This window comes from Rahnella rivi (assembly GCF_019049655.1).
In the GTDB taxonomy this organism is placed as follows: Bacteria; Pseudomonadota; Gammaproteobacteria; order Enterobacterales; family Enterobacteriaceae; genus Rahnella; species Rahnella rivi.
The window spans coordinates 1-57,671 of sequence record NZ_JAFMOX010000049.1 but is presented as its reverse complement, the minus strand read 5'-3'; the positions used below and the strand labels follow the sequence as shown (position 1 = coordinate 57,671).

Annotated in this window: 51 protein-coding genes and 1 riboswitch (1 of these 52 running past the window's edge); of the genes, 26 read left to right on the top strand and 25 right to left on the bottom strand. The window is 53.2% G+C overall.

Annotated features, from left to right (window positions below; all coding sequences use genetic code 11):
- The 3 genes from J1779_RS05375 to gpmM all read right to left on the bottom strand — a co-directional run.
- A protein-coding gene (locus J1779_RS05375) for a divergent polysaccharide deacetylase family protein (protein ID WP_217203032.1) crosses the window boundary here: on the bottom strand, positions 1–880 show its 5' portion. The gene continues 101 nt to the left of window position 1, outside the view; only the first 880 of its 981 coding nucleotides appear in the window; the start codon lies at positions 878–880; the stop codon falls past the left edge of the window.
- A 2-nt stretch (positions 881–882) separates the two neighbouring features.
- Positions 883–2,148: a murein hydrolase activator EnvC gene (envC, locus tag J1779_RS05370; RefSeq protein ID WP_238485073.1), complete on the bottom strand. Its 1,266-nt coding sequence runs from the start codon at positions 2,146–2,148 to the stop codon at positions 883–885.
- 172 nt (positions 2,149–2,320) lie between these two features.
- Positions 2,321–3,865 carry a 2,3-bisphosphoglycerate-independent phosphoglycerate mutase gene (gene gpmM, locus J1779_RS05365; protein ID WP_136376075.1) on the bottom strand — a complete coding sequence of 515 codons (1,545 nt, stop codon included), beginning with the start codon at positions 3,863–3,865 and terminating at the stop codon, positions 2,321–2,323.
- A gap of 303 nt (positions 3,866–4,168) precedes the next feature.
- Here gpmM and J1779_RS05360 point away from each other — a divergent pair, with 303 nt between their 5' ends.
- The 5 genes from J1779_RS05360 to cysE all read left to right on the top strand — a co-directional run bounded on the left by J1779_RS05360 (position 4,169) and on the right by cysE (position 7,369).
- Complete coding sequence (locus tag J1779_RS05360) at positions 4,169–4,600, top strand: rhodanese-like domain-containing protein (RefSeq protein WP_056774527.1); 432 nt, start codon at positions 4,169–4,171, stop codon at positions 4,598–4,600.
- Between the two features lie 53 nt (positions 4,601–4,653).
- Complete coding sequence (grxC, locus tag J1779_RS05355; RefSeq protein WP_056774530.1) at positions 4,654–4,905, top strand: glutaredoxin 3; 252 nt, start codon at positions 4,654–4,656, stop codon at positions 4,903–4,905.
- A gap of 63 nt (positions 4,906–4,968) precedes the next feature.
- The gene (gene secB / locus J1779_RS05350) at positions 4,969–5,439 is read left to right on the top strand and encodes a protein-export chaperone SecB (RefSeq protein WP_056774533.1); all 471 of its coding nucleotides are present in this window, start codon (positions 4,969–4,971) and stop codon (positions 5,437–5,439) included.
- Entirely contained in the window at positions 5,439–6,458 is a 1,020-nt protein-coding gene (gene gpsA / locus J1779_RS05345) for an NAD(P)H-dependent glycerol-3-phosphate dehydrogenase (RefSeq protein WP_056774536.1), read from the top strand. Before secB ends, gpsA begins: the two co-directional genes overlap by 1 nt.
- A gap of 89 nt (positions 6,459–6,547) precedes the next feature.
- Positions 6,548–7,369 carry a serine O-acetyltransferase gene (gene cysE, locus J1779_RS05340; protein ID WP_056774538.1) on the top strand — a complete coding sequence of 274 codons (822 nt, stop codon included), beginning with the start codon at positions 6,548–6,550 and terminating at the stop codon, positions 7,367–7,369.
- Positions 7,370–7,418: 49 nt separating this feature from the next.
- Here cysE and trmL read toward each other — a convergent pair whose 3' ends face one another.
- Genes trmL through cpxR form a run of 3 tightly spaced genes read right to left on the bottom strand, consistent with a single transcriptional unit; the run spans position 7,419 to position 9,998 of the window.
- Positions 7,419–7,892, bottom strand: a complete 474-nt coding sequence (gene trmL, locus J1779_RS05335) for a tRNA (uridine(34)/cytosine(34)/5-carboxymethylaminomethyluridine(34)-2'-O)-methyltransferase TrmL (protein ID WP_056774541.1) — start codon at positions 7,890–7,892, stop codon at positions 7,419–7,421.
- Between the two features lie 37 nt (positions 7,893–7,929).
- Complete coding sequence (cpxA, locus tag J1779_RS05330; RefSeq protein ID WP_056774544.1) at positions 7,930–9,300, bottom strand: envelope stress sensor histidine kinase CpxA; 1,371 nt, start codon at positions 9,298–9,300, stop codon at positions 7,930–7,932.
- On the bottom strand, positions 9,297–9,998 hold the full coding sequence (cpxR, locus tag J1779_RS05325; protein ID WP_056774547.1) for an envelope stress response regulator transcription factor CpxR: 702 nt from the start codon (positions 9,996–9,998) through the stop codon (positions 9,297–9,299). Before cpxR ends, cpxA begins: the two co-directional genes overlap by 4 nt.
- A 151-nt stretch (positions 9,999–10,149) precedes the next feature.
- Between cpxR and cpxP the strand changes: the two genes are divergently transcribed.
- The 3 genes from cpxP (at position 10,150) to J1779_RS05310 (ending at position 13,168) form a co-directional block, all read left to right on the top strand.
- Positions 10,150–10,659 carry a cell-envelope stress modulator CpxP gene (gene cpxP, locus J1779_RS05320; RefSeq protein WP_056774550.1) on the top strand — a complete coding sequence of 170 codons (510 nt, stop codon included), beginning with the start codon at positions 10,150–10,152 and terminating at the stop codon, positions 10,657–10,659.
- A gap of 345 nt (positions 10,660–11,004) precedes the next feature.
- Complete coding sequence (pfkA, locus tag J1779_RS05315) at positions 11,005–11,991, top strand: 6-phosphofructokinase (RefSeq protein ID WP_056774553.1); 987 nt, start codon at positions 11,005–11,007, stop codon at positions 11,989–11,991.
- A 187-nt stretch (positions 11,992–12,178) separates the two neighbouring features.
- Positions 12,179–13,168, top strand: a complete 990-nt coding sequence (locus tag J1779_RS05310) for a sulfate ABC transporter substrate-binding protein (protein WP_056774555.1) — start codon at positions 12,179–12,181, stop codon at positions 13,166–13,168.
- A gap of 71 nt (positions 13,169–13,239) precedes the next feature.
- Here the strand turns inward: J1779_RS05310 and tpiA are convergent, their stop codons facing one another.
- Together tpiA and J1779_RS05300 are read right to left on the bottom strand one after the other, a co-directional pair.
- Positions 13,240–14,007, bottom strand: a complete 768-nt coding sequence (gene tpiA / locus J1779_RS05305) for a triose-phosphate isomerase (protein ID WP_122097084.1) — start codon at positions 14,005–14,007, stop codon at positions 13,240–13,242.
- 127 nt (positions 14,008–14,134) lie between these two features.
- Positions 14,135–14,743, bottom strand: coding sequence for a DUF1454 family protein (locus J1779_RS05300; RefSeq protein WP_056774560.1), 609 nt, complete (start codon positions 14,741–14,743; stop codon positions 14,135–14,137).
- Between the two features lie 158 nt (positions 14,744–14,901).
- On the opposite strand from J1779_RS05300, the gene J1779_RS05295 reads away from it, so the two are divergent.
- Positions 14,902–15,324: a DUF805 domain-containing protein gene (locus J1779_RS05295; protein WP_056774563.1), complete on the top strand. Its 423-nt coding sequence runs from the start codon at positions 14,902–14,904 to the stop codon at positions 15,322–15,324.
- 14 nt (positions 15,325–15,338) lie between these two features.
- On the opposite strand, the gene fpr is transcribed toward J1779_RS05295, so the two are convergent.
- A complete protein-coding gene (gene fpr / locus J1779_RS05290; RefSeq protein ID WP_217203031.1) occupies positions 15,339–16,085 on the bottom strand; it encodes a ferredoxin--NADP(+) reductase in 747 nt (248 codons plus the stop codon).
- 297 nt (positions 16,086–16,382) lie between these two features.
- On the opposite strand from fpr, the gene emrD reads away from it, so the two are divergent.
- The gene (gene emrD / locus J1779_RS05285) at positions 16,383–17,576 is read left to right on the top strand and encodes a multidrug efflux MFS transporter EmrD (protein ID WP_122097082.1); all 1,194 of its coding nucleotides are present in this window, start codon (positions 16,383–16,385) and stop codon (positions 17,574–17,576) included.
- 63 nt (positions 17,577–17,639) lie between these two features.
- Here emrD and glpX read toward each other — a convergent pair whose 3' ends face one another.
- The 3 genes from glpX to J1779_RS05270 all read right to left on the bottom strand — a co-directional run bounded on the left by glpX (position 17,640) and on the right by J1779_RS05270 (position 21,210).
- Entirely contained in the window at positions 17,640–18,650 is a 1,011-nt protein-coding gene (gene glpX, locus J1779_RS05280) for a class II fructose-bisphosphatase (RefSeq protein WP_183850460.1), read from the bottom strand.
- A 142-nt stretch (positions 18,651–18,792) separates the two neighbouring features.
- Positions 18,793–20,316, bottom strand: coding sequence for a glycerol kinase GlpK (gene glpK, locus J1779_RS05275; RefSeq protein WP_056774575.1), 1,524 nt, complete (start codon positions 20,314–20,316; stop codon positions 18,793–18,795).
- A 45-nt stretch (positions 20,317–20,361) separates the two neighbouring features.
- A complete protein-coding gene (locus J1779_RS05270) occupies positions 20,362–21,210 on the bottom strand; it encodes an MIP/aquaporin family protein (protein WP_217203030.1) in 849 nt (282 codons plus the stop codon).
- Between the two features lie 588 nt (positions 21,211–21,798).
- On the opposite strand from J1779_RS05270, the gene zapB reads away from it, so the two are divergent.
- Positions 21,799–22,038, top strand: coding sequence for a cell division protein ZapB (gene zapB, locus J1779_RS05265; protein ID WP_056774584.1), 240 nt, complete (start codon positions 21,799–21,801; stop codon positions 22,036–22,038).
- Between the two features lie 63 nt (positions 22,039–22,101).
- Here the strand turns inward: zapB and rraA are convergent, their stop codons facing one another.
- The 7 genes from rraA to priA all read right to left on the bottom strand — a co-directional run bounded on the left by rraA (position 22,102) and on the right by priA (position 30,200).
- The gene (gene rraA / locus J1779_RS05260) at positions 22,102–22,587 is read right to left on the bottom strand and encodes a ribonuclease E activity regulator RraA (RefSeq protein ID WP_056774588.1); all 486 of its coding nucleotides are present in this window, start codon (positions 22,585–22,587) and stop codon (positions 22,102–22,104) included.
- A gap of 120 nt (positions 22,588–22,707) precedes the next feature.
- Entirely contained in the window at positions 22,708–23,634 is a 927-nt protein-coding gene (locus J1779_RS05255) for a 1,4-dihydroxy-2-naphthoate polyprenyltransferase (RefSeq protein WP_136375876.1), read from the bottom strand.
- 98 nt (positions 23,635–23,732) lie between these two features.
- Positions 23,733–25,067 (bottom strand): HslU--HslV peptidase ATPase subunit, encoded by a 1,335-nt coding sequence (hslU, locus tag J1779_RS05250; protein WP_056774596.1) that lies wholly within the window; start codon positions 25,065–25,067, stop codon positions 23,733–23,735.
- Between the two features lie 12 nt (positions 25,068–25,079).
- Positions 25,080–25,610, bottom strand: coding sequence for an ATP-dependent protease subunit HslV (gene hslV, locus J1779_RS05245; protein ID WP_056774599.1), 531 nt, complete (start codon positions 25,608–25,610; stop codon positions 25,080–25,082).
- Positions 25,611–25,725: 115 nt separating this feature from the next.
- Entirely contained in the window at positions 25,726–26,679 is a 954-nt protein-coding gene (ftsN, locus tag J1779_RS05240) for a cell division protein FtsN (RefSeq protein WP_072158084.1), read from the bottom strand.
- A gap of 102 nt (positions 26,680–26,781) precedes the next feature.
- Complete coding sequence (cytR, locus tag J1779_RS05235) at positions 26,782–27,810, bottom strand: DNA-binding transcriptional regulator CytR (protein WP_056774605.1); 1,029 nt, start codon at positions 27,808–27,810, stop codon at positions 26,782–26,784.
- A 194-nt stretch (positions 27,811–28,004) separates the two neighbouring features.
- The gene (priA, locus tag J1779_RS05230; protein ID WP_056774608.1) at positions 28,005–30,200 is read right to left on the bottom strand and encodes a primosomal protein N'; all 2,196 of its coding nucleotides are present in this window, start codon (positions 30,198–30,200) and stop codon (positions 28,005–28,007) included.
- Between the two features lie 202 nt (positions 30,201–30,402).
- Between priA and rpmE the strand changes: the two genes are divergently transcribed.
- Complete coding sequence (rpmE, locus tag J1779_RS05225; protein ID WP_072158085.1) at positions 30,403–30,615, top strand: 50S ribosomal protein L31; 213 nt, start codon at positions 30,403–30,405, stop codon at positions 30,613–30,615.
- 168 nt (positions 30,616–30,783) lie between these two features.
- Here rpmE and metJ read toward each other — a convergent pair whose 3' ends face one another.
- Entirely contained in the window at positions 30,784–31,101 is a 318-nt protein-coding gene (gene metJ / locus J1779_RS05220) for a met regulon transcriptional regulator MetJ (protein ID WP_004392248.1), read from the bottom strand.
- Positions 31,102–31,440: 339 nt separating this feature from the next.
- On the opposite strand from metJ, the gene metB reads away from it, so the two are divergent.
- The 3 genes from metB (at position 31,441) to metF (ending at position 36,195) form a co-directional block, all read left to right on the top strand.
- Positions 31,441–32,601 carry a cystathionine gamma-synthase gene (gene metB / locus J1779_RS05215; protein ID WP_217203029.1) on the top strand — a complete coding sequence of 387 codons (1,161 nt, stop codon included), beginning with the start codon at positions 31,441–31,443 and terminating at the stop codon, positions 32,599–32,601.
- A 2-nt stretch (positions 32,602–32,603) separates the two neighbouring features.
- Complete coding sequence (locus J1779_RS05210) at positions 32,604–35,039, top strand: bifunctional aspartate kinase/homoserine dehydrogenase II (RefSeq protein ID WP_217203028.1); 2,436 nt, start codon at positions 32,604–32,606, stop codon at positions 35,037–35,039.
- Positions 35,040–35,286: 247 nt separating this feature from the next.
- Positions 35,287–36,195, top strand: a complete 909-nt coding sequence (gene metF, locus J1779_RS05205; protein ID WP_056774615.1) for a methylenetetrahydrofolate reductase — start codon at positions 35,287–35,289, stop codon at positions 36,193–36,195.
- Between the two features lie 72 nt (positions 36,196–36,267).
- Here the strand turns inward: metF and ppc are convergent, their stop codons facing one another.
- Both ppc and argE read right to left on the bottom strand, forming a co-directional pair.
- Complete coding sequence (ppc, locus tag J1779_RS05200) at positions 36,268–38,913, bottom strand: phosphoenolpyruvate carboxylase (RefSeq protein WP_056774619.1); 2,646 nt, start codon at positions 38,911–38,913, stop codon at positions 36,268–36,270.
- A gap of 301 nt (positions 38,914–39,214) precedes the next feature.
- Entirely contained in the window at positions 39,215–40,366 is a 1,152-nt protein-coding gene (gene argE, locus J1779_RS05195; RefSeq protein ID WP_122097075.1) for an acetylornithine deacetylase, read from the bottom strand.
- Positions 40,367–40,590: 224 nt separating this feature from the next.
- Between argE and argC the strand changes: the two genes are divergently transcribed.
- The 4 genes from argC (at position 40,591) to argH (ending at position 45,234) form a co-directional block, all read left to right on the top strand.
- Positions 40,591–41,595, top strand: a complete 1,005-nt coding sequence (argC, locus tag J1779_RS05190; RefSeq protein WP_056774624.1) for an N-acetyl-gamma-glutamyl-phosphate reductase — start codon at positions 40,591–40,593, stop codon at positions 41,593–41,595.
- 131 nt (positions 41,596–41,726) lie between these two features.
- Positions 41,727–42,500: an acetylglutamate kinase gene (gene argB / locus J1779_RS05185; RefSeq protein ID WP_056774627.1), complete on the top strand. Its 774-nt coding sequence runs from the start codon at positions 41,727–41,729 to the stop codon at positions 42,498–42,500.
- Positions 42,501–42,559: 59 nt separating this feature from the next.
- Entirely contained in the window at positions 42,560–43,783 is a 1,224-nt protein-coding gene (locus J1779_RS05180; RefSeq protein WP_056774630.1) for an argininosuccinate synthase, read from the top strand.
- A 74-nt stretch (positions 43,784–43,857) separates the two neighbouring features.
- Entirely contained in the window at positions 43,858–45,234 is a 1,377-nt protein-coding gene (argH, locus tag J1779_RS05175; RefSeq protein WP_056774633.1) for an argininosuccinate lyase, read from the top strand.
- A gap of 146 nt (positions 45,235–45,380) precedes the next feature.
- Here the strand turns inward: argH and J1779_RS05170 are convergent, their stop codons facing one another.
- Complete coding sequence (locus tag J1779_RS05170) at positions 45,381–46,142, bottom strand: glutathione peroxidase (RefSeq protein WP_056774638.1); 762 nt, start codon at positions 46,140–46,142, stop codon at positions 45,381–45,383.
- Between the two features lie 160 nt (positions 46,143–46,302).
- Between J1779_RS05170 and oxyR the strand changes: the two genes are divergently transcribed.
- Entirely contained in the window at positions 46,303–47,226 is a 924-nt protein-coding gene (gene oxyR, locus J1779_RS05165; RefSeq protein ID WP_056774641.1) for a DNA-binding transcriptional regulator OxyR, read from the top strand.
- Here the strand turns inward: oxyR and sthA are convergent.
- Complete coding sequence (sthA, locus tag J1779_RS05160; protein WP_217203027.1) at positions 47,209–48,609, bottom strand: Si-specific NAD(P)(+) transhydrogenase; 1,401 nt, start codon at positions 48,607–48,609, stop codon at positions 47,209–47,211. The two genes, oxyR and sthA, sit on opposite strands and share 18 nt — an antisense overlap.
- Positions 48,610–48,821: 212 nt before the next feature.
- Here sthA and fabR point away from each other — a divergent pair, with 212 nt between their 5' ends.
- The 4 genes from fabR (at position 48,822) to bglB (ending at position 52,898) form a co-directional block, all read left to right on the top strand.
- Entirely contained in the window at positions 48,822–49,490 is a 669-nt protein-coding gene (gene fabR, locus J1779_RS05155) for an HTH-type transcriptional repressor FabR (protein WP_056774650.1), read from the top strand.
- Positions 49,474–49,830 carry a YijD family membrane protein gene (locus J1779_RS05150; RefSeq protein ID WP_056774653.1) on the top strand — a complete coding sequence of 119 codons (357 nt, stop codon included), beginning with the start codon at positions 49,474–49,476 and terminating at the stop codon, positions 49,828–49,830. Before fabR ends, J1779_RS05150 begins: the two co-directional genes overlap by 17 nt.
- Positions 49,831–50,146: 316 nt before the next feature.
- Positions 50,147–51,733, top strand: a complete 1,587-nt coding sequence (locus J1779_RS05145) for an MFS transporter (RefSeq protein ID WP_056774658.1) — start codon at positions 50,147–50,149, stop codon at positions 51,731–51,733.
- A 25-nt stretch (positions 51,734–51,758) separates the two neighbouring features.
- Positions 51,759–52,898, top strand: a complete 1,140-nt coding sequence (gene bglB / locus J1779_RS05140; RefSeq protein WP_217203026.1) for a beta-galactosidase BglB — start codon at positions 51,759–51,761, stop codon at positions 52,896–52,898.
- 75 nt (positions 52,899–52,973) lie between these two features.
- Here the strand turns inward: bglB and trmA are convergent, their stop codons facing one another.
- Positions 52,974–54,074 carry a tRNA (uridine(54)-C5)-methyltransferase TrmA gene (trmA, locus tag J1779_RS05135; RefSeq protein WP_217203025.1) on the bottom strand — a complete coding sequence of 367 codons (1,101 nt, stop codon included), beginning with the start codon at positions 54,072–54,074 and terminating at the stop codon, positions 52,974–52,976.
- Positions 54,075–54,205: 131 nt separating this feature from the next.
- Positions 54,206–54,467: riboswitch (cobalamin riboswitch) on the top strand.
- A 71-nt stretch (positions 54,468–54,538) separates the two neighbouring features.
- Here trmA and btuB point away from each other — a divergent pair.
- Together btuB and murI are read left to right on the top strand one after the other, a co-directional pair.
- Positions 54,539–56,419: a TonB-dependent vitamin B12 receptor BtuB gene (btuB, locus tag J1779_RS05130; protein ID WP_056774685.1), complete on the top strand. Its 1,881-nt coding sequence runs from the start codon at positions 54,539–54,541 to the stop codon at positions 56,417–56,419.
- Positions 56,364–57,245 carry a glutamate racemase gene (gene murI, locus J1779_RS05125; RefSeq protein WP_056774671.1) on the top strand — a complete coding sequence of 294 codons (882 nt, stop codon included), beginning with the start codon at positions 56,364–56,366 and terminating at the stop codon, positions 57,243–57,245. Before btuB ends, murI begins: the two co-directional genes overlap by 56 nt.
- Positions 57,246–57,671 lie beyond the last annotated feature (426 nt).

Below are 57,671 nucleotides of genomic sequence, written 5' to 3'. Positions count from 1 at the left end.
CCGGTAATGTTGCCAGGCTTTCACCGATAACTTTAAACATCGTATCTGCGTAAATCTGCGGAGCAGGCTGTTTCACACGGCACACGCTGATGCCTTTGCTCGCGGATTTTACCGATGTCGATTTCGGCGGTTTACCCGCTGATGATGAGCTGCGTACCGGCTCGTTAAGTAACTCACTTGGCCGTACCAGAACAATATCGGAAGGCAAATTCGGCAGCATTTGTTGCAGCACTTTTACTGTCGCCGGATGCGGATGCCCGATGGCAATCGCATAGCCATTCTTACGTGCCAGCTGAATGGCGCGTTCAAACTGACGGCGGATCTCGCCCTCATTTTGCACATCATCCAGAAAGACATTGCGCTTGATGACTTTCACGCGCGTTCCCTGAGCCGCATTGACCGACTGGGTATTGCCGATAGTCATGCTGTCGAGAAAAAACAGATTGTGGGCGTTCATCGCCTGCATGACATTGTCCATGCCGCTGCGGCTTGAGGTCATCGCGCTGCCCATATGGTTATTGATGCCGATGGCGTAGGGAATATTGCGGATGGCCTGATCAACGATACGTTTGACCTCAGCCGCGCTCATTGACGGCGTGAGGGTATCCTTTTCCAGCGGTTGCTTACTGAGCGGCGCCATCGGCAGGTGAATGAGGATCTCACGTCCCTGCTGATGGGCTTTGTTCATCATCATTTGCGAATCAGGGGCATTGGGGAAAATGGCGACGGATACCGCTTTTGGCATCTGAAGTACCTGGTTTTCCTCATGCTGACGATAACCAAAGTCATCGATCAGGATGGATAATTTCGCTGCCTGAACCTGACAAACGAATAACGCAGTACCACAGAGGGCAACTAAAACGGACTTTTTGTATCGCAATGCTATCTTCCCAACCACGGCTGTGGATTAACGGCCTGGCCCTGACGACGAATTTCAAAATACAGCGATGGCTGGCCTTGTCCGCCGCTGTTCCCTACTTTGGCAATAGCCTGACCGGTTTTCACCTGGTCGCCTACGCTGACCAGCGCATCCTGGTTGTATCCGTACAAACTCATATCGCCCCTGCCGTGATCAATGACCACAACCAGACCATAGCCTTGTAACCAGTCTGCCAGAATGACGCGGCCTTCAGCGATCGCCCGGACATCACTGCCTTCACGCGCTGAAATCACGATGCCTTTCCAGCGTAGTTCACCCTGTAACTGTTCGCCGAAACGGTGTATCAACGAACCATTCACTGGCCACATATTCTGGCCTGATGGCCTGCCCAACCCGCCCGTACGCGCCATGAGTGATTGCTCGCTTTGGGTGGGTTTATAGGTTGACCCTTTTTTCTTCGCCTGCTGCTCTTTGGCCCTGACCGCTGCGGCCTCACGTGCTTCTTTTTCTGCACGGGCTTTTGCCGCACGTTCAGCGGCGGCAATTTTGTTTTGCAGACTGGATTCGTTGGCGCGCAGCTCAGTCAGGCTCTGTTCATCTTTTTGCAAAGAGGATTCCAGCGCCGTCAGCGTTTTCTTACGTGCTAAGCGAGCTTGCTCCAGCTTTTGCTGCTGGGTTTGCTGCTCGCCTAACAGGCTTTTCTGTTGGGTTTGTTTGGATTGCAGAGAAACCCGCTGTTCTCCAAGCGTGGTGCGCGTCTGTTTCAGTTCTTCGATGCTCTTCTGCCGGGCTTCGTTCAGGTAGCCGAAATACGCCAGGATCCGCTCGCTGCGTTCACTCTCTTCACTGCTTAGTAGGAGTTGCAGACCTTTATGCTGGCCCACACGAAAAGCGGAATCGAGCTGTTTGGCGAGGATGGCTTCCTGGGTTTTTTGCTGTTTCTGCAACTTGTCGATAGACGCCGTCAGCCCGGAGATCTCTTTACCGAGCGTGGTTAGCGTGGATTGCGTGCCGCGAAGTTCGCTGCTGGCTGAAGCAATGGTTTTTTCCTGCGCCTGCAATTGTTGCAGCAACGTGCCGCGTTGCAGTTTCTGCTGCTTAACGCTTTTTTCTTTTTCTGCGATGTTTTGCTGAATGGTTTTGAGCTGATCTTTATTGTCATCAGCGTGGGCATTCAGGGAAAGCGTCAGTAGTGAGGCACAGAGTAATAAGGCTGAAGATGGGAAGGCGGATGCGCCCTTGTCCGAAGCGGAAAGGCGATTTCTCATCAGGCTGAAATGAATGAATTTGCTCAAACTTTTTTCCGCTTGTCGACCGTGGATGATAGACAATATGGCTGTCCCTGGCCGTATCGTAACACTAATCAACCGGCTGATGCACAAACAAAAAAGGCGTACCAGCCTGAGCTGATACGCCTGTGTTTCAGCGCTTTTTAGGAAATTAACGCGCGATAAACAGCGGTTTGCCGCTCATTTCTGGCGGAATGTCCATTCCCATCAGTGAGAGCATGGTCGGTGCGATATCAGACAGTTTACCGCCTTCCACTGCCACTGCGTTGCCACCCACATAAATCAGTGGAACCGGCAGGCTGGTGTGCGCGGTATGCGCCTGACCGGTCGCGGGATCACGCATTTGCTCTGCGTTACCGTGGTCGGCGGTGATCAGCAATTGGCCGCCGACGGCTTTCACTGCATCAACAACCTGCGCGACGCATTTATCCAGCGTTTCCACCGCATTGACTGCCGCCTCGTATACACCGGTATGGCCGACCATATCGCCATTCGGGTAGTTACAAATAATGGCGTCGTACTTACCGCTGGCGATGGCGCCGAGCAGTTTGTCTGTCAGTTCAGCAGAGCTCATTTCCGGTTGTAAATCATATGTGGCGACGTTCGGTGATTTCACCAGAATACGATCTTCACCCGTAAACGCATCTTCCATCCCACCATTAAAGAAGAAGGTGACGTGGGCATATTTTTCGGTTTCGGAGATGCGCAGTTGCGTTTTGTCATGCGCCATCAGCCATTCGCCCAGGGTGTTTTTCAGTGACGCCGGTGGGTAGGCGCAGGCAGCATCAATGTCAGCGGCATATTCGGTCAGCATCACGAAATCGCCGAAGTTAATCACTTTTTCGCGGGTAAAACCGTCGAAGTCCGGGCTGATAAAGGCGCGGGTAATTTCACGTGCACGGTCAGCACGGAAGTTCATGAAGATCATCGCATCGCCATCGTTGATGGCTGCGGTTTCTTCACCGGCTGTTTGCAGGACGGTAGGTTTCACGAATTCATCATTTTCATCGCGGGCATACGCAGCTTGCAGGCCTGCTAACGCGGTATCGGCGGTGAACGCGCCGCTTGCCTGTGTCATCAGGTCATAGGCCAGTTGTACGCGATCCCAGCGGTTATCGCGATCCATGGCGTAGTAACGGCCAATAAGGGAGGCGATACGGCCAGTGCCGATTTCAGCGAATTTTTCAGAGAAGCGTTTTAATGCGGATTCTGCGCTGCGCGGCGGTGTATCACGGCCATCGAGGAATGCATGCAGATAAATCGCTTTTGCGCCGCGACGGTTTGCCAGCTCAATCATCGCCATGATGTGGTCTTCATGGCTGTGCACGCCGCCTGCAGACAGCAGACCCATGATGTGGACAGCTTTGCCCGCGCTGACGGCGCGATCAACAGCGGCAGTCAGTACGCTATTATTAAAGAAATCGCCTTCTTTGATCTCTTTATCAAGGCGGGTCAGGTCCTGATACACAATGCGACCCGCGCCTAAATTGACATGGCCGACTTCAGAATTACCCATCTGGCCGTCAGGCAGGCCAACGTCCAGGCCGGAGGCGGCGATCAGTGTATGAGGCTGGGTCGCCCACAGAGAATCCATCACCGGTGTTTTGGCATTCAGAATGGCGTTGTCTTGTTGCTCTTCACGATGGCCGTAACCATCAAGAATCACCAGAACCATCGGTTTTTTGTTGCTCGACATGTCAATTGACCTCAGTTTGAAAGATGAAATGCTCAATAGCCTCGCCGGCTCAACAGGGGAAACGGGCGCGGCTATGGACATTTACGCGGGCTGATTTTACCTCAGCGGGAAAGGTGAATAGCCGTGAGAGATCAAAGATGGGGTGAGGTGAGGGTTAACTTTCGCCATAAAGGCGTGCTAATTTCTCGGGATGTGCCGCAGATTGTGGCATTAGCCCGCGCATACTGGCTGTATTTGCTCCGACGCGCAGGTATACTCTGAAGCCTTGAATTTTCCCCCAACTGACGGGAGTTGCTACACCCCATGCAAGATATTATGCCATTCATCAGTGCGCATCCGGTTCTCAGCCTGGCGTGGGTTGCGTTACTGATTGCAGTAATTGTGACCACCTTTAAAACACGTTTTTCTAAAGTGAAAGAGATCACCCGTGGTGAAGCAACCCGCCTGATCAACAAAGAAGATGCCGTCGTTGTCGATGTGCGTACGCGTGAAGAGTTCCGCAAAGGCCACATCGCCACCTCTTTAAATGTGCTGACCACAGACATTAAAAGCAACAATCTGGGTGAGCTGACAAAACACAAAGCACAGCCGGTCATCGTGGTATGTGCAACGGGCCAAACTTCCCGTACTGCAGCTGAAGGCCTGATCGCCGCCGGTTTTGAGCGTGTGTTCACGTTGAAAGAAGGCATCAGCGGCTGGAGCGGTGAAAACCTGCCACTGGCGCGCGGTAAGTAAGATCTCAGCCCAATCGCAACGGCATTAAAATCTACGACTTAGAGGTGGAACACATGGCTAAAATTGAAATCTACACCAAGGCAACCTGTCCTTATTGCCATCGTGCGAAAGCTTTGCTGAACAGCAAGGGCGCTTCATTCGATGAAATTGCCATTGATGGCGATGCAGATAAACGTGAAAAAATGATCGCCCGTAGCGGTCGTTCCACCGTTCCTCAGATTTTTATCGATGGACAGCACGTTGGCGGTTGCGATGATTTACATGCACTTGATGCACGCGGTGGCCTTGACCCGTTGCTGGGTTAATTTGGCGGCAGCGTATTTTCGTTAAGTGTTTAAAAGGACTATTAACTCAAGGGTACTACTCACATGTCAGAACAAAACAACACCGAGATGGCTTTCCAGATCCAACGTATTTACACCAAAGACATCTCTTTCGAAGCGCCAAATGCACCTCAGGTTTTCCAGCAAGACTGGCAACCAGAAGTGAAACTGGATCTTGATACCGCATCCAGCCAACTGGCTGAAGGCGTGTACGAAGTGGTATTGCGTGTAACAGTAACTTCTTCACTGGGCGACGAAACGGCGTTCCTGTGCGAAGTTCAGCAAGGCGGTATCTTCAGCATCTCCGGTATTGATGGCAACCAGATGGCACATTGCCTGGGCGCATATTGCCCGAACATCCTGTTCCCGTATGCCCGTGAGTGCATCACCAGCCTGGTTTCCCGCGGTACCTTCCCGCAACTGAATCTGGCACCTGTTAACTTCGACGCGCTGTTCATGAACTATCTGCAACAGCAAGCTGAAACCGAAGGTGCTGAACCACATCAGGATGCCTGATGAAAACCGTCAATGCGTCAATGACTGTAATCGGTGCCGGATCGTACGGCACCGCTTTAGCAATTACTCTTGCCAGAAATGGCCATCCCGTTGTGCTGTGGGGACACAATCCCGACCACATCAACGCCTTACAACGTGCCCGTTGTAATCAGGAATTCCTTCCTGATGTCCCTTTCCCTGACAATTTACTGCTTGAGACTGATCTGTCCGTCGCGTTAGCGGCCAGCCGGAATGTGCTGGTTGTTGTGCCGAGCCATGTGTTTGGTGATGTGCTGCGTCAGCTGAAACCACATCTGCGCCCTGATGCGCGAGTCGTGTGGGCGACGAAAGGTCTTGAAGCAGAAACCGGTCGGTTGTTGCAGGATGTCGCGCGTGAAGAGCTGGGTGATGCTATTCCGTTAGCGGTTGTCTCCGGCCCAACCTTCGCCAAAGAACTGGCGGCAGGTATGCCAACGGCAATTTCTCTGGCGGCGACCGATGCCAGTTTTGCCGAAGATTTACAGCAGTTGCTGCATTGCGGCAAAAGCTTCCGTGTCTACAGCAACCCTGATTTTATCGGTGTGCAGCTGGGCGGGGCGATTAAAAACGTGATTGCCATCGGAGCCGGGATGTCTGACGGTATTGGCTTTGGTGCCAATGCCAGAACGGCGTTAATCACACGTGGTCTGGCGGAAATGACGCGTTTAGGTTCCGCTTTAGGCGCCGATCCTGCCACCTTTATGGGCATGGCAGGTTTAGGTGATTTGGTGTTAACCTGCACAGACAATCAGTCCCGCAACCGCCGTTTCGGCATTATGCTGGGGCAAGGCAAGGATGTTCAGACCGCTCAGGACACCATCGGCCAGGTTGTTGAAGGTTATCGCAATACCAAAGAAGTACGGGCTCTGGCGCAGCGTAATAACGTTGAAATGCCGATCACGGAACAGATTTATCAGGTGCTTTACTGCGGTAAAGATGCCCGTGAGGCCGCAATCAGTTTACTTGCCCGTGCGAGCAAGGACGAAAAACACAGCCACTGACAGGCGAATGAGAAGAATAGCCACCTTGTTGGTGTTCCCGACAGGGCGGCTTTTTATTATCCGAACTTGCAAAGTCGTAAGGAACAGTGATGTCGTTAGAAGAATTAGAGCTGGTCTGGAATAACATTAAATCAGAGGCGCGAGCACTGGCTGAGTGTGAACCTATGCTGGCGAGCTTCTTCCACGCGACGTTACTTAAGCATGAAACCTTGGGCGGCGCGCTGAGCTACATCCTTGCCAACAAGCTGGGTAACCCGATCATGCCTGCGATGGCGATCCGTGAAGTTGTCGAAGAAGCCTATCGTAACGATGAACAAATGATCCTTTCTGCCGCGCGCGACATCCTGGCGGTGCATCAGCGCGATGCCGCCGTCGACAAATATTCCACCCCGCTGCTTTACCTGAAAGGGTTCCATGCGTTGCAGGCTTATCGCATCGGCAACTGGCTGTGGAAGCAGGACCGCAAAGCGCTGGCGATATATTTCCAGAATCAAATTTCCGTTTCCTTTGGCGTGGATATCCACCCGGCGGCACGCATTGGTTGCGGCATCATGCTCGACCATGCCACCGGGATTGTGATTGGTGAAACTGCCGTGGTAGAAAATGACGTTTCGATTCTGCAATCGGTCACACTCGGCGGTACCGGTAAAACTTGCGGCGACCGCCACCCGAAAATTCGTGAAGGTGTGATGATTGGCGCAGGCGCGAAAATTCTCGGTAACATTGAAGTTGGCGTGGGTGCAAAAATCGGTGCGGGGTCAGTGGTATTGCAGTCAGTACCCGCACACACCACCGCTGCAGGTGTGCCGGCACGCATCGTCGGCAGGCCGGAGAGCGAACGCCCTTCAATGGATATGGATCAGCACTTTAACGGTATTGTGCAGGGTTTCGAATTCGGAGATGGGATTTGACACTTTGATGGCATGCCTCTGCATGCCATTCTCTTCTCTTGCTGCCCCGTTATTCCTTCAGTAATGCGCCAGGGTATCCCAGCTGGCGCCACGCTTCATACACCACCACCGAAACGGCATTCGACAGATTCATGCTGCGGCTTTCTGCCAGCATTGGAATGCGGATTTTATGTCGGGCGGGCAGGTTATCTAAGATATATGCCGGAAGGCCGCGGGTTTCGGGGCCGAACACCAAAAAATCATTGTCCTGATAGCTGACGGCGCTGTGCGCGGGCGTACCTTTGGTGGTCAGTGCAAACAGGCGTTGTGGATTTTCGCTGCTGAGGAAGGCGTCGTAATTCGCATGATGTTTGATATTGGCGAATTCATGGTAATCCAGCCCGGCACGGCGCAGACGCTTATCGTCCCAGCCGAAACCCAGGGGTTCGATGAGATGAAGCTGACAGCCGGTATTGGCACAAAGGCGGATAATGTTGCCGGTATTTGGCGGGATTTCTGGTTCAAATAAAACGATGTTAAGCATGCGTCCCCCTGATAGAGGGACGCAGAATAGCAGAAACTTAACGCTGGTGCAGTGGCAGCCAGATAATCAGTCTCAGGCCACCCAACGGGCTGTCTTCCGCCCTGACCTTACCACGGTGCTGCTGAACGGCCGTATCGACGATAGCCAGGCCAAGCCCGGTACCGCCAGACTCGCGATCGCGCGCTTCATCAGTGCGATAGAACGGACGGAAAATCTGTTCACGGTCGGTTTCACTGACGCCAGGACCATCATCGTCTACGGTAATGGTGATCCCGTCACTGTCGTGGGCGAAATTCAGTGCGATATGGTGATGTGAATAACGCAGGGCGTTACGCACAATATTCTCCAGTGCACTGTCGAGAGCAGCCGCATTACCGATGAGTTTCCACGGACCCGGAGGTGACGTTACCTCCAGCGTTTTGCCCATTTGCTCGGCTTCAAACTGCGCATCGTCAATCACGCCAGCCCACAACTCATTGGCTTTCAGCGTTTCACGGGACAACTCATTCTTATGCTGACTGCGTGAAAGCACCAGTAAGTCATTGATCATGCTATCAAGACGCTGGGCTTCGTTTTCGATGCGTTGCAGCTCTTTACCTTCACCGTGACGACGGCGCATCAGCGCAGTAGCCAGTTGCAGACGCGTCAGAGGTGTGCGCAACTCATGCGAGATGTCCGAAATCAGGCGTTGCTGTGCCGTCACCATGCGTTCGAGCGCACTCACCATCTGATTAAAGCTGGCGCCGGTAGCGAGGAATTCCTGCGGCCCGGCTTCAAGCTCCGGATGCTGTTTCAGATTTCCCCGGGCCACGTCGTCTGCCGCATTTTTAAGCTTACGCGCCGGTTTTGCCAGACTCCACGCCAGCCAAAGTAGTAGCGGGGCGCTTATCAGCATGGTCACGATGAGCAGCAACAGTGGGCGGTCGAACATCAGATTGATGAAATCAGACTGAGAACTGCTGGCCGGGCGCATCAGATAGAGCTGGTAATTGTCTTCGCCGTCCCGAACTGAGAACGGGCCAACCATTTCAACACGACCGTATTTTTTCTTTTTCGGACGATCTGAGTTATCAGACTGACCGATAAAGTTACGCACAATCTGCATTTCATTGCGTTGTGCGCCTATCACACGACCTTCGCTGGTGACCAGCAGTAAACGCTGGCCGGGCGGAGCCCACTTATCAATTGCGCGAAACAATCTGCGCCACCACATCAAATCATTTGCCGGATCGTTCACCAGCTCAGCTTCGACGTGTTGTTCAATCATCAGGCCTTGCCGTTGTTCGTTATCGAGCAACGGCGTTATCTGGCGTGAATCGAGTTTCGGCACCATCAGTACCAACATTAACACCAGGGCTAATGTGAACCAGAAAATGGCAAAAATGCGTGCCGTAAGGCTGTTTATCATGAAGCAGAAACCATCAGATAGCCGCGTCCGCGCAAGGTTTTAAACCACGGATGTCCGTCCTGACGGTCGGGCAATTTACGGCGCAAATTCGAGATATGCATGTCAATCGCGCGGTCAAACGGCGTCAGACGTTTACCCAGCACTTCCTGACTCAGATGTTCACGGGAAACCACCTGGCCGAGATGTTTTGCCAGTAAATACAACAGGGTAAATTCGGTACCCGTTAAGTCCAGCGCCTCACCATCGAAGCTGGCTTCCTGACGCCCCGGGTTAAGTTGCAGGCCATCCACTTCCAGCGTAGGGGAACCGTTGTTCTCATTGGTTTGCTGTTGTTCACTCCAGTTGGAACGACGCAACATCGCCCGAATACGGGCAACCAGTTCACGGTCATTAAACGGTTTTGGCAGATAGTCATCGGCACCCAGTTCGAGGCCAAGAACACGGTCTAATTCACTGCCGCGAGCGGTTAACATAATCACCGGCGTCTGATGGCGCTGGCGTAATTCTTTAAGGGTTTCAATGCCGTTTTTCTTCGGCATCATGACGTCAAGCAACAGCAGATCGATGGTGTTATCAACTTTCTCTAATGCCTGCTCACCATCGTGAGCAACCACAACATTAAAGCCTTCCATTTCGAGCAATTCTTTCAAAAGTGAAGTCAGTTCACGGTCATCATCAACTAACAAAATTTTATTCATTGTATTTACCTCTAGACGCAAAATACGTCATCAATTGCCGCTATTCCATGACTTTACGTACTTTTACAAGCACTGACGCTTGTTTGCAGCAGCAGGTTTAGACTGCTTTTCAATGATTCGCGATAAGCGATAAAGACTTTAGGAGTGTGTGATGTTTAAGGCAGCTTCACTGGGTTTGGCCACGCTACTGACACTGGGTTCAGGTGTCGCTTTAGCAGAGGGTGCAAAACCGATGTCGGCGATGCCAGCAGAACATAATAGCACGATGTTGGAGAAGCCTCAGGATCGCAACACCATGTTTGATGGTGTAAATCTGACGGAGCAACAACGACAGCAAATGCGTGACCTCATGCATCAGGCGCGTAAAGATTTGCCTGATATTAATGTAGAACAGTTAGAAACAATGCACCGGCTGGTTACCGCTGAGAAATTCGATCAGCAGGCTGTTCGGGCGCAAGCCGAATTGATGGCTCAGGAGCAGGTGGATCGACAGGTTGAAATGGCCCGCATCCGCAATCAGATGTTTAATCTGCTGACGCCTGAGCAAAAAAACGTATTGAACCAGAAACACGAGCAGCGCATTAAACAAATGCAAATGCAGTTATCTGGCTTACAACCCTCTTCTGCCCAGAAGACGAGTAGTACCAGCACGACCGAGTAAGATCCCTGTTTTTCCTTGCCATAGACACCATCCCTGTCTTCCCCCACCGAAAGGTGGGGTTTTTTTTGTCCTGAGTTTGCCCTCTTTCTCATAAAGCTGAATTAACAAGCTGGAAATCTGTCTGTAACGAACGGGAAATATGTTGTAAAAGCCGTATGAATCAGTAAATTGCGAAGTACAGAGCGTTGTAAGCGAGTTCTTGCTGACTTGAATCAATTCAGCTCCGGTGTTTTGTTATACTATAGGCTCAAACGCTAATAAGCCCTTTGGCTGCTTAAAGTAAATTCGCCCAACAGGCAGGCTCAAAATTCTTAAGAAATTGCATCTACAAGTTCAGAGGTAGTCATGATCAAAAAAATTGGTGTACTGACAAGCGGTGGCGATGCCCCAGGCATGAATGCTGCGATCCGTGGCGTTGTGCGTGCGGCTTTATCGGCAGATTTGGAAGTTTTCGGTATTGAAGATGGCTACCTCGGCATGTATGAAAACCGCATGAGAAAACTGGACCGCTATAGCGTGTCAGATATGATCAACCGCGGTGGTACTTTCCTGGGTTCTGCGCGTTTCCCTGAGTTCCGTGATCCGGACATGCGTAAAGTTGCCCTGCAGAATATGAAAGATCGCGGTATCGACGGCCTGGTGGTGATCGGGGGTGATGGCTCCTACGCAGGTGCAGACCTGCTGACGAAAGAAGGCGGCATTCGTTGCATCGGCCTGCCAGGAACTATCGATAACGACGTAGCGGGTACCGACTACACTATCGGTTTCTTCACTGCTCTGGGTACTGTGGTTGAAGCGATTGACCGCCTGCGTGATACCTCCTCTTCACATCAGCGTATTTCTATCGTGGAAGTGATGGGCCGTTATTGCGGTGACCTGACTCTGGCAGCTGCCATTGCCGGTGGTTGCGAGTTTATCGCTATTCCTGAAGTTGAATTCAAACGTGATGATCTGGTTGCTGAAATTAAAGCCGGTATCGCGAAAGGTAAAAAGCACGCCATCGTTGCTATCACTGAAAAGTTAGATGATATCGATGAGCTGGCTAAATACATCGAGAAAGAAACCTGTCGTGAAACGCGTGGCACCGTATTGGGCCATATCCAGCGCGGTGGTGCGCCAGTCGCTTACGACCGTATCCTGGCTTCCCGCATGGGCGCTTATGCCGTCGACCTGCTGTTGGAAGAAGGCCGTGACTACACCCATGGCGGTTTCTGCGTCGGTGTTGAAAACGAGAAAATGGTTCATGAATTAATCTCTGTGTGTATTTCCCCAGAGAACAAGAAAAGTAAATTCAAAGAAGACTGGTACGACACAGCGAAAAAACTGTTCTAAAACAGAATTTTACTTGTGTGAAAGAGCCTCCTTAACGGGAGGTTTTTTTTGACCTGCTTTCTGGTTATTCCATAAAGTAATAGTAAAAAACCTTTTATTCTTTATTCGTTTTCTTTTTCTCTGGCAGGCTCTCTTCATCAGACCAAACAAATGAAATTCATAGAAACTACTTCTGGGAGAGAGTGCGATGCGTAAATGGGGTGCAGGCCTGGCTTTACTGCTGGTAGCAACAGGGGCGATTGCCAAAGACATTCAGATTCTGAACGTGTCGTACGATCCAACCCGCGAATTCTATGAGCAATACAATAAAGCCTTCAGCAAATACTGGCTGGGAAAAACCGGCGACACGGTCACAGTACGCCAGTCTCACGGCGGCTCGGGCAAGCAGGCCACTTCGGTCATCAATGGTATTGAAGCAGATGTTGTGACCCTGGCACTGGCCTATGATGTTGATGCGATTGCTGAACGTGGTCGCATCGATAAGAACTGGATCACCCGGTTGCCGGATAACTCCGCGCCTTACACCTCCACCATTGTGTTCCTGGTGCGTAAGGGCAACCCGAAACAAATTCATGACTGGAATGATTTGATCAAACCGGGCGTGTCAGTGATTACGCCGAACCCTAAAACGTCAGGCGGCGCACGCTGGAACTATCTGGCTGCGTGGGGTTATGCCCTGCATCACAACAATAATGACAAAGCCAAAGCGCAGGACTTTGTGAAAGCGCTGTATAAAAACGTTGAAGTGCTGGATTCCGGCGCCCGTGGCGCAACCAACACTTTCGTTGAGCGCGGTATCGGTGATGTGCTGATCGCATGGGAAAACGAAGCGCTGCTGGCGACCAAGGAAGTCGGCAAAGACAAGTTTGAAATTGTGACACCGAGTGAGTCAATCCTGGCTGAACCGACAGTTTCTGTGGTGGATAAAGTGGTCGACAAGCGTGACAGTCGCACCGTAGCGGACGCTTATCTGAAATACCTGTATTCACCGGAAGGCCAAACTATCGCGGCGGAAAATTATTATCGTCCACGTGACCCTGAAGTAGAGAAAAAGTTTGCGTCTGAATTCCCTAAACTGAAGCTGTTCACCATTGATCAGGTTGCAGGCACCTGGGCTCAGGCGCAGAAAGAGCACTTCGCGACTGACGGGATTTTCGACCAAATCTCTAAGCGTTAATGCCGAGCAGTAAATTCAGGCAATAAAAAACCCCGGCGTGCCGGGGTTTTTTGTGCGCGAAAGAAACAGGCTTACGCTTGTTTAGCTTCAGCTGCCGCTTTAACGATCACAGCGAAAGCATCTGCTTTCAGTGACGCGCCGCCAACCAGTGCACCGTCGATGTCTGGCTGAGTGAACAGTTCTGCCGCGTTAGCCGCGTTAACAGAACCGCCGTACTGGATGATCACTTGTTCAGCAACCGCAGCGTCTTGTTTTGCAACGTGGTCACGGATGAACTTGTGTACAGCCTGAGCCTGGGCAGGCGTGGCTGATTTGCCGGTACCGATCGCCCATACGGGTTCGTAAGCGATAACCGCACCTTCGAACGCTTTTGCGCCCAGGGTGGTCAGAACGGCGTCCAGTTGTTTAGCGCAAACGGCTTCAGTCTGACCCGCTTCGTTTTCTGCTTCAGTTTCGCCGATGCACAGAACAGGGATCAGGCCAGCGTCTTTCAGCACGCCGAATTTCTTGGCGATGAACTCATCGCTTTCTTTGTGGTAAGTGCGGCGTTCTGAGTGACCGATGATGATGTATTTCGCACCGATATCTTTCAGCATGTCGGCAGAGATTTCACCGGTGAATGCGCCGGACAGGTTAGCGTCAACGTTCTGAGCGCCCAACGCAATGCGGCTGCCAGCCAGAGCGTGTTTAGCCTGTGACAGGTAAACTTCTGGTGGAGCAATCGCAACGCCACAACCTTCGACCGTGCTCAGTTCAGTGCGCAGAGCAGCAATCAGTTCGTTAACCATGTGGGTGCTACCGTTGAGCTTCCAGTTACCCATCACTAATGGATGTCGCATGTTTTTTCCTCCAAAAGGGGACGCGAATGTCGATTAAAATTTCTGCCAAACAAGCAGATTACCTGTGCAACAGTATAGAGATCATTGAAGATAAAGGCTTTGCTTTTCGTCATTAAAAACCGTCATCTCATGGCTCAGCCAGGGCCAGCTTGACCGGCTCAACGGCAAACGTCAGGCCTTTTTCGCCATTATCCGAAACCACAAAACGGACCGCGCCAACTTCCTGCTGATAAAACTGCTGGCCTTTCCCTTTTTGGATCAACGACGCCACTTTTGCCACGCTTTGCTCTGTCGAAAGGGTGGCATCAAACTGGCGCATCAGGTTAGCCATATAGCTCATCGCCAGAGTGCGGGCGGCCTTTTCTTCTGCCCCCTGGATAGGAAGATAAGTGATTTGCAGCGTTTTGATTTTACCGGTGCCTTTTTCCAGTGCAGTAGAGGCATACAGATTTTCATTAATTTTACTGGCCGCGCGGGTCAGAGGGCTGTTGGCCGCTTTTTCATTTATCGAGCGGAATTCACCAATCTGTTGCGTTGGATTGGCTTCATTGTACTTTGCCCGAAAGTTGATCAGGGTTGTTTCGAACGTCGGGGCGCCGGCCAAAAGGTAAGGTGCTTTCGGCATCTCTTCTGCGCCAGAATGTTCAGCGGGCGGATCGGCAAGGGCAATGTTCGGGCCTGCGAGCGTCAGCAAAACCGGTAGCGCCAGAGATAAAATGGATTTTGCAGCATTCATAGTATTTTTCTTATCCTCTCTGTATAGACCGATTAAAGCGGGGATCAGGGGGTAATGTCAAAAGGAGACCGTAAACATTCTCATGGCGGCGATCGCTGGGTTACACTCGCTCCGGCTTCACTTTTTACTCCCATTGTCTTCTACGGAACTGATTGTCAATGACGTTACAGCACGCACTGTTTTCTTTTAATGGCCGCATGGGCCGACGGGATTTTTGGCTCTGGATGGTCAGCTGGCTGATTCTGATGGCGGCAGATTTTTTCTTTGCTGCACAGGGATGGGTCACCTATCAGTCTGCCGGATTTGCACTGGTGGTTTTACTGTGGCCGACCGCCGCTGTGCTGGTGAAAAGGTTGCATGACCGTAATAAATCGGCATGGTGGGCGCTGCTGTTTGTGCTGGCATGGATGCTGGTGGCCGGAAACTGGGCGGCAGCGATGCCGCAGACATGGAGCTGGGTATTAGGCCGTCTGGCGCCTTCGGTGATTTTCATCATGCTGATCGTCGACTGTGGCGCTTTCGTGGGGACGCCGGGCACAAATCGCTTTGGCCCGGAGCCGGACGAGGTCAAATTCAAATAACGTTGCGGCGAAACCTACCAGTAATGTTCGCTGGTCATATGGCCCGGTTTACGTTTCAGGTGTTTGCGCATGCCCCGGGTATCTTTCAAAACCTGCTGGGTATCGCGCACCATCTGAGGATTTCCGCACAGCATAACGTGGCTGTCTTCCGCTGACATTTTCAGGCCAACGGCTTCCTCGAGCGCACCGCTTTCAATCAGCGCCGGTACGCGGCCAGACAGTGAACCTGAGATTTCTTCGCGGCTGACGACGGTTTGAATGCGCAGCTTGCCCTCATAACGGCGTTGTAGTTCCTGCATCAGAGGCAAATAGCTGAGATCGGCGGAGAAACGCGCAGCGTGAACCAGAACGATGTGTTTAAAACGTTCCAGCCCCTGGCCCTCCTGCAAAATGGACAGATACGGCCCGATGGCGGTGCCGGTGGCCAGCATCCACAGCTGGTCACATTCCGGAATTTCATCAATCACGAAAAATCCTGCGGCCTCTTTGGTGATCTGAATCTCGTCGCCGGGCTGCATGACGTGCAGTTTAGGGCTGAGCTTTCCTTCCGGCACGTTGACCAGATAGAACTCCAAATCAGCGCTGGAAGGGGGATTTACATAGGAATAGGCGCGCTGTACCCGCTCGCCGCCTATCTCCAGAGAGAGTTTCGCAAACTGACCTGCGGTAAAAGGATCGGCTGGCGCATTGACCGTGATGCTGAACAAATTATCCGTCCAGTGCTCAACTTTTGTGACTTTTCCCGTGACCCAGTCAGCCATAAAAACTCCCGTCTTTTTTGATTACCGAATGTAGGTGCTGATTTTATTTCAATTTTTTCCGATCCCTTATCGGTTAAATGTTATCAGCCTGTTCCTCTGCCGTTATCTGCTGTCGAAATTCGTACACTGTGCGTTACACCAGTGGCTCCCCTTGCTGCCAGCCGTTGCACCGGAGAGTTTGCCGCAACACTCGCTTATTCATCTTAATTTGTTAACTTATGCGCCGCCGTAAGATAAACGGATTTACCGGTTATTTATTCTGCACTTTCCCTACTCCATTTGATAATGAACTGAAAAATGAAAAATCTGGAAAACATTCACCTGCTGGTAATGTTGATTTTGCTGGTGGCCGTCGGTCAGATGGCGCAAACCATTTATGTGCCGAATATCGCCGATATGGCGACCAGTCTGTCGGTTAAACCCGGCGCGGTGCAGCGGGTGATGGCCGCGTATCTGATCACCTACGGGGCTTCGCAGCTGGTCTATGGGCCACTGTCAGACAACATTGGTCGCAAGCCGGTGATCCTGGCCGGGTTGATGGTTTTTCTGGTGGGTGCCGCGGGCGCGATGATGTCCTCCAGCCTCAATATGCTGATCGTGGCCAGTGCGGTGCAGGGAATGGGAACCGGCGTAGCGGGCGTCATGGCGCGGACAATGCCGCGTGACCTTTACAGTGGTGGTGCGTTACGCCACGCCAACAGTTTGCTGAATATGGGGATTCTTATCAGCCCGTTGCTTGCGCCGGTGATTGGTGGCGCGCTGTCTGCATGGTTAGGCTGGCGCGCCAGCTTTGGTTTTCTGCTGATGCTTTGCGCAGGCGTTGCATTTTCAATGTACCGCTGGTTGCCGGAAACCCGTCCTGAATTCACTGCTGACCATCAGCCTCGTAAAATGCTCAGCAGTCTGCGCTTGCTGCTGGCGGACGGTAACTTCAGTCGTTATCTGGTGATGCTGGTGGGTGCGCTGGCCGGTGTGGCGGTGTTTGAGGCCAGCTGTGGCGTGCTGATGGGCGGCGTTCTAGGGCTGAGCGGCGTCATGGTCAGTATTCTGTTTATTCTGCCGATCCCGGCGGCATTTTTTGGCGCCTGGTATGCCGGTCGGTCTGAGAAAAGTTTCCAGCAGCTCATGTGGCATTCTGTGATCAGCTGTCTGCTGGCGGGCCTGACGATGTGGATCCCCGGCTGGCTGGGCATCATGAACATCTGGACGTTGATCGTTCCGGCCTCCCTGTTCTTCTTTGGTGCAGGGATGTTATTCCCGCTGGCGACCACCGGCGCGATGGAGCCTTTCCCGTATCTCGCCGGTGCGGCCGGTGCGCTGGTGGGCGGATTACAAAATATGGGATCGGGGCTGGTGGCATGGTTATCGGCGATGTTGCCGCAAACCGGTCAGTTCAGTCTGGGGTTGCTGATGTTTGCGATGTCGTTACTGATTTTGCTGTGCTGGTGGCCGATGTCGAATCGTCTTCAGGAGCAAGGGCATAGGGTTTAAGCCTCTCCCCAGGTGAAAAAAAAGCAGAGCCAGGTGCTCTGCTTTTGCCTTTCTTGTCTCGCGTCAGATGATAAACGCGTGCAATGCGGCGTCTTTACGGTCGAGATAATGCGTCGAACGTATACGACGGATGGTGCGGGATTTACCCCGGATCAGCAGCGTTTCGGTCGTCGCCATATTTCCCTGACGGCTGATGCCTTCCAGCAGATCACCTTTGGTAATGCCGGTCGCAGAGAAAATCACGTTGTCATTACGCGCCATATCATCCAGCTGCAGCACTTTGCCTGCTTCAATGCCCATCGCCTGACAGCGTGTCAGCTCTTCTTCGCCTATGCGGCGGTTTTCCGGGGTATCGCCTTTCACGTCATGGCGTGCCAGTAAGCGGCCCTGCATGTCACCGTCCAGCGCGCGGATCACTGCGGCGGAAATCACCCCTTCCGGCGCGCCGCCGATGCCATACAACACATCAACTTCACTGTCCGGCATGCAGGTGAGAATAGTGGCTGCCACATCGCCGTCCGGGAAGGCAAAAACCCGCACACCGGCCGCCAGCATTTCACGAATCGCCTCGTCGTGACGCGGTTTCGCCAGCACGGCTACGGTCAGCTCGGTCAGCGGTTTGTTCAGCGCCCGGGCAACATTTGCGAGGTTTTCCGCCAGCGTCAGTTCCAGATTAATCGCGCCTTTTGCGCCGGGCCCGACGGCGATTTTTTCCATGTACATATCCGGCGCATTGAGGAACGAGCCTTTATCGCCGACGGCCAGCACGGCCAGTGCATTGGATTGCCCCATTGCCGTCATGCGGGTACCTTCAATAGGATCGACGGCGATATCCACGGCATCGCCGCGGCCTGTTCCGACTTTTTCGCCGATATACAGCATTGGCGCTTCGTCAATTTCCCCTTCGCCAATCACGATGGTGCCATCGATATCGACGTTATTAAGCATGATGCGCATCGCCTGAACGGCGGCGTTGTCAGCGAGGTTTTTATCGCCACGGCCAAGCCATTTATACCCAGCCAGGGCGGCCGCTTCGGTCACGCGGGAGAACTCGATTGCTAATTCACGTTTCATTGGAAAGCCTGTAGGAAGAAAAAAGAGATCGGTGAGGCAAAGGCTCATCTGTGCGGGGATTTTAGCACAATGGGAAAGGCGCATAAAAAAACTCCCCAGCGGGGAGTTTTTTAGGACGGTGTTGGCGAAAAAAAAGCGGCGATTACTCGTCGTGATCTTCCCATGAACGAACGCGTGCCACGGCTTTTTGCCAGCCTTTGTAGCGTACATTACGTTCTGTGGTTTCAATGCTTGGGCGGAATTCACGTTCGATGGTCGCTTTGCTGCGCACTTCGTCCAGATCGTTCCAGAAACCGACGGCCAGCCCGGCAAGGAAAGCAGAACCCAGCGCGGTGACTTCAAGAACGGCAGGGCGCTCAACGCGGGTACCGAGAATGTCTGACTGGAATTGCATCAGGAAGTTGTTCGCTACCGCACCGCCATCCACGCGCAGAGACTGCAGGCGGGTACCGGAATCAGCCTGCATGGCATCGAGCACGTCACGCGTCTGATAGGCGATAGACTCCAGCGTTGCACGGATGATGTGGTTGCTGTTTGCACCACGGCTCAGACCGAAGATCGCACCACGGGCATACGGGTCCCAGTAAGGGGCGCCAAGGCCGGTGAAGGCAGGCACCACATACACGCCGTTGGTGTCTTTCACTTTGCTGGCGAAATATTCGGAGTCTGTGGCATCGCTGATCAGTTTCAGTTCGTCGCGCAGCCACTGAATGGAGGCACCCCCGACGAATACCGCACCTTCCAGCGCATAGTTCACTTCGCCTCGCGGACCACAGGCAATCGTCGTCAGCAGGCCATTTTTGGAGGTTACCGCTTCTGTGCCGGTGTTCATTAGCAGGAAGCAGCCAGTACCATAGGTATTTTTCGCCATACCCGGTTGTACGCACAGTTGACCATACAGCGCGGCCTGCTGGTCACCGGCGATACCGGCGATAGGAATACGCGTACCGCCTTTACCCCCGATGTTGGTCTGACCGTAAATTTCAGAAGAAGGGCGAACTTCCGGCAGCATGGCGCGCGGAATATCCAGCACTTCCAGCATACGTTCATCCCATTCCAGATTATGAATGTTGAACATCATGGTACGCGAGGCGTTAGTGTAATCAGTAACGTGAACACGTCCCTGAGTCATTTTCCACACCAGCCAGGTATCCACGGTGCCGAACAACAGTTCGCCGCGTGCAGCGCGTTCACGGGAACCTTCAACGTGGTCGAGGATCCATTTCAGTTTGGTACCAGAGAAGTACGGGTCAACCACCAGACCGGTGTTATGACGGATGTACTCTTCCATCCCGTCTTTCTTCAGCTTTTCACAGATGTCAGCAGTACGACGGCATTGCCACACAATCGCGTTATAAATCGGCTTGCCGGTTTCTTTTTCCCACACGATGGTGGTTTCACGCTGGTTGGTGATACCGATACCGGCGATCTGATCGGAGTTGATGTCGGCTTTCGCCAGCACTTCCACCAGCACCGAGCTTTGGGAAGACCAGATTTCCATCGGGTCATGTTCCACCCAGCCGGATTTCGGGTAGATCTGGGTGAATTCGCGCTGTGAAACGCTGACGATGTTGGCATCGTGATCCAGAACTACGGCGCGTGAGCTGGTTGTACCCTGATCAAGTGCGACGATGTATTTTTTTTCGTGAGTCGTATCTGCTGACATAATTTTCATCCTGCGAATAAGTTAGCTTTGGAACAGTTTAGCCGATCAGGCTTTACGCTGTTTGGAAGGCTGAGGCGCTTTTTCATCTGCAATATCATTGATCTGATGTGGCAGATGACGACCAATCAACGCTTTGTACGCGATGGCACCGAGTGAAGCGCCGAGCAGCGGGCCAAAAATCGGAACCAGGAAGTAAGGAATATCACGTGCACCGGTGAAGGCGACTTTGCCCCAGCCAGCGAAGTAAGCGAACACTTTCGGACCGAAATCACGCGCCGGGTTCAGTGCGAAGCCGGTTAACGGACCCATTGAAGCACCGATAACCGCGATCAGAATACCGATCAGCAGCGGAGCCAGCGGGCCGCGTGGAATGCCGTTGCCGTCATCCGTCAGGCCGAGGATCAACGCCATCAGAATGGCAGTGATCACCGTTTCAACCAGGAAGGCCTGCACTACGCTGATGTGCGGGTTTGGATAGGTGGAGAAGATACCGGCCAGATCCAGACTTTCGACACTGCCGCGCACCATATTATGGCTTTGCTCGAAATCGAAGAACAGGTTGTAGTAAAGACCGTAGACCAGCGCTGCGGCACAGAAGGCACCGGCGACCTGCGCCACGATGTATGGCAGAACTTTGCGTCCTTCAAAGTTTGCAAACAAACATAACGCGACGGTCACCGCCGGGTTCAGGTGTGCGCCTGAAATCGCTGCGGTCAGGTAGATGGCCATTGCCACACCCAGACCCCAGATAATGCTAATTTCCCACTGGCCAAAGGTAGCACCGGCCAGTTTCATTGCTGCGACACAACCCGCACCAAAGAAAATGATAAGCCCGGTACCCAGAAACTCAGCGATGCACTGACCTTTTAATGTGGAACTCATGGTTTGGCTCATAGTTGGATCCTGCTAAGGATGATGTTAATGGTTAGTTATAGTTTTTCTGTTATGCGTACGTGAACGTAATCGGATTTTGCCGTTCATCATTAAATGAGAACGTAATGTGAATTTATCGTTAACGAGCATAAACGAGAAATAGCGAAATCAATTTTTGTGTGTTGTGTCATAAAAATGAGCGATTTCGCGTGTTGAAAGGTCCTGCCGACCGGTAAAAAGCCCATGCCGTGACATTCCGGTGAAGGCTGTGAAGCTAAACGCGCATGTCAGATGGCGCTCAGGGTATTCGGTATTCGCTGAGATTTCTGGAGGGTGACTCTGCTTTTTAAGCATTTCCTGATACTCAGCCCGTCAAAATTGCAACAGACTGCGTGCAGAGAGGGGTTCTTGGTAGACAGGGCAAGGCTGGCTACATACAATCACTCGTTAAGACACCCGCCGTTTTTTTGAAATCCCGGTGAAGTTCAAACGTTATTGCGATTTGAATTTATTATAGAAATCGGCGAAGTGCAGGAATTTTTTGAGCCGTGTCCGGACGATGCGGCAGAACATAAGATGTGCGCCTTGCGAACATAAGGGGACCGAAAAATGTCATTTGAAGTATTTGAGAAACTAGAAGCTAAAGTTCAGCAAGCGATCGATACCATTACTCTGTTGCAGATGGAAATCGAAGAACTGAAAGAGCAAAACAACACCTTGTCTCATGAAGTTCAGCAGGCGAGTGGTAATCACGAGTCGCTGGTGCGCGAAAACGCACAGCTGAAAGAAGAGCAACACGTCTGGCAGGATCGTCTGCGTGCACTGTTGGGAAAAATGGAAGAAGTCTAACGGCTTCATTTTCCAAATAAAAAAGGACGCCCAGGCGTCCTTTTTTGTTGCTGTAAGCGAAGGTTATTCGATATCGAGCGGGTCTTCTGACAGGATGATACCGGTGTTATCAGCATACAAGTGGTCGCCGGAGAAGAAGGTCACGCCGCCGAAATTAACACGAATGTCGCTTTCGCCGATCCCCTCACTGCCTGCGCCAGCCGGAATGGCTGCCATAGCCTGAATGCCAAGGTCGAGCTCTTCCAGGTCATCCACCTGACGAACCGCACCGTAAATCAAAATGCCTTCCCATTCGTTTTGCAATGCCTGACGTGCCAGACCGGCATCAAGTAATGCACGACGAACAGAACCGCCGCCATCGACCACCAACACGCGGCCACGACCATTCTCTTCCAGCAGGTCATAAAGCAAGCCATTGTCTTCGAAACACTTCACTGTCGTGATTTGCCCGCCAAATGAAGTACGGCCACCAAAGTTGGAGAACAGGGGTTCGACAACATTCACTTCTTCATGGTAGATATCGCAAAGTTCGGAAGTATCGTATTTCATAGGATTTCATCTGGTTGCTGCATGAACGTTCAGTATATCCCTTATCGGCGGATGTTGGCAAAATCATCAATTGTTAAATGTGAAAAGTGACCCGATTAGCGCACGCCCGGCCACTTTTCTTCAATTCAGTAACAGACCCACTGCAAACAATACGTTAGTCAGTAACGCAGCTTTTACCATGTGCTCCAGCAGGGGGCGTACTTCCATTGAGGTTTTTGCGCGATTTACCCGGCGGATATGGATTGCCAGCACAGGTACGGCCAGAAGAAACAGCCAGCCGGTCCAGTGATGCAGATATACGGCAGAGAATACCGCAAGACAAATTGCGGCGGCAGTCAGAATCACCGTGTGATAACGACGCGCATTGACCGGCCCCAGACGGACGGCCAGCGTGTTCTTGCCATTGGCGCTGTCGGTGTCGATATCACGCAGGTTGTTAATGTTGAGCACCGCAGTGGAGAGCAGGCCGGTCGCCGTCGCTGGCAGCATCACAATCCAGTCGAAGTATCCCGCCTGCAAATAGAACGTACCGGCAACGCTTATCCAGCCAAAGAAAATCAGCACAGAAATATCACCGAGGCCCATATAACCGTAAGGGCGCGTCCCCACGGTATAGGTGATTGCCGCGCCAATCGACAGCAGCCCGAGGATCAGAAAACCGACTACGTCGCTGGGTTTATGACAGGCCACGGCGATCAGCGCGACGCCACAAATAATGGTCAGCGCGATGGTGAGCATAATCGCGTGTTTCATTTGTGACGCGGTAATCATCCCTTTTTGCATGCCGCGCAAAGGCCCGACGCGATCAGGCGTATCGCTGCCTTTTTCGGCATCGCCATAATCATTCGCCAGATTGGACAGGATTTGCAGACACCCGGCGGTGAGCAGCGCCAGCAACGCCGTCAGCGGATGGAAAACGCCTTGCAGGCTGGCAATGGCCGAACCCATCACGATAGAGGCAAAAGCCAGAGGCAGCGTTTTGGGACGCAGGCTTTCGAGCCAGGCGCGGGCGGGCGTCGTCGGAGTGCAGGGAGTCATAGTGCTCATAGATGGATTCGCTCAGGTGAACAAGTCAGTCCGAAATCTAAAAAAAATCAGGGAGGCAAACGCCTCCCTGAAGATCACTTTCGGAACGTATGAGCAAATTATAAGATAAAACGGCTCAGATCTTCATCAGCTACCAGCTGATCAAGGTGGCTCCTAACATAATCTGCATCAATGTTTATGGAAATACCGTTGCTTTCGCTCGCGTCGTAAGAGATATCTTCCATCAGACGCTCAAGAACCGTATGCAAACGACGGGCACCAATGTTTTCGGTGGTTTCGTTGACCTGCCATGCGGCTTCGGCGATACGGCGGATACCGTCAGCGGTGAAATCAATGGTGACGCCTTCGGTCGCCATCAATGCTTTGTACTGATGAGTCAGCGAAGCACTCGGTTCGGTCAGAATGCGTTCGAAGTCTTCAGTCGACAGCGCCTGCAGTTCAACACGAATAGGCAGACGCCCCTGCAGTTCAGGGATCAAATCTGACGGGCTGGCAGTCTGGAACGCACCGGAAGCGATAAACAGGATGTGATCTGTTTTCACCATGCCGTGTTTGGTAGAGACTGTGCAGCCTTCCACCAGCGGCAGCAGGTCGCGCTGCACACCTTCGCGCGAAACATCCGGGCCGGAGCTCTGGCCGCCGCGTTTACAGATTTTGTCGATCTCATCGATAAACACAATACCGTGCTGCTCGACGGCTTCGATCGCCTGTTCTTTCAGATCTTCCGGATTCACCAGTTTTGCCGCTTCTTCTTCAACCAAAAGCTTGTAGGCTTCTTTGATTTTCAGTTTGCGCGGTTTTTGTTTCTGCCCGGCCATGTTCTGGAACATGGACTGAAGCTGGTTCGTCATCTCTTCCATGCCCGGCGGGGACATGATTTCCACGCCCACAGGACCGGAAGCCAGACTGATTTCAATTTCTTTGTCGTCGAGCTGGCCTTCACGCAGTTTTTTGCGGAAATTCTGGCGCGCGGCAGAAGGTTCCTGGGTTTCGTCTGCCTGGCCCCAGTTGTTTTTCGCCGGCGGGATCAGCACATCCAGAATACGTTCTTCGGCCAGTTCTTCGGCGCGGAAACGGTTCTTTTCGATGGATTGCAGGCGCACCATTTTCACGGCGGAGTCGGTCAAATCGCGGATAATAGAATCCACTTCTTTACCGACATAACCGACCTCGGTGAATTTGGTCGCTTCGACTTTGATGAACGGTGCGTTCGCCAGTTTCGCCAGACGGCGGGCGATTTCGGTTTTACCCACACCGGTCGGACCGATCATCAGAATGTTTTTCGGGGTGACTTCATGGCGCAGCGCTTCGTCGAGCTGCATGCGACGCCAGCGGTTACGCAGGGCAATGGCCACGGCACGTTTCGCTTTGTCCTGGCCAATGATGTAGCTGTCTAGTTCGCTGACGATCTCGCGCGGGGTCATCTCAGACATAATTTTCGATCCTTACGCTTTAGAAGACAATTCTTCGATGGTGTGGAATTGGTTGGTGTAGATGCAGATGTCACCGGCGATACTCAGCGATTTTTCCACGATGTCGCGGGCGCCCAGCTCTGAATTTTCCAGCAGTGCGCGGGCTGCTGCCTGTGCATACGGGCCACCGGAACCAATGGCGATCAGATCGTTTTCTGGCTGAATAACATCACCGTTGCCGCTGATGATAAGCGACGCGTTTTCATCGGCGACGGCCAGCAGCGCTTCGAGACGGCGCAGCATACGGTCAGTACGCCAGTCTTTCGCCAGTTCTACGGCCGCTTTCACCAGATGACCCTGATGCATTTCCAGCTTGCGCTCGAACAGCTCAAACAGCGTGAACGCATCCGCTGTACCGCCAGCAAAGCCCGCGATCACTTTATCGTTATACAGGCGACGTACTTTTTTGACGTTGCCCTTCATGACGGTATTTCCCAATGTGGCCTGGCCATCACCACCGATAACGACCTTGCCGTTGCGGCGTACACTTACAATTGTTGTCACGAGCGGTTCCTCGTTGCAGACGGGAAAGATCCCCGCAGGCTTGTGGGACACGCTGGGTGTCTCACAAGCTTACGAGGCATATTGAAAGTATAGATTGGGGAAGGATTACGGGTTTTCAACCCCCGGTTGCGAGGGGAATGCAACCGGAGATGCCTGCGTTCTTCAGGCGGGCTAAGGTGCTGTCGGCACCGGAACGATTGTTATAAGGGCCGATCACCACACGATTCCAGCCACCGCCGGTCGTGATACGGCCTTCAAAACCTTCAAAGGCCAGCTTCGCGCGCTGAGATTCTGCCTGCTCGGTACCGTGGAAAGAACCGCACTGAACCATAAAGCGCTGGGTCTTTTCCTGCTCTTTAGGTTTCTCCGGCGTCACCTGTGTGATGGCGGCCGGTTGCTGTGTTTTAGGCTGTTCTTTCACGGTTTCTTTCGGCACAGGTTTAGGTTTCTGCTGTACCGGTTGTGTCTGAGCCTGAGCCTGCGGTGCGCGTACTGGCTGCGTTTGCGGCGTGTACGCAGGTTGTTGCTGAACCTGGCGCGGCTGAGTCTGCACCGGCTGCTGCTGTGCATAGGTCGGTTGCTGCTGCTGTTGCTGAACCTGACGCTGCGCAGGTGCCGTCGGCGTACGCGTGACCTGATTTGGATCGTTATACGGCACTTCAGACAGCTGTGTCGGCGTCTGGCGCATATCGGCCTGCATTTGCTCGAGCAACTGGCGCTGTTCCGGCGTCAGCTGAGTTTTGGATTCCACCTGACCACCCGCCGTCGGTTCTGTCGGCGTGGTCACACCCATCTGGCGGTTTTCCAGTTCTTTAATATAACGCCAGCGTTCTTCAGGCTTAGGAGGCAATCCATTACCCGGACGGACAGGATGCGTTGGCACCACGACCGCTTCTTCATGCTTATTGTGAGCAATAAAATAGAGGCCACCGACAAACACCACCAGCACCGCAACGGCTAACACCACCATGGTTTTGGAGATCGTTGTGGAATTGCGTTTTTTACTCCGGCTGGTACTTTTCCGCCGCGCTCCTGAGCGCCCACGGCTTACATAGTCTTTCTGTGCCACTATCGTTTCGCTGTGTCGTGATGATTAAAGAAGAAGTGCGTCATGTTACTTAACCCTGAACATTTACTGAAATTAAAACTTCATGGTGGGATAAAAAATGACTCACGCTTTGGGCGCCGCAGTACTTTCACGCACGATGAGTTCGCTGTCGAGCAGCAGTGAACCGTTTTGTACCGGATTTCCCTGCAACTGCTCGAGTAATAATAACATGGCCTGACGACCCAGCTGGAACCTTGGCTGCGCCACGGTGGTCAGCGGAGGATCGGTGAACTGGCTGGCCTTAATGTCATCGAAGCCGACAATCGACAGATCTTGCGGAATACGCAGCCCCATTTTCTTTGCCTGGAACATGGCGCCAATCGCCATCACATCGTTGTGACAGAAAATCGCCGTCGGCGGTGTTGGCAGTGACATCAGCTCTGTCAGCGCCAGCGCGCCTGACTCATAGCTGAAATCACCATGAACGGTCAGAGCGCTCTCGACGCTCATGCCATTACGACGCAACGCCTGAATATAACCTTGTGAACGGTACTGGCACAGCGGCATATGTTTCGGCCCGGCGATACAGGCAATTCGCTGATGACCCAGCTTCAGAAGATAATGTACGGCTTCAAATGCGGCAGTCAGGTTATCAATGTGAACGGTCGGCAGTTCAAGTTCCGGGGCAAATTCATTGGCCATCACCATCGGCGGCAAATTTCGCTGTTCTTCTTTACTGGCATCGAAAGGTAAATCCGAGCCGAGCAGCAGCATGCCGTCAATTTGTTTGGTGATGATCAGATTGATAAAGGTTTTTTCTTGCTGGTTCTGGTGAGCGCAATCGCCGATCAGCACCAGATAGCCACTTTGCGCGGCGGTGCGTTCGATCCCCTGGATCAAATCTGCAAAAAACGGATCGCAGATGTCCGGGACGATCACCAAAATTGTGCGTGATTCGTTGCGTTTTAAATTGCGCGACATGGCATGGGGCGAATAGCCCACGGCCATGACGGCCTGATCCACTTTCTGACGGGTGGAAGCGGAAACTTTTTCCGGATTCATTAACGCGCGGGATACCGTTGCTGTTGAAACGCCTGCCTGTTCAGCCACATCTTTCATTGTCGCGGCGGGTAATTCTTTCTTGTGCTCCAACGCATCTCTCCTTGCAACTGCATCAAACGGACACGACAACATCAACATTCCTCACCTGCTACCCCTGCGTGCTGTGTAGCTCATCACATTCTAAACAGAATGTGAGTAGGATTTGTTACCTAATTTGCATTAAAAGTGTGATGCAGATGCTTTTTTTCGATCCACCCCGCAGAAAAACCGGGGCTACCTGCGGATTAGCTGTCAATCGGATCCACATCCAGCGTCCATTTCACTTTTCTGGCCTGAGGAAGGCTGGCGATAAGTGGCTGAGAACTCTTGATCAGATGCTGTAAAACCCGGCGGGAAGGGTGCTGCAATAACAGCTGCCAGCGGAAGCGTCCGTTACGTTTGGCGGCAAGCGCCGGAACCGGCCCCAAAATCCACAGCGAATCATCTTTCAGGGGGCTGGATTCCAGAAGATTACGTAACTGCTGGAGGAACAGCGCCGATTGCTGATTATCATGATCTTCAGAGCGAATCAGAATATGGCTGGTATAAGGCGGCAGGAAGACGCTTTTACGCTCAGCAAGCGTCTGCCGGGCAAATTCGTCGTAGCCTTTTTGCAACAGGACCTGCAAGAGCGGGTGTTCAGGATGATGAGTTTGCAGCACCACTTCGCCCTGTTTACCGGCGCGGCCTGCGCGTCCTGAAACCTGCGTATAGAGCTGGGCAAATCGCTCGGCAGAACGAAAATCCGCTGAGAACAGTGCGCCGTCGACGTCTAATAAAGACACCAGTGTGACGTCCGGGAAGTGATGCCCTTTCGCCAGCATTTGCGTACCGATAAGAATACGTGCACCGCCGCGATGGATTTCATTCAGATGCAGTTCCAGCGAGCCTTTACGGCTGGTGGTATCGCGGTCGATGCGGGTGATGGGCGTATCGGGAAAGAGCGGGGCCAGCTCATTTTCCAGCTGTTCCGTACCGACGCCCACCGAAACCAATTGCGTCGAGCCGCAGTGCGGGCACTGGTGCGGCACCGCACGCTGGCTGTCGCAATGGTGGCAGCGTAACTGCCGCTGGTTCTGGTGGATCGTATAATAGTGGTCGCAGCGCTGACATTCGGCAATCCAGCCGCATTCATGGCACAGCAGGGCAGGCGCATAGCCACGGCGATTGAGAAACAGCATCACCTGATTATCGGCTTTCAGATGCTCATGCATCTTTTGGATCAGCGGCTGCGATAACCCGACTTTCAGCTGCATTCCTTTCAGATCGAGCAAATTCTGGCGGGCGAGTTTGGCGTTACCGGCCCGTTTGGTCAGTTTCAGCTGGCGATATTTCCCCAACTCGACGTTGTGCAACGTTTCCAGCGCAGGTGTGGCCGAGCCCATGATAATCGGAATATTTTCGGCATGGGCACGGTAGACCGCCAGATCACGGGCGTGATAGCGCCAGCCTTCCTGCTGCTTATAAGAGCTGTCGTGTTCTTCATCAATAATGATCACCCCGAGGCGGGCGAAAGGCGTAAATAAAGAAGAACGCGTGCCGATGACGATCCCCGCTTCACCGTTACGTGCACGCAGCCAGACGGCAAGACGTTCGCTGTCATTGAGGCCGGAATGCAGGACATCAACCGGCGCACTGAAACGCTCCCTGAAGCGGGCAATAGTCTGCGGCGTCAGGCCGATTTCCGGCACCATCACCAGCGCCTGCCGCCCCTGTTCGAGAATATTTTCCAGCACGCTGAGATACACTTCGGTTTTGCCCGAACCCGTCACCCCGGCCAGCAGCCAGGCGGAAAACTGCTGATCTTCGCTGCGGATAGCACCGACGGCAGTGGCCTGCTCGGTGTTAAGCCGCAAACGCTCGCCCACGACTGAGAAATCTTTGCGCCAGTCCGCTGCATCGGGCGCGATACTGCGTAAATCGGTCAGCCCTTTGGCGCGCAATGCCTGCAATGCGGTATCCGTGAGATCAAGATCGGCGACCTGATGGCGATACACCGGCTTTTGCATCAGCGCGGCCATCGCCTGTTGCTGCTTTGGCGCACGCTTCAGGCTGTCGAGCGGGGTCGCGCGGCCTTGTTCAGTGGCAAACCACTGCCACAACGGCGTCAGTTCAGCGGGTTTTCCCTGGCGCAATAATACCGGCAGCGCGTGGAACAGCACTTCACCAATCGGAAAATGGTAATAATCGGCAGCCCAGAACAGAATGCGCCACAGGTCGGGAGTAAAGAGGCTGGTACGGTCGAGGACCTCACGCACCGGTTTCAGCTTCTCCAGGCCAAACTCGCTGGAATCGCTGATCTTCGTGACAATGCCAATTGCATCGCGTTTACCAAAAGGCACACTGACCCGGCAACCCTGCGTGACCTGCATGTCGGGCGGCAATAAATAATCAAAAGTACGGGCAAGCGGAACAGGTAAAGCAACGTGGGCAACAGGCATCGGGGGTCCAGACTTTAAAAAAATGACGAGATAGTGTACACTGAGTCCTTCGAAATGCATGAACATGATTGCGCGGTTCTCAGAGATTCTGTATGATTCGCCGCCTTTGGTGCATTTCGTACTCAAAGCCTATCATCCACTACGCGTGGTGTCTGACGGAACAGGGTTGGATAGCGACGCGGCCTTAAGAAGAGGTTTTCCCATGAAACAAGGTATTCACCCTAAATACGTAGAAATTACTGCAAACTGCTCATGCGGTAATGTTATCAAAACTCACTCAACTGTGGGTCACGATCTGAACCTGGACGTTTGTGGCGAATGTCACCCGTTCTACACTGGTAAGCAACGTGAAGTCGCTACCGGTGGCCGTGTTGACCGCTTCAACAAGCGTTTCAGCATGCCAAGCAGCAAGTAATATTGCTGGCTTGAGAGCAAAAAAAGGCGCCGATGGCGCCTTTTTTGTTGCCTGCAGTTTCACTTCCCGCCAGACAAACCTTCCTGATCACGACTCAGCGTTAATCATCACAGACACTGAAACCCGCACAATCGTCCGCACGGGTATGTTCAGCAGCACTCAGCGCTATCAATATTCCCAGGTATCAGGATCCACACCCAGTTCACGCATCAGGATCTTCGCCGCTTCCGGGATTTCGTCACTGCGTTCTTTACGCAGGTCTTCGTCATTCGGTAAAGGCTGACCGGTAAAGGCGTGCAGGAAAGCCTCGCACAATAATTCACTGTTGGTCGCGTGACGCAGGTTATTCACCTGGCGACGAGTGCGTTCATCGGTGAGGATTTTGAGGACTTTCAGCGGAATGGATACCGTAATTTTCTTAACTTGTTCGCTTTTCTTACCGTGTTCAGCGTAAGGGCTGACATATTCGCCGTTCCACTCAGCCATGGGACACCTTAAATTTATCAAAAAATAAAATTCTGAAAACCCGGTGATTATGCCCGATTTTCACTGTTCTCACTAAATAAATGTCCGTATTTAACAGGGTTATCTCACGATTTTCCCCGTGGCATTCTTCATTTTGTCGCCTGACGCAGGGCCGTGACCGGTTACCTGTGCGTCCGGGATCGGCCAGACATTCGCATAACGCCATAATTTTAGCGGGTATTGCTCTGTTGCTCAATCTATACGCAAAGAAGTTTAGATGTCCAGATGTATTGACGTCTATAACTCCGGGCGTTACTCTTTGTCATCTCACCCTTCGCACATCGCAGGAAGAAAAAGACTATGACGCACAAGCAAGCCACCATTGCCGTGGGCAGTGGCCTGAACAATGATCAGCAATATGGTTGTGTAGTTCCGCCAATCTCGCTTTCCAGCACCTACAACTTTGAAGATTTCAATCAGCCAAGGGCCCACGATTATTCACGCCGCGGTAATCCGACGCGTGATATTGCGCAGCGTGCGCTGGCCGATCTGGAAGGCGGTGCGGGCGCGGTACTGACCAGCAGTGGCATGTCTGCGATTCATCTGGTGTGTACGGTCTTTTTGAAACCCGGCGATTTACTGCTGGCCCCGCACGATTGTTACGGCGGCAGCTACCGTTTGTTTGACAGCCTGAGCAAGCGCGGCGCGTATCGCGTGCTGTTTGTCGATCAGGGCGATCCGCAGGCGCTGGCTGACGCGCTGAAGGAAAAACCGGCGCTGGTGCTGATCGAATCGCCAAGCAATCCGCTGTTGCGTGTGGTGGATATCGAGGCTATTTGCGCCGCCTCGCACGCAGCGGGTGCGTTAACGGTGGTGGATAACACCTTCCTCAGCCCGGCGTTGCAGAACCCGTTGCAGCTTGGCGCGGATTTAGTCGTCCATTCTTGTACTAAATATCTTAACGGGCATTCTGATGTGGTCGCCGGTACGGTAATATCTAAGACCGCTGAACATGCGACTGAACTGGCCTGGTGGGCGAATAACATCGGCGTGACGGCAGCGGCCTTCGACAGTTATCTGTTGTTGCGTGGCCTGCGTACTTTAACGGTGCGCGTGAAGCAGCAGCAGGAAAATGCGCTGGCGATTGTTGCCTATTTACAGAAGCAAACGCAGGTCAAAAAGCTGTATCATCCGTCGCTGCCGGAAAACCAGGGGCATGATATTGCCCGCCGCCAGCAACGCGGTTTTGGTGCCATGATCAGTTTTGAATTTAACGGTGATGAGGCGCAGCTGCGTCATTTCCTGAAAGAATTGAAGTTATTTACCCTCGCAGAATCCTTGGGAGGTGTCGAAAGCCTGATTTCTCATACCGCAACCATGACGCACGCGGGTATGGCGCCCGAAGCGCGTAAAGCCGCCGGGATTTCTGACAGCTTGCTCCGAATTTCTGTAGGTCTTGAAGACAGTGAAGATTTGATTGCTGATCTGGAACATGCATTCCAGTCAGTGGCAACGAGGTAAGTATGAATGCAATAGCGGTCGCAGCACCGGCGGGAAGCCGGCAGTTGCACAAATTTGGTGGCAGCAGTCTGGCCGACGTGAAATGTTATCTGCGCGTCGCAGGCATTATGGCCGAATACGCCAAACCGGGCGACATGATGGTTGTCTCGGCGGCGGGCAGCACCACTAACCAGCTGATCAGCTGGCTGAAGCTTAGCCAGACCGACAGGATTTCCGCGCATCAGGTCCAGCAGACGTTGCGCCGTTATCAGAGTGATTTGATTTCCGGCCTGCTGCCGCCGGAAATGGCCGAGCCGCTTATTGCTTCATTTATTCACGATCTCGAACGTCTGGCCGTGCTGCTCGACGGCAAGATCACCGATGCGATTTATGCCGAAGTGGTCGGCCACGGTGAAATCTGGTCTGCCCGACTGATGTCTGCGGTCTTGTGCAAACTCGAATTACCGGCAGCCTGGCTGGACGCGCGCGAATTCCTGCGTGCCGAACGCGCCGCGCAACCGCAGGTGGATGAAGGCCGTTCTTATCCGCTGCTGCAACAGCTTCTTGCACAACATCCTCAGCAATATCTGGTGGTCACCGGTTTTATCTCGCGTAATGACGCGGGGGAAACCGTGCTGCTTGGCCGTAACGGCAGCGACTATTCCGCCACACAAATCGGTGCACTGGCCGATGCCAGCCGCGTGACCATCTGGAGTGACGTCGCCGGTGTGTACAGTGCTGACCCGCGTAAGGTCAAAGATGCCTGTCTGCTGCCGTTGCTGCGTCTGGACGAAGCCAGCGAACTGGCGCGACTGGCCGCTCCGGTACTCCATACCCGCACTTTGCAGCCCGTTTCCGGCAGTGATATCGATTTGCAGCTGCGTTGCAGCTACCAGCCTGAGCAGGGCTCAACGCGTATTGAACGCGTGCTGGCGTCCGGCACCGGCGCGAAGATTGTCACCAGCCATGATGATATTTGCCTTATCGAAGTAGCGATCCCTTCCGGTCATGATTTTGGTCTGGCGCACAAAGACGTCGAGCTGTTGCTCAAGCGTGCGCAGGTCAAGCCACTGTGTACCGGTGTGCATCCCGACCGTAATTTACTGCAACTGTGCTACACCTCCGAAGTGGCGGGCAGTGCATTGCAGGTGCTGGAAGAGGCGGCACTTCCGGGGCGTCTGACGCTGCGGGAAGGGCTGGCGCTGGTGGCGCTGGTCGGTGCGGGCGTGTGTAAAAATCCGCTGCACAGCCATCGTTTCTATCAGGAAATGAAAGATCAGCCGGTCGAATTTATCTGGCAGGCCGAAGACGGCATCAGCCTGGTGGCTGTTCTGCGCGTCGGTCCGACGGCGCACCTGATTCAGGGGCTGCACAAAACGCTGTTCCGCGCTGAAAAACAAATCGGTCTGATGCTGTTTGGTAAAGGCAATATCGGCTCACGCTGGCTGGAGCTGTTTGCCCGTGAGCAAAAGAACATTTCTGCGCGCAGCGGTTTTGAATTTGTGCTGGCCGGTGTGGTGGACAGTAAACGCAGCCTGCTCAATTACGAAGGTCTTGACGCCAGTCGCGCGCTGGCCTTCTTTGATGATGAATCTCAGGCACACGACGAAGAGTCGCTGTTCCTGTGGATGCGTGCGCACCCTTATGACGATCTGGTGGTGCTGGATGTGACAGCCAGCGCTGAACTGGCGGATCAGTATCTCGATTTCGCCAGCTACGGTTTCCACGTGATCAGCGCCAATAAGCTGGCGGGTGCGTCTGACAGCAATAAATACCGTCAGATCCGTGATGCGTTTTCCAAAACCGACAGCCATTGGTTGTACAACGCCACCGTCGGCGCGGGTTTACCGGTCAACCATACGGTGCGTGATTTACGCGAAAGCGGCGACAGTATTCTGGCGATCAGCGGCATTTTCTCCGGCACGTTATCCTGGTTGTTCCTGCAATTTGACGGCACGTTGCCTTTCACTGAACTGGTGGATTTGGCGTGGCAGCAGGGGCTGACCGAGCCGGATCCGCGCGATGATTTATCCGGGCAGGACGTCATGCGCAAGCTGGTGATTCTGGCGCGTGAGGCGGGATATGACATCGAGCCGACGCAGGTTCGCGTTGAATCTCTGGTCCCGGCAGACTGTGCCACCGACTCGGTCGATCAGTTCTTTGAAGATGGCGAGGCGCTGAATCAGCAGATGTTGCAGCGTCTGGAAGCTGCCCGTGAAATGGGGCTGGTGCTGCGCTACGTGGCGCGTTTCGATGCTAACGGCAAAGCACGCGTCGGCGTTGAAGCCGTGCGTGAAGACCATCCGCTGGCGTCTCTGCTACCGTGCGATAACGTCTTTGCCATCGAAAGCCGCTGGTATCGCGACAACCCTCTGGTCATCCGCGGGCCGGGTGCCGGGCGTGATGTTACCGCAGGTGCGTTACAGTCAGACCTTAACCGCCTGACGCAACTTCTGTAATCCTTTGCTGCTTCCCCTCCCGGGAGGGGAAGCAGTGAAAAACCTCTACTTTTCCTCATCTTCCCCACAGCACCTTTTCACCAAAGTGAAATTCTTTCAGTTTGCGTGAAGATTAATCATCCTCTGCCATCATTTTAACGTTGACACCTTGTCCGCTTTCCGTCATTTTCTATCTATACGTTTAGACGTCCAAACGTCTATCATAACGAACCATAATAAAAACGCAGTGATCCATGAGGTAGTGTTTATGAGCTTTTTCCACGCAAACCAGCGCGAAGCGCTGAATCAAAACCTGGCAGAGTTGCAGGGTCAGATTAACGTCTCTTTCGAATTTTTCCCGCCACGAACCAGCGAGATGGAAGACACGTTGTGGAGCTCAATTGACCGCCTGAGCAGCCTCAAACCGAAGTTCGTTTCGGTGACTTACGGGGCAAACTCCGGTGAGCGCGACCGCACGCACAGCATCATCAAAGGCATTAAAGAACGCACCGGTCTGGAAGCGGCGCCGCACCTGACCTGTATTGATGCCAGCCGTGATGAACTGCGCCAGATTGCGCAGGATTACTGGCAGAGCGGTATCCGCCATATTGTGGCGCTGCGCGGGGATTTACCTGCTGGCGGCGGCAAGCCGGACATGTACGCGACCGATCTGGTGCATTTGCTGAAAGAAGTCGGCGACTTTGATATCTCCGTGGCGGCTTATCCGGAAGTGCATCCCGAAGCCAAAAACGCGCAGTCTGATCTGATTAACCTGAAACGTAAAATTGACGCCGGTGCAAACCGCGCCATTACCCAGTTCTTTTTCGACGTGGAAAGCTACCTGCGTTTTCGCGACCGCTGCGCCGGGCAGGGCATTGATGTGGAGATCGTGCCGGGGATCCTGCCGGTTTCCAACTTCAAACAGCTGACCCGCTTTGCCACCATGACCAACGTGCGCGTGCCTCACTGGATGAACAGCATGTTTGAAGGGCTGGATGACGATGCCGAAACCCGCAAAATGGTCGGCGCGAATATCGCGATGGACATGGTAAAAATCCTCAGCCGCGAAGGGGTGAAAGACTTCCACTTCTATACCCTGAACCGTGCAGAAATGAGTTACGCGATTTGTCATACGCTGGGTGTGCGCCCTGAAGTGGCCGTACCGGTTCGCGCTTAATCTTTTTACCCGGAACTGAATACAAAAAACCCGCGAATTCGCGGGTTTTTGCTTTCCTGCTTTTAGCAGCCACTAACCGGTATTACGCATACCTGCGGCCACGCCGGCAATTGTCACCATCAATGCCTGTTCGATGTTCGCATCCTGTTTGCCGTCTTTTTCCAGCTCGCGGGAACGGTGCAGCAGTTCAGCCTGCAGCACGTTCAGCGGATCGGTATAGACGTTACGCAGGGCTATAGATTCGGCAATCCACGGCAAATCTTCCATCAGATGATCGTCGTTGGAAATCGCCAGAATCACTTTGATGTCGCTGGCTAACTGATCACGCAATTGCTGACCGAGCGGCCACAACTCTTTTTCCACCAGGCGGTGATCGTAGTATTCGGCCAGCCACAGGTCAGCTTTCGCAAACACCATTTCCAGCATCCCGATACGGGTGGAGAAGAACGGCCAGTCGCGGCACATGGTTTCCAGCTCATCACGTTTCCCGCCATCCACCACGGCCTGTAAACCGGCACCAGCGCCCAGCCAGGCTGGCAGCATCAGACGGTTTTGCGTCCAGGCGAAGATCCACGGAATGGCACGCAGGCTTTCAACGCCGCCGCTGGCTTTACGTTTCGCCGGGCGTGAACCCAGTGGCAGTTTCGCCAGTTCCTGCTCAGGTGTGGCGGCGCGGAAGTAAGGCACGAAGTCTTTGTTCTCACGCACGTAACCGCGGTACATCTTGCAGGAGACGTCAGACAGTTGCTCCATGATATCCACCCAGGCTTGTTTCGGCTCAGGCGGTGGCAACAGGTTGGCTTCCAGGATCGCAGAGGTATAAAGCGCCAGGCTGCTGATGGTGACTTCTGGCAAACCGAATTTGAAGCGGATCATTTCGCCTTGTTCGGTCACGCGCAGGCCGCCTTTCAGGCTGCCCGGAGGCTGAGACAGCAACGCTGCCTGTGCCGGTGCACCGCCACGGCCGATAGAACCGCCGCGTCCGTGGAACAGGGTCAGTGCGATACCGGCTTTTTCGCAGGTTTTGATCAGTGCATCCTGCGCGCGGTATTGCGCCCATGATGCCGCCATCACGCCCGCGTCTTTTGCGGAGTCGGAATAGCCAATCATCACCATCTGTTTGCCCTGAATGAAACCGCGATACCAGTCGATGCTCAGCAACTGCTTCATCACGTCGTCGGCGTTATTCAGGTCGTCGAGCGTTTCGAACAGCGGCGCGACAGGCATCGGGAACGGGCAACCGGCTTCTTTCAGCAGCAGATGCACCGCCAGCACGTCAGACGGCGTGCGCGCCATTGAGATGACATACGCCGCAATCGAGCCTTCCGGCGCTTCGGCGATGACCTGACAGGTATCCAGCACTTCTTTGGTATCGGCGCTCGGTTCCCAGTGACGCGGGACCAGCGGGCGCTGCGAATTCAGTTCGCGGATCAGGAAAGCCTGTTTGTCAGACTCCGACCAGCTCTCGTAATCGCCGAGCCCCAGATAACGGGTAATTTCGGCAATCGCATCGGTATGACGTGTACTTTCCTGACGCACGTCGATACGCACTAACGGTACGCCGAAGCAGCGCACGCGGCGCAGGGTGTCCAGCAACTGACCGTTAGCGATAATGCCCATGTTGCAGGCCTGCAGCGACTGATAGCAGGCGTACAGCGGCGCCCACAGCTGGTCGTTTTTCACCAGTAAATCGTGCGGACGCGTGACACGTTCGCCTTTCAGGCGTGCTTCCAGATAGACCTGAGTTGAGGTCAGCTGCGTGCGCAACTGCTTCATGATTTCACGGTACGGCTCAATGATGTCTTTACCGCCGGCCAACTCGCGCAGCTCTGGCGTACATTCGGTCATCGACAGTTCCGACACCAGCACTGCGATGTCGCGCAGGAACAGGTCGGTGGCTTTCCAGCGGCTCAGCAGCAGAACGTGGCGGGTGATATCGGCGGTGACGTTCGGATTACCGTCGCGGTCACCCCCCATCCAGGAAGTGAAACGCACCGGCACGGCTTCCACCGGCATTTTATAATCCAGTGAGGTTTCCAGCTGTTCGTTCAGCTCGCGCAGGAACGCCGGAACGCCTTCCCACAGGCTGTTTTCGACCACTGCAAAACCCCATTTCGCTTCATCAACCGGAGAAGGGCGGTTCTTGCGGATTTCGTCGGTGTGCCATGACTGCGCAATCAGCTGACGCAGGCGGCGCATAATTTGTTTACGTTCGTAATCGGCCAGATCGTTGTGGTCGAGCTGTTTGAGGCAGTTATTCACTTCGACCAGTTTGTGGATCAGCGTACGGCGGGCGATTTCGGTCGGGTGCGCGGTCAGAACCAGTTCAATAGAAAGCTGGTCAACGGCATCGCGTAATTGCTGGTCAGAGAGATTCTTTGATTTCAGACGATCGAACAACAGCGCCAGCGCTTCAGGATTACTGGCGGCTTCGCCGTGCGGCGAAATGCTGTGATATTGCTCTGCCACGTTGGCTAAATTCAGGAACTGACTGAATGCGCGGGCAACCGGTAACAATTCATCATTAGAAAGATTTTGCAGCGTTGACAGTAATTCCTGACGATCCGCTTCGTTTCCGGCGCGGGAGGATTTCGACAGTTTACGGATTTGCTCAACGCGATCGAGGATATGTTCTCCCAACGTATCTTTGATCGTATCGCCCAGCAGTTTACCTAACGTACTGACATTACTTCGCATTGCGGAATATTGTTCGTTCATATCACCTCTGACCCGTTCTCTCGTTTAATTTTTATATTCTGTAAATAACTTTCACCCGTCAGGCATTCTTGCCCCGTTCACCCTGCCAACCTGGCCACACTTTTTAAAAGCAGCACTTGTTTTAACCCAAAAACCCCCGATCACTCACGTGAAAAATGGTCTTTTTGGCAATGTCGCTGAAATTTAATTACATCAGCGACGATATCAGTTTGGCTAATCCACGTTTGCTGACCTGATTTGTACAGTAGCAAAGGGCGCCCCTGAGCGCCCTGATTGTTTGTTCATCAACCCTGATTCAGGATCAGTGATAACAGAAGTGATGCACAACCTGAGTGATCAACTCGCGTGTCGGTTTAATGAACGCGGTATCGATATATTCATCTGGCTGATGTGCCTGATCGATTGAACCCGGACCCAGCACCAGCGTCGGGCACAACTCCTGAATAAAGGGAGCTTCCGTGCAGTAGTTAACGATTTCGGTTTCCACGCCCAGCAACTTCTCAACCACCTGCACCAGCGGATGATCCGGCGGGCATTCATATCCCGGGATCGGCGGATGCAGTTCCTCAACCACCAGACGGCCGGGCCAACGCTGACTCACCGGCTCCAGCGCCTCATTTAGCAGGCCGTTGATTTCGGACAGCGTCAGGCCGGGTAACGGACGGATATCCATATGCATTTCGCAGCAGGCGCAAATACGGTTTGGCGCATCGCCGCCGTTGATGTAACCAAAATTCATGGTCGGGTACGGGATCACGAAACCACTGTGGTTGTAACGCGTTTTCAGGGTATTGCGCAGGGTCATTAAATGGGTAATCGACTCATGCATCAGTTCAATCGCGTTCACGCCGCGCGCCGGATCGCTGGAATGACCGGACTGGCCGGTGATACGAATGGCGTTTGATAAATGCCCTTTGTGCGCACGAACGGGCTTGAGTGACGTCGGTTCGCCGATGATGGCGCAGTCAGGACGGATTTTGGCATTTTGGGAAAAATAGCTCGCACCGGCCATGGTCGTTTCTTCATCGGCGGTCGCTAAGATATACAGCGGTTTAGTCAGTTTGGTGAGATCGACGTCGCGCAGTGAATCGAGGATAAAGGCGAAGAAACCTTTCATATCGGCGGTACCCAAACCGTAGAGCTTATTTTCATGCTCGGTCAGGGTGAAAGGATCGCGCGTCCAGCGGCCATCATCAAACGGCACGGTGTCGGTATGACCGGCCAGCAGTAAACCGCCAGCGCCTTCGCCAGTGCTGGCTAACATATTGAATTTGTTTCGGGTTCCCGGAACAGGTTGCACTTCAACCTTAAAGCCTAAATCGCCGAACCAGCCTGCCAGTAAGTTGATTAGCGTTTCATTGCTCTGGTCCAAAGCCGCATCGGTTGCGCTGATGGAAGGGGTTGCGATTAACGCCCGGTAGAGCTCAATAAAAGGAGGTAATTTCATCTTCACTGTTGACAGCCTTTAGTTAGGGTAGTATTCATATTCATGCAATAATTGTGAATAAAAATACAATAAGCCAGCGCGTAAGGAAACCGGAAAAAATTCCGCGTTAGTCAAAACGACACGGCTGAATCTCGCGGGTGAGCGGCGTACAACGCGGTGACCACCTGTTACCTGTTGAAGTCCCTGTATCGCAAAGCCATACAGATAAGTTGAGAAGGTGAACAGACCCTATGTTGAATACGCTGATTGTTGGTGCCACAGGCTATGCCGGAGCTGAACTCGCTGCTTACCTGAATCGCCACCCACATATGAACATAACCGGTTTAACGGTTTCAGCGCAAAGTGCAGATGCAGGAAAATTGCTTTCTGATTTGCATCCTCAATTAAAAGGTATTGTCGATCTGCCTGTTTTGCCGCTGACGGATGTTGCCGGTGCGGCAAAAGGTGTCGATGTCGTGTTTCTGGCGACCGCGCATGAAGTCAGCCACGATCTGGCGCCGCAGTTTCTGGCGGCCGGTTGTGTGGTGTTTGACCTGTCCGGTGCCTTTCGCGTCAGCAAACCTGAGTTTTACACCGAATTCTACGGCTTTGAGCATCAGCACCTCGATTTGCTCGACAGCGCCGTGTACGGCCTGGCCGAATGGCAGGCAGACAAACTGAAAGACGCGCAGCTGATTGCCGTGCCGGGTTGTTACCCGACGGCGTCACAGCTGGCGCTGAAACCACTTATCGAAAACGGTTTGCTCAATGACAGCCAGTGGCCGGTGATTAACGCGACCAGCGGCGTCAGCGGCGCAGGCCGTAAAGCCACGCTCGGCAACAGCTTCTGCGAAGTCAGCCTGCAACCTTACAAACTTTTCAGCCACCGTCATCAGCCTGAAATCGCAGAGCATCTCGGCGTGCCGGTCATTTTCACTCCGCATCTGGGTAACTTCCCACGCGGTATTCTGGCGACCATCACCTGCCGTCTGAACGCGGGTGTGACGGAGCAGGACGTGGCGGAAGCCTTCCACAATGCGTATCACGATAAACCGCTGGTGCGTCTTTACACCAAAGGCGTTCCGGCGCTGAAAGACGTGGTCGGATTGCCGTTCTGTGACATTGGCTTTGCAGTGAAAGGTGAACATCTGATTGTGGTGGCGACGGAAGACAACGTGCTGAAAGGCGCGTCGGCGCAGGCGGTGCAGTGTATGAATATCCGTTTCGGTTTCCCTGAGACGCAATCACTGCTTTAACAATCAGTTAGATTGTCAGTAAACAGAAAACAACCGTCCCTGAGCGTTTATTCAGATGCGCAGGGATGTTAGATTAAATTAAACGTATTGTTATTAATTAACATAATCAACCGGTCGGGGCGTAAACAGCTATGAATCCGTTAGTCATCAAATTGGGTGGTGTGTTGCTGGATAATGAAGAAGCGCTTGAGCGTCTGTTCATGGCGGTCGTCGCTTATCGTCAGGAATATCAGCGCCCGCTGGTCATCGTCCACGGTGGCGGCTGCCTGGTGGATGAGCTGATGAAAAAGCTGAATCTGCCGGTGGTAAAGAAGGCCGGTCTGCGCGTCACGCCAGCCGACCAGATTGATATTATTACCGGTGCACTCGCCGGGAGCGCCAACAAAACGCTGCTGGCGTGGGCGGTCAAAAATCACATTAACGCGGTCGGCCTGTCTCTGGCCGACGGCGGTACGGTCAGCGTGACCCAGCTGGATGAATCTCTGGGCTTCGTCGGTAAAGCCGAAGCGGGTAATCCGGCGCTAATCACGACGCTGACCGACGCAGGCTATCTGCCGATTGTCAGCTCCATCGGCATCACCGCAACCGGTGAGCTGATGAACGTCAACGCCGATCAGGCGGCGACGGCGCTGGCCGCCACGCTGGGCGCAGATTTGATTCTGCTGTCAGACGTCAGCGGTATCCTCGACGGCAAAGGTCAGCGTATTCCTGAAATGAGCGCGGAACGTGCTGAACAGCTGATCGATCAGGGCATCATCACCGACGGCATGATCGTCAAAGTTCACGCTGCGCTGGACGCCGCACGTTCTCTCGGACGTCCGGTTGATATCGCCAGCTGGCGTCACGCCGAGCAATTGCCGGCACTGTTTAACGGCGTCGCGATCGGAACACGCATTCTGGCGTAGTTCACTATCGACACGTTTAAAACCCATTGGATTAATTGAATTTTTTGAAGGAAATCATCATGGCAGCAACTCAAGGCATTAAGAAAATTGTTCTGGCTTACTCCGGCGGTCTGGACACCTCAGCGATCATTCCATGGCTGAAAGAAAACTATGGCGACTGCGAAGTGGTCGCGTTCGTGGCTGATATCGGTCAGGAACGTGCCGATCTGGAAGGCATCGAACAAAAAGCGCTGCGTACCGGTGCATCTGAATGCCACGTGGTTGACCTGCGTGAAGAGTTCATCAAAGACTACGTGTATCCGGTGCTGAAATCCGGCGCACTGTACGAAGGCAGCTACCTGCTGGGGACGTCAATGGCACGTCCGTTGATTGCTAAAGCTCAGGTTGAACTGGCGCTGAAAGTGGGTGCCGATGCCCTGTGCCACGGCGCGACAGGTAAAGGTAACGACCAGGTGCGTTTCGAAACGACGTACACCGCGCTGGCACCACAGCTGAAAGTGGTCGCTCCGTGGCGTGAGTGGGACTTACGTTCCCGTGAAGCGCTGCTGGATTACCTGAAAGAACGTAATATCCCGACCACCGCGTCTCTCGAAAAAATCTACAGCCGTGACGAAAACGCATGGCACATTTCCACCGAAGGCGGCGTGCTGGAAAGCCCGTGGAATGCAGCAAACAAAGATTGCTGGGCATGGACTGTTGCGCCGGAAGACGCACCGGATCAGGCTGAAACGGTGACCGTGAAAGTGGCTAAAGGTGAAGTTGTTGCCGTTAACGGCGTCGAACTGAGCCCGTTCCAGTGCCTTGAAGCGCTGAACGTACTGGGCGTGAAACACGGCATTGGTCGTATCGATATCGTGGAAAACCGTCTGGTGGGCATTAAATCCCGCGGTTGCTACGAAACGCCAGGAGGCACCATCATGATGGCTGCGCTGCGTGGCGTTGAGCAACTGGTGCTGGATCGCGACAGCTTCAAATGGCGTGAGCAGCTCGGCCACGAAATGTCCTACGTGGTGTACGATGGTCGCTGGTTCGCACCGCTGCGTGAATCTATTCAGGCAGCCACGGATTCCCTGGCGCAAGACGTTAACGGTGAAGTGGTGATCAAACTCTACAAAGGCACTGCGACAGCGATTCAGAAACAATCGCCAAACAGCATGTATTCGGAAGAGTTCGCGACCTTCGGCGAAGACGAAGTGTACGATCACAGCCACGCGGGCGGCTTCATCCGTCTGTTCTCTCTGTCTTCACGCATTCGTGCTTTGAACGAAAAGAAAAAACAATAAGCGCAGGGTTTGTCGGATTGATAACAGGGCGCAGCATGCTGCGCCCTTTTGCATAACATTTCAGGAGCAGGAAAATGGCACTTTGGGGCGGACGTTTTACACAGGCAGCGGATCAACGGTTTAAAGAACTGAATGACTCACTGCGTTTTGACTACCGGCTGGCAGAGCAGGATATCGTGGGCTCAGTGGCCTGGTCCAAAGCACTGGTGACCGTCAACGTTTTAACGGCTGACGAGCAGATCCAGCTGGAAGACGCGCTGACCGTGCTGCTGGAAGAAGTCCGTGCCAATCCCCGCGCTATTTTAGCCAGCGATGCCGAAGACATTCACAGCTGGGTCGAAGGGAAGCTGATCGACAAAGTCGGTAATCTTGGCAAAAAACTGCATACCGGCCGCAGCCGTAATGATCAGGTCGCGACCGACATCAAACTGTGGTGCAAAGCGCAGGTGGTTGAACTGGGCGAGGCGCTGCATCATTTACAGCAGGCGCTGGTCGCCACGGCAGAAGCCAATCAGGACGCCGTGATGCCGGGTTATACCCACCTGCAACGCGCCCAGCCGGTGACCTTTGCGCACTGGTGCATGGCGTACGTGGAAATGCTGGCGCGTGATGAAAGCCGCCTGAAAGATACCCTGACCCGTCTGGACGTCAGCCCGCTGGGTTGTGGCGCACTGGCGGGTACCGCCTATCCGATGGATCGCGAACAACTGGCTGGCTGGTTAGGTTTTGCATCAGCAACCCGTAACAGCCTCGACAGCGTGTCCGACCGCGACCACGTGCTGGAACTGCTTTCTAACGCGGCCATCAGCATGGTGCATCTTTCCCGTTTCGCCGAAGACCTGATCTTCTTCAACACCGGTGAAGCGGCGTTTATCGATTTGTCCGACCGCGTGACGTCGGGTTCCTCCCTGATGCCGCAGAAGAAAAACCCGGACGCGCTGGAACTGATCCGTGGCAAATGTGGCCGCGTGCAAGGCGCGCTGACCGGCATGATGATGACCATGAAAGGTCTGCCGCTGGCGTACAACAAAGACATGCAGGAAGATAAAGAAGGGCTGTTCGACGCGCTCGACACCTGGATGGATTGCCTGAACATGGCATCGCTGGTGCTGGACGGTATTCAGGTGAAACGCCCGCGTGCCAAAGAAGCTGCGCAGCAAGGCTATGCCAACTCCACCGAACTGGCGGATTATCTGGTCGCCAAAGGCGTTCCGTTCCGTGAGGCGCACCATATTGTGGGTGAAGCGGTCGTCGAAGCGATTCATCAGGGCAAAGCGCTGGAAGAATTGCCGCTGGCAGATTTGCAGAAATTCAGCAGCACGATCGGCGATGACGTTTACGCCATTCTCGAACTGCAATCCTGCCTCGACAAACGTGCCGCCAAAGGCGGTGTTTCTCCGCAGCAGGTCGCGCTGGCGATTGCTGATGCGAAAGCGCGTTTGGGCTTGTAAACCTGAGCATCTTCCCTTCTGAAGGGAAGATGCAATAAAAAAAGGCGGACCCAGGGTCCGCCGAAAGTTCACGTAGTCATACTTGCTTATTGTTGGTAATGCAGGGATTTCTTGTCTTACTTCTTACAATCAATGGCTGTCGAAAATTATTGTGCCACGGCACACACTTCTTCAGTTTCTGAATGGAGGTAAACCTCCAGGTCGTCACTTCCCCCGATGTGGCGTCCACCGATAAAGACTTGCGGCACTGTCGCACGGCCGGTCACGGCGCGCAGGCTGACGGTAGTGGCGTCTTTACCTAATACAATTTCTTCGTACTGAATACCGCGTTCCTGCAACATCTGTTTGGCTTTGGCACAGAACGGACAGCCCGGTTTAGTGAACACGGAGACGGATTCCTGCACTTTATATTCTGGTGCCAGGTATTTCAGCATGGTGTCAGCATCAGACACTTCAAACGGGTCGCCCGGTTTGTTTGGCTCAACGAACATTTTCTCGACCACGCCGTTACGAACCAGCATGGAATAACGCCATGAACGCGGACCGAAACCTAAATCGGCTTTCTCGACCAGCATGTTCATTCCTTTGGTGAATTCACCGTTACCGTCCGGAATGAAGGTAATGTTGGCGGCGCTTTGTTCCGCTTTCCACGCGTTCATCACAAAGGTGTCATTCACGGAAACGCACAGAATGCTGTCTACGCCGTGGCTTTTGAACACCGGAGCCAGCTCGTTGTAACGCGGCAGATGGCTGGATGAACAGGTCGGGGTAAAGGCACCCGGCAGTGAAAAGAGAATCACTGTTTTATTTTTAAACAGCTCGTCAGTGGTGAGATCTACCCATTTGTCGCCCTGACGGGTATGAAAAGTAACGTGTGGAACCTGCTTCCCTTCCTGGCTTGCAAACATGAATAACCTCTTAATTAATCTATGAAATGGATAATTTTTACGGCGGTGCCGTTTCGATGGGGGGCATTATTAACGATTGTGGTTGATAGATATAATCGTTGGTTGCTATCTTATCTATCGTTAACGGCTATCGCATTGCCTATGAGGGATTGGGGGAAAAATGAACATTCGTGATTTAGAGTATCTGGTAGCACTGGCTGAGTTCCGCCACTTCCGCCGCGCCGCAGATTCCTGCCACGTCAGTCAGCCTACGCTGAGCGGGCAAATCCGTAAGCTTGAAGATGAGCTTGGCGTCATGTTGCTGGAAAGAACCAGCCGTAAAGTGCTGTTCACTCAGGCCGGTTTATTACTTGTCGATCAGGCCCGCACGGTCTTGCGTGAAGTAAAAGTGCTCAAAGAGATGGCGAGTCAGCAGGGGGAAGCGATGTCAGGGCCGATGCACATCGGTCTTATCCCGACTGTCGGGCCGTACCTGCTGCCGCAAATTATCCCTACCCTGCACAAAACCTTTCCAAAGCTGGAGATGTACCTGCACGAAGCGCAAACCCATCAGTTGCTGGCGCAACTCGACAGCGGGAAGCTCGATTGTGCCATTCTGGCGCTGGTAAAAGAGAGCGAAGCGTTTATCGAAGTGCCGCTGTTTGACGAGCCGATGAAGCTGGCGATCTACGACGATCATCCGTGGGCATCCCGCGATCGCGTGGCGATGGCCGATCTGGCGGGTGAAAAATTGCTGATGCTGGAAGACGGCCACTGTCTGCGTGATCAGGCACTCGGATTCTGCTTCCAGGCGGGTGCCGATGAAGATACCCACTTCCGCGCCACCAGTCTGGAAACTCTGCGAAACATGGTGGCGGCAGGAAGCGGGATTACGCTGCTGCCTTCACTGGCCGTACCGCGTGAGCGCAGCCGTGATGGGGTGACTTATCTGACGTGTGACAAACCGGAACCGCGCCGTACGATTGCGCTGGTTTATCGTCCCGGTTCGCCACTGCGCGGGCGTTACGAACAGCTGGCCGAAGCCATTAAAGAGCACATGCAGGCTTACTGGGATAGCGCCGCCGCGTTAAAAAAGGCGGTTTAATCCGTTAAGTGCTGCCACGCGATAGGCTTCTGCCATGGTCGGATAGTTGAAGGTGGTATTGACGAAATACTCGATAGTATTACCTTCGCCTTTCTGTTCCATGATGGCCTGTCCGATGTGGATGATTTCAGCCGCACGCTCACCGAAACAGTGAATACCAAGGATTTCCTTGGTTTCACGGTGGAACAGTAATTTCAGGCTGCCCACGTTCATCCCGGCGATTTGTGCACGGGCCAGATGTTTGAACTGTGCACGGCCTACTTCGTACGGCACTTTCATCGACGTCAGTTCCTGCTCGGTTTTACCCACCGAACTGATCTCCGGAATGGTGTAAATGCCGGTCGGAATGTTTTCGATCAGATGTACTTTGGCTTCGCCCTGGATCATCGCCTGTGCGGCAATGCGCCCCTGATCGTAAGCCGCGGAAGCCAGACTTGGGTAACCAATCACATCACCGACGGCATAAATATGCGACAGTGCGGTCTGATACATGCTGTTCACTTTCAGCAGACCACGACTGTCAGCTTCCAGACCGATGTTTTCCAGACCGAGCTTGTCGGTGTTGCCGGTGCGTCCGTTAGCGTAAAGCAGGGCGTCGGCTTTCACTTTCTTACCGGATTTCAGGTGCATGATCACCCCATCTTCCACGCCTTCAATCTTCTCGAACTCTTCGTTGTGGCGGATAACGACGCCGTTATTCCAGAAGTGATAAGAAAGCGCGTCTGACATTTCCTGATCAAGGAATGACAGCAGGCGATCACGGGTGTTGATCAGATCCACTTTGACGTTCAGACCGCGGAAGATCGACGCATATTCGCAGCCGATAACACCCGCACCGTAGATAATGACGTGGCGGGGCTCGTGGCTGAGTTCGAGGATTAAATCGCTGTCATAAATGCGCGGATGACCAAAATCGACGTTGGCCGGGCGGTAAGGGCGCGAGCCACAGGCGATGACGATGTTGTCAGCGGTAATCTGTTCATGCGTGCCGTCGGCGTAGCGGATGCTGATGGTATTGGCATCGACAAAACTGGCGTCGCCGGAAAACAGCTGGCACTGGTTTCTTTCATAGAAACCCTGGCGCATAAGGGTTTGCTGGTTAATGACAGAATCCGCATGGCGCAAGATATCCGGGAAACTGGAGCTCATTGTGCGGGAATTATCGCTGTAGAGCGGATTTTGGTTAAATTCGATGATTCTGCTAACGGCGTGACGCAGTGCTTTGGAAGGGATGGTGCCCCAGTGTGTACAACCGCCACCGACGTTGTTATAGCGTTCGATGACAGCAACTCTGGCGCCTTGTTTAACCAGTCCCATCGCGGCGCCTTCTCCGCCAGGGCCTGAGCCAATGATGATGGCATCAAAATGTGAGTGCTGTTGCATTGTTCGAAACCTATTTTTATACAAAATCACAACGAGAAAGTAACATATTACACCTATTCACCCCACATGCGGTTGTCATTTAATGGGAATGTTGCAACATTCAGACCCACTTTATGCTGTGGTTTCTATGACTCGGACCGATAAAAATTTTGGTATAGTGAAACGAAATCGGGCGAACAACTAAAAAGAAGAACACTATCCGGATGAAGGTTATGGGAGTCAGAGCACAACAAAAAGAGCGTACGCGTCGCACGCTGATTGAGGCGGCTTTTAGCCAGCTCAGCGCCGAGCGTAGCTTTGCCAGTCTGAGTTTACGCGAGGTTTCGCGTGAAGCAGGCATTGCACCGACGTCCTTTTACCGGCACTTCCGGGATGTGGATGAGCTGGGGCTCACGATGGTCGATGAGAGCGGTCTGATGCTACGACAGCTGATGCGTCAGGCGCGTCAGCGTATCGCCAAGGGCGGCAGCGTGATCCGCACCTCTGTCTCCACGTTTATGGAGTTTATCGGCAACAACCCGAACGCCTTCCGTCTGTTACTGCGTGAACGTTCCGGGACGTCGTCGGCGTTTCGTGCCGCCGTCGCCCGTGAAATTCAGCATTTCATTGCGGAACTTGCCGACTATCTGCAACTCGAAAACCATATGCCGCGCAGTTTTACCGAAGCGCAGGCTGAAGCCATGGTCATCATCGTGTTTAACGCCGGCGCGGAAGCGCTGGATGTCGACCTCGCACAGCGCCGCCAGCTTGAAGAACGTCTGGTGCTGCAACTGCGAATGATTTCCAAAGGCGCATATTACTGGTATCGCCGTCAGCAGGAACGCACGGCGGTCACGTCGATTAATAAGACCCGAGGTAAAGAAGATGACCGAACAAGCTAACCAGGATAATGGCACTCTGGTTTTAGCATTGATTGCCGGGCTGTCGATCAGCGGCACGTTTGATGCATTGTTTAGCGCCGTCGTCGCGTTTTCGATTTTCCCGATTATTGCTCTGGTGTTAGCGGTGTACTGTTTGCACGTTCGCTATCACAAAGGTGAAATGCCAAAAGGGTTGCCGGTACTGTCCGCGGCCTGTTTCCTTCTTGGCCTGCTGCTGTACAGCACAATCGTTCGTGCGGAATACCCTGAATTGGGTTCAAACTTTCTGCCGTCGCTGATCTGCGTTGTACTGGTATTCTGGATTGGACTGAAGCTGAAAAAGCGCAAGTCATCGACGTAAACACCGCCACAGTTTCACCGTCTTTTAAGGCAATCCACGGATTGCCTTTTTATCTTTCACCTCGCGTCATTCCCTTTCCCGCCTGACAATTTCAGGATCATTTAATGAACTGTCATTTCATTAATATCAAACCCATGTTCAATATTTAGATGTAGATCGCCTACTTCTTCATTTCTTTGCCATAAAGTGCATCCGGGTGGCAAAAACCAAAAGGTTTTCACACTGTCTCCTCGCTAATTTGAATCATGGCCGGACGAAGTCGTTTCGTTCGCATTCAGCCTAGGCCTAAAAGTGATTTAACAGGGGCAAGACGGCAATGAAAACACGTAAGATCGGATTCTTTACCTACATCGCTTATGGTTCCGGCGATTTTCTCGGTGCGGGTACCACTGCACTGACCGCAGCCTGGCTGCTGTATTTCTACACCACGTTTTGCGGGCTTTCGCCCATCCAGGCGACTTTCATTTTCGCCACCGCGCGCGTGGCCGATGCGGTGCTCAGTCCGCTGATGGGTTATCTCACGGATAACTTCGGCAACACCTGGCTCGGCAAGCGTTTTGGGCGTCGTAAGTTCTTTATTCTGCTCGGTATTCCCTGCGTCTTCAGCTACAGCTTTATGTGGGTGGGCGAAATGGGATACGTCTATTATCTGCTGACTTATCTGCTGTTCGATATCGTCTACACCATGATTCTGGTGCCGTATGAAACACTGGTGCCGGAAATGACCGATGATTTCAAACAGAAAACCAAATTCTCAGGGGCGCGTATCGCGCTGGCACAGTTGTCGGCCATCCTCGCCGCCTTCCTGCCGGGTATTTTGTTGCAGCATTTCGGCAAAGATAACGCCATTTCTTTCTTCTATTCGAGTCTGGTCTTCGCGGTGATTTGTTCACTGGTGCTGACGCTGGTGTATTTCTTTACCTGGGAACGCCCGGAAGAGCTTAAATCCGAAGCAACGAAAAAAATCGAGCGCGAACGTCAGCAACTGACGCTGGGACAAAGCCTGAAACGCCTGAAAGTCGAATTGTCTTCGACGCTGCGCATCAAGATTTTCCGCCAGCATCTCGGGCTTTATCTTGGGGGTTACATCGCGCAGGACGTGTTTAACGCCGTGTTCACTTATTACGTGGTGTTCGTTCTGATGCAAAGCGCCTCCGTGGCCTCAAACCTGATGGGCATGATGGCGATTCTGCAGTTTGTGGCGGTTATCGGGATGATCCCGCTGTGTATCCGCTTCGGACCTGCACCGTCTTATCGTCTGGCTGTGACGCTGTTCGGGCTGGCCGCAATTTCTTACGGCGGTCTGTACTACGCCGGTATGAATGATTCGATGTCACTGTTGTTGCTGATTTCCGCGCTGGCCGGTCTGGGACGTGGCGGTATCAACTATGTGCCGTGGAATATCTACACCTATATCGCTGACGTGGATGAAACCATCACCGGCCAGCGCCGCGAAGGGATTTTCGCTGGCGTCATGACGCTGACCCGCAAAGCCTCTCAGGCTGGTGCCGTTATGCTGGTAGGGATAATTCTGCAACTGGCCGGGTTTGTTTCCGGACAGAGCCAGCAGGTACCTGCGGTCGGCCACACCATTCTGGGTGTGCTGGTGATCGGTTCACTGCTGATGCTCAGCATGGGCTTTATCATTTCATTGTTCTTCCGCCTGAATCAGAAAACGCACGGCGTACTGACCCGCGAAACGCACAAAATGCGTGAAGCTAACCGCATCGTGCCGGAGCAAATCACACCGCAAGACCGCGCCACCGTCGAAATGCTGACAGGGATGAAATACGAATCTCTGTGGGGCAATAACAATATCGGTTATCTGCATCGCAATAACCCGCCACCTGAAAAGCTGACCCGTGAAAATACCGCTGAAATGCCGGTTCAGGGACGTTTGTAAAATTTTGAATTCACAGGAGAACGCCATGAAAGTTTTTGAAGTTAAACACAGTGCCTTGCTGCGACAGCCTGAACATTTCATTTCACGTAATGAACTGAAAGCGCTGATCCACAACGTGACCAACAATCTGGTGAATATCGAAGATAAAACCGGGGAATTCCTGTTGCGCCTCGACGATGGCCGCGTGATTGACACCAAAGGCTGGGCAGGCTGGGAATGGACGCACGGCATCGGGCTTTACGGGATTTATCAGTATTATCAGCAGACCGGCGACGAAAAAATGCGCGCGGTAATCGACGACTGGTTTACGGCCCGCCTGGCAGAAGGCACGCCGACCAAAAACGTCAATACCATGAGTCCGTTCCTGACGCTGGCGTATCGTTATGAGGAAACCGGCAATGAAGCCTGGCGCCCTTATCTGGAACGGTGGGCGGAATGGGTGATGCATGAAATGCCGCGCACTGACAAAGGCGCAATGCAGCACATCGTTTATAACAACGAAAACTATCAGCAGATGTGGGATGACACGCTGATGATGAGCGTGCTGCCGCTGGCAAAAATCGGCAAATTGCTCGACCGTCCCGAGTATGTTGAAGAGGCGACGTACCAGTTTTTGGTTCATGTGCAATATCTGATGGATCGTGAAACCGGCCTGTGGTTCCACGGCTGGACCTTCGACGGTCATCATAACTTTGCGCAGGCCCGCTGGGCGCGCGGCAACAGCTGGCTGACGATTGCCATTCCGGAATTCCTCGAACTGGTGGATTTACCGGAGAACAACGCGACACGCCGCTATTTGTTACAGGTGCTGGAAAGCCAGGTCAGCGCGCTGGCGAAATGTCAGGATGACAGCGGCTTATGGCATACGCTGCTCGACGATCCGCAGTCCTATCTGGAGAGTTCGGCCACTGCCGGTTTTGCGTACGGTATTTTGAAGGCGGTGCGTAAACGTTATATCGATGCGTCTTATGCGCCGGTGGCGGAGAAAGCCATTCAGGGAGTGATCAAACACATCAATCCGGCCGGGGAACTGACGCAAACCTCATTCGGCACGGCGATGGGGAATGATCTCGATTTCTACCGTGAAATAGCTCTGACCTCAATGCCTTACGGGCAGGCGATGGCGATCCTTTGCCTGTCAGAATATCTGCGCGTCTATTTGTAATACTGACGGTCTTAGAACGACAGAAATAAAAACGGGCACGCCGAGGTGCCCGTTTTGCATTTCAGTTTCTCGTGATCAGATTTTTTCCAGCAGTACGCCGGATTCCATATGGTGGGTGTACGGGAACTGATCAAACAGTGCGAGACGCGTCACTCGGTGCGTTTTGCTCAGCGTTTCCAGATTCGCGCACAGCGTTTCCGGATTGCAGGAGATGTAAAGAATACGGTCGTAGCCCGCCACCATCTTCACGGTTTCATCATCCAGCCCGCTGCGTGGTGGATCGACAAAAATGGTGTTGCACTCGTATCCGCTTAAATCGACATCCTGCAAGCGACGGAATTCACGCACGCCGTTCAGCGCCTGTGTGAAATCTTCGGCCGCCATGCGGATGATCTGCACGTTATCAATATGGTTTGCTGCAATGTTGAATTGCGCGGCGGCGACGGAAGGCTTGGCGATTTCAGTCGCCAGCACGCGGCGGAAGTTGCGGGCCAGAGCCAGCGAAAAGTTGCCGTTACCGCAATACAACTCCAGCAAATCGCCGGTCGAGTTTTCTGTGGCCTTCAGCGCCCATTCCAGCATCTGAATATTCATCTCAGCGTTTGGCTGCGTGAAGCTGTTTTCCACCTGACGGTAAATCATATCGCGGCCCGCTACCGGCAGAACCTCATCGATATAATCCTGATCGAGCATGATTTTGGTTTTCGCGGCTCGGCCAATCAGCTGGATATCAAACCCATCTGCGCGTAGCTGGTCGCGCAGGGCGGTCGCCGCCTGCTGCCATTCGTCATCAAGCTTACGGTGGTAAAGCAGCGAGGCAATGATTTTGCCGCTGCGGGTTGAGAGATAGTCGATCTGGAAGATCTTACGGCGCAATGCCGGATCTTGCTTAACAGCCGCGATCAGCACCGGCATCAGGCGGTTAATCAGCTCACTGGCTGCCGGGAACTGGTCCACGCGCACGCGGGCTTTGGTCTGCTGATCAAACATAATGTGGTACAGGTCGCCCTCATCGTGCCAGACGCGAAATTCCGCGCGCATCCGATAATGGCTGACCGGTGAACGGAACACGTCAACCTGCGGCGCATGAAAAGGCGACATCATCGCCGTGAGACGTGCGGTCTTTTCCGCCAGCTGGTCGTCGTATTGTTCAATGGGCAGGTTTTCAGGCGTCATCGTTTATCTCGTCTAACTGGGGTAAATGGGCGTACTTTGCGGGGGATTTTAGGGAATGCCACTGCAAAGTCCAGCCTTGTGTCGTTTTGAGTCCTCCGGGGATACGGATGTCTGGATTTCCAAATAGGTTGATCGTAGGATTGCCGTTCGGCCTCATGACTGAGTTAAAAGGGAATCCGGTGTGAATCCGGAACTGGCGCGCAGCGGTATGGGGAATTCACGGCGATCGCATTCTTGATGATGCAGACACTGTTTCTTCTTTCTCTCTTTATATAAAGAAGAGAAGAGGAAATGGGAAGTCATCGCCCGGTGCGGGTATGTTCAATTCATTAGACGTAATTAATGAGCCTGCAAATCCTAAGTCCGAAGACCTGCCGATGTTACGTCGCATTAATCATCGTCGTCGCGAAATAACGCCGGTGATCCTCTGCGGCATCCGCCAATTAAGTTTGGATGCTCAATTCATGACAATTAAAAAGCACGTGCTGTTGACGGCATTATCCGTCACGGCTTTTTCAGGGTGGGCGCAAGACAGCACTTCCACAAACAGCAGCAGCGATAACCTGGTCGTCACGGCTAACCGTTTTCCACAACCCGTCTCTTCAGTGCTGGCATCGGCTGACGTGGTGACGCGTGAAGATATCGACAGATGGCAGTCAACTTCCGTCGCCGATGTATTACGGCGTTTACCAGGTGTGGATATCGCGCAAAACGGCGGTATGGGGCAGCAGACCTCTTTATTCGTTCGTGGTACCAACTCCAGCCACACCCTGGTATTAATCGACGGTGTGCGTCTTAATCAGGCCGGTATTTCTGGCGCGGCTGATATTAGCCAAATTCCCCTCTCGCTGGTTCAGCGTATTGAATTCATACGCGGGCCGCGTTCTGCCGTGTACGGTTCGGATGCCATCGGCGGTGTCATCAATATTATTACCACGCGTGATAAATTAGGGACGACATTGACAGCCGGTATGGGATCTAACGGCTATCAGACCTATGACGGCTCAACTCAGCAGAAACTGGGTGAGAGTACGGTTCTGACACTGGCGGGTAACTATACCTACACCAGGGGCACCGACGTGGTCGCCAACTTGCCGGATAACTATGGCAATCCGCGTCAGCCAGACCGCGATGGTTTCATGAGCAAAACGATTTGGGCCGGGCTTGAGCACCAGTTCAATGAGCAGTTCAGTGGTTTTGCCCGCGCTTACGGTTTTGATAACAGAACCGCTTATGACGGCACCTACAGCTATGCCGATCCGGCCCATTTTGATGCATTGCCGGATACGCGTCAGTTATACAGCCGCACTTACGACACCGGGTTACGTTTCCAGCAGGGTATCTACGCGACTGAGCTCAGCGGCAGTTACAGCAACACCAAAGATTATAACTACGATCCGAAATACGGCCCGTATTCCGCCTCGGCCACGCTTGATGATTCTGATCAGTACAACCTGCAGTGGGGAAACACATTCCAGGTTGGGCAGGGCACCGTCAGCGCAGGGGCTGACTGGCAAAAACTCAGCACCCAGCCAGGCACCAACTACATTACTGATGGTTATACCCAGCGAAATACCGGTGTGTATGTCACAGCCCAACAGAAGGTGAGCGACTTCACTCTCGAAGGGGCAGTGCGTAATGATGATAACTCAGAGTTTGGCTCGCATGGCACCTGGCAAAGCAGTGCTGCCTGGGAGTTCATCGACGGATACCGCTTCATCGCATCCTATGGCACCGCTTTCAAAGCACCGAATTTTGGGCAACTCTACGGAAGCTTTGGCGGTAACCCGGACCTGAAACCCGAAGAAAGTAAAGAGTGGGAAGGGGCGCTGGAAGGTTTAACCGGCCCGCTTAGCTGGCGTTTGTCTGCGTACCGTAATGACATTGATCAGATGATCAGTTACTACAATCAGCAGCAAGGCTATTACAACGTTGATAAAGCAACGATCAAAGGGGTCGAATGGACCGGTAATTTCGACACCGGCCCTCTGCATCACAGTGTGACGCTTGAATATCTTGACCCAAGAAATGCTGAGACGAATGAAATCTTGCTGCGTCGTGCCAAACAGCAGGCGAAATATCAGCTGGACTGGACGGTGGCTGATTTTGACTGGTCTATCAACTATCAGTATCTGGGTGAACGCTACGACACTAACTTTAATACCAACGAGAATGTGAGACTCGGTGGCGTGAGTCTGTGGGATCTGGCGGTGTCATATCCTGTGACGTCACATCTGACCGTTCGTGGTAGAATTGCCAACCTCTTAGATAAAGATTACGAGACGGTTTATGGCTACGAAACACCAGGACGTGAATACTATCTCACTGGAAGCTATACCTTCTGATACAACTCAAGTTCCTGATCGCCCGACGGTGCTGGTTTTCGATTCCGGCGTCGGCGGGTTGTCGGTATATCACGAGGTCCGGCAGATGTTGCCGGACCTGCACTATATCTACGCTTTTGATAACGTCGCCTTCCCTTACGGCGAGAAATCCGAAGAGTTCATCGTCGAACGCGTGGTCGAGATTGTCACCGCGGTCGCGAAACGTCATCCTCTCTCTATTATCGTCATTGCCTGTAACACCGCGAGCACCGTCTCCCTGCCTGCATTGCGTGCCAAATTCAGCTGCCCGGTCGTCGGCGTTGTGCCCGCTATCAAACCCGCAGCTAAGTTGACGCGTAATGGCGTTGTCGGATTGCTGGCGACGCGGGCGACGGTACAACGCCCTTATACGCATGATCTGGTCGCACGGTTTGCGACAGACTGTCAGATTCTGATGCTGGGTTCGGCGGAGCTGGTTGAACTGGCCGAAGCGAAGCTACATGGCCAAGAGGTTGCCCTGACGGCGTTGAAGAAAATCCTCCATCCGTGGCTGCGTTTGCGCGAGCCGCCTGACACGGTGGTGTTAGGCTGCACGCATTTCCCGTTGCTTAGCGAAGAACTCGCACAGGTCTTACCCGACGGCACGCGCATGATCGATTCCGGTTCTGCCATTGCACGCCGCGCGCACTGGCTCATTGAGACGTCACATGTGCCGATTCCGCAGAAAAAAGCCGATGTAGAAATTGAGAGTGTTGCTTACTGCATGGCGATGACAATAGAGGCCCGAAGTTTACTGCCTGTTTTACAGTCATATGGCTTCAGAAGTATCCAGGAATTGCCGCTTTAAACGTCATTTGGTGAAAGAATCAGCGGTCGGAAAATTATTTGTATTTTAGGGGTTGCGGCCTTCTGAGAACTCCCTATAATGCGCCTCCACTGACCGGGAACAACGACTGAGAAGTCGCTCGGACAGGAAGAGAAAAAGATGAAAGTTCGAATGAATAATCTCTTGACTCTTCAGCGGGAAAACGTAATATACGCCTCCCGCGCCGCATAAGATTCCTTGCGAACTGCGGCATGCTCTTTAACAATTTATCAGACAATCTGTGTGGGCACTCACAAGACGATATCAGCCACCTCGGTGGCAAAAAATATCAAGTCTTAAAGAGTGACCAAGCAGTAATTCATTTAGTTGAATTATTACGAAAGTTAATTTTTGAGCATCGCTTAACTTGTTTAAGCAAATCGAACTTTTAATTGAAGAGTTTGATCA

Excerpts from the sequence above, each read along its gene's own strand:
- envC (WP_238485073.1), bottom strand. The coding sequence starts at position 2,148 with ATGAGAAATCGCCTTTCCGCTTCGGACAAGGGCGCATCCGCCTTCCCA.
- gpmM (WP_136376075.1), bottom strand. The coding sequence starts at position 3,865 with ATGTCGAGCAACAAAAAACCGATGGTTCTGGTGATTCTTGATGGTTAC.
- J1779_RS05360 (WP_056774527.1), top strand. The coding sequence starts at position 4,169 with ATGCAAGATATTATGCCATTCATCAGTGCGCATCCGGTTCTCAGCCTG.
- grxC (WP_056774530.1), top strand. The coding sequence starts at position 4,654 with ATGGCTAAAATTGAAATCTACACCAAGGCAACCTGTCCTTATTGCCAT.
- secB (WP_056774533.1), top strand. The coding sequence starts at position 4,969 with ATGTCAGAACAAAACAACACCGAGATGGCTTTCCAGATCCAACGTATT.
- gpsA (WP_056774536.1), top strand. The coding sequence starts at position 5,439 with ATGAAAACCGTCAATGCGTCAATGACTGTAATCGGTGCCGGATCGTAC.
- cysE (WP_056774538.1), top strand. The coding sequence starts at position 6,548 with ATGTCGTTAGAAGAATTAGAGCTGGTCTGGAATAACATTAAATCAGAG.
- trmL (WP_056774541.1), bottom strand. The coding sequence starts at position 7,892 with ATGCTTAACATCGTTTTATTTGAACCAGAAATCCCGCCAAATACCGGC.
- cpxA (WP_056774544.1), bottom strand. The coding sequence starts at position 9,300 with ATGATAAACAGCCTTACGGCACGCATTTTTGCCATTTTCTGGTTCACA.
- cpxR (WP_056774547.1), bottom strand. The coding sequence starts at position 9,998 with ATGAATAAAATTTTGTTAGTTGATGATGACCGTGAACTGACTTCACTT.
- cpxP (WP_056774550.1), top strand. The coding sequence starts at position 10,150 with ATGTTTAAGGCAGCTTCACTGGGTTTGGCCACGCTACTGACACTGGGT.
- pfkA (WP_056774553.1), top strand. The coding sequence starts at position 11,005 with ATGATCAAAAAAATTGGTGTACTGACAAGCGGTGGCGATGCCCCAGGC.
- J1779_RS05310 (WP_056774555.1), top strand. The coding sequence starts at position 12,179 with ATGCGTAAATGGGGTGCAGGCCTGGCTTTACTGCTGGTAGCAACAGGG.
- tpiA (WP_122097084.1), bottom strand. The coding sequence starts at position 14,007 with ATGCGACATCCATTAGTGATGGGTAACTGGAAGCTCAACGGTAGCACC.
- J1779_RS05300 (WP_056774560.1), bottom strand. The coding sequence starts at position 14,743 with ATGAATGCTGCAAAATCCATTTTATCTCTGGCGCTACCGGTTTTGCTG.
- J1779_RS05295 (WP_056774563.1), top strand. The coding sequence starts at position 14,902 with ATGACGTTACAGCACGCACTGTTTTCTTTTAATGGCCGCATGGGCCGA.
- fpr (WP_217203031.1), bottom strand. The coding sequence starts at position 16,085 with ATGGCTGACTGGGTCACGGGAAAAGTCACAAAAGTTGAGCACTGGACG.
- emrD (WP_122097082.1), top strand. The coding sequence starts at position 16,383 with ATGAAAAATCTGGAAAACATTCACCTGCTGGTAATGTTGATTTTGCTG.
- glpX (WP_183850460.1), bottom strand. The coding sequence starts at position 18,650 with ATGAAACGTGAATTAGCAATCGAGTTCTCCCGCGTGACCGAAGCGGCC.
- glpK (WP_056774575.1), bottom strand. The coding sequence starts at position 20,316 with ATGTCAGCAGATACGACTCACGAAAAAAAATACATCGTCGCACTTGAT.
- J1779_RS05270 (WP_217203030.1), bottom strand. The coding sequence starts at position 21,210 with ATGAGCCAAACCATGAGTTCCACATTAAAAGGTCAGTGCATCGCTGAG.
- zapB (WP_056774584.1), top strand. The coding sequence starts at position 21,799 with ATGTCATTTGAAGTATTTGAGAAACTAGAAGCTAAAGTTCAGCAAGCG.
- rraA (WP_056774588.1), bottom strand. The coding sequence starts at position 22,587 with ATGAAATACGATACTTCCGAACTTTGCGATATCTACCATGAAGAAGTG.
- J1779_RS05255 (WP_136375876.1), bottom strand. The coding sequence starts at position 23,634 with ATGAGCACTATGACTCCCTGCACTCCGACGACGCCCGCCCGCGCCTGG.
- hslU (WP_056774596.1), bottom strand. The coding sequence starts at position 25,067 with ATGTCTGAGATGACCCCGCGCGAGATCGTCAGCGAACTAGACAGCTAC.
- priA (WP_056774608.1), bottom strand. The coding sequence starts at position 30,200 with ATGCCTGTTGCCCACGTTGCTTTACCTGTTCCGCTTGCCCGTACTTTT.
- rpmE (WP_072158085.1), top strand. The coding sequence starts at position 30,403 with ATGAAACAAGGTATTCACCCTAAATACGTAGAAATTACTGCAAACTGC.
- metJ (WP_004392248.1), bottom strand. The coding sequence starts at position 31,101 with ATGGCTGAGTGGAACGGCGAATATGTCAGCCCTTACGCTGAACACGGT.
- metB (WP_217203029.1), top strand. The coding sequence starts at position 31,441 with ATGACGCACAAGCAAGCCACCATTGCCGTGGGCAGTGGCCTGAACAAT.
- J1779_RS05210 (WP_217203028.1), top strand. The coding sequence starts at position 32,604 with ATGAATGCAATAGCGGTCGCAGCACCGGCGGGAAGCCGGCAGTTGCAC.
- metF (WP_056774615.1), top strand. The coding sequence starts at position 35,287 with ATGAGCTTTTTCCACGCAAACCAGCGCGAAGCGCTGAATCAAAACCTG.
- ppc (WP_056774619.1), bottom strand. The coding sequence starts at position 38,913 with ATGAACGAACAATATTCCGCAATGCGAAGTAATGTCAGTACGTTAGGT.
- argC (WP_056774624.1), top strand. The coding sequence starts at position 40,591 with ATGTTGAATACGCTGATTGTTGGTGCCACAGGCTATGCCGGAGCTGAA.
- argB (WP_056774627.1), top strand. The coding sequence starts at position 41,727 with ATGAATCCGTTAGTCATCAAATTGGGTGGTGTGTTGCTGGATAATGAA.
- J1779_RS05180 (WP_056774630.1), top strand. The coding sequence starts at position 42,560 with ATGGCAGCAACTCAAGGCATTAAGAAAATTGTTCTGGCTTACTCCGGC.
- argH (WP_056774633.1), top strand. The coding sequence starts at position 43,858 with ATGGCACTTTGGGGCGGACGTTTTACACAGGCAGCGGATCAACGGTTT.
- J1779_RS05170 (WP_056774638.1), bottom strand. The coding sequence starts at position 46,142 with ATGTTTGCAAGCCAGGAAGGGAAGCAGGTTCCACACGTTACTTTTCAT.
- oxyR (WP_056774641.1), top strand. The coding sequence starts at position 46,303 with ATGAACATTCGTGATTTAGAGTATCTGGTAGCACTGGCTGAGTTCCGC.
- sthA (WP_217203027.1), bottom strand. The coding sequence starts at position 48,609 with ATGCAACAGCACTCACATTTTGATGCCATCATCATTGGCTCAGGCCCT.
- fabR (WP_056774650.1), top strand. The coding sequence starts at position 48,822 with ATGGGAGTCAGAGCACAACAAAAAGAGCGTACGCGTCGCACGCTGATT.
- J1779_RS05150 (WP_056774653.1), top strand. The coding sequence starts at position 49,474 with ATGACCGAACAAGCTAACCAGGATAATGGCACTCTGGTTTTAGCATTG.
- J1779_RS05145 (WP_056774658.1), top strand. The coding sequence starts at position 50,147 with ATGAAAACACGTAAGATCGGATTCTTTACCTACATCGCTTATGGTTCC.
- bglB (WP_217203026.1), top strand. The coding sequence starts at position 51,759 with ATGAAAGTTTTTGAAGTTAAACACAGTGCCTTGCTGCGACAGCCTGAA.
- trmA (WP_217203025.1), bottom strand. The coding sequence starts at position 54,074 with ATGACGCCTGAAAACCTGCCCATTGAACAATACGACGACCAGCTGGCG.
- btuB (WP_056774685.1), top strand. The coding sequence starts at position 54,539 with ATGACAATTAAAAAGCACGTGCTGTTGACGGCATTATCCGTCACGGCT.
- murI (WP_056774671.1), top strand. The coding sequence starts at position 56,364 with ATGGCTACGAAACACCAGGACGTGAATACTATCTCACTGGAAGCTATA.